Raw genomic sequence first — 53484 nt, forward strand, 5'->3', positions numbered from 1 at the left:
CAACCGTCCCCTGACGGGCCGTCCCGCTGCCACCGCCGATCTTGCACTTACGGCCCCTGGTTTGCGGCATCTGTGCGGTATGTCGGGGCCGAAACTGCAAGTCACCCGGTCTTTTCGGGACGCCTCGCAGGCGTGAAAATGGTGGACAGGTCGCCCGCCGACGCCGATCGATCTTGGTCTAGTTGAGGCCGTCTGCAAGTCTGGCGCCGGGGCCCGGACTCTTGTGGGTCACGCACTGTTGCTTCGAGCACGCCGGTCAGATTTTCGGTTCCCGACCGAGGCCCCCGGGCGACCTACCCACTGGTCGATCACGGTGAGGAGGGACGCGGGCGGATGCGCGGGTTACCCGAAGAGATCCCGGACGCTGACAGCGAGAAGGTCTGGGAGCGGGTGTGTGCGGTCGATGTGGCCAAGGAGTCGGGGATGGTGTGTACCCGGCTACCCGCCGCGGGTGGGCGGCGGGTGAGCCGGGTGTGGCAGGTGACGGCGACCACGAACGCGGTCAGTGACCTTGCCGCCGATCTGGTGGCGGCGGGGGTGGAGAGGGTCACCGTGGAAAGCACGTCGGACTACTGGCGGATCTGGTTCTACCTGTTCGAGGCAGCCGGGTTGGACGTGCAGTTGGTCAACGCCCGTGACGTCAAGAACGTGCCCGGGCGGCCGAAGACCGACAAGCTGGACGCGGTGTGGTTGGCCAAGCTCACCGAGAAGGGCCTGTTGCGGCCCTCGTTCGTGCCTGCGGCTCCGGTGCGGGTGTTGCGTGACTACACCCGGATGCGGGTGGATCTGGTCCGGGACCGGACCCGCTACTGGTCGAGGTTGGAGAAACTGCTTGAAGACGCCCTGATCAAGGTGTCGTCGGTGGCCTCCACCCTGCGGACGGTGTCGACGCGGGACATGGTTGAGGCGTTGATCGCCGGTCAACGTGATCCGGCGACCCTCGCCTCGCTGGCCCACGGAGCGCTGCGCCGCAAACGCAACGCCCTCATCGAGGCACTCACCGGCCGCTTCGACGACCATCACGGCGAGTTGGCCCGGATCCTGCTCGACCAGATCGACCGCCTCGACACCGAGATCGCGAAACTCACCACACGGATCGGGCAGATACTCGACGACATCGACCCACCGTCCCAGCCGGGCGGCGGCGACGGCGACACCCCGGCGCCAGACGCCCGGCGGCGCCTGGCCGAGATCCCGGGCATCAGCACCGAGTCCGCGCAACTGATCATCGCCGAGATCGGTCTGGACATGACACGGTTCCCCACCGCGGCGCACCTGGTGTCCTGGGCGAAGCTGTGTCCGCGCACCATCCAGTCCGGTACCAGCCTCACCGCGGGCAAGACAGGCAAAGGCAATCCGTACCTCAAAGGCGCCCTCGGTATGGCCGCAGCCACCGTCGCCCGCGGCAAGGGAACGTTCCTGTCCGAACGCTACCGGCGTCTGGTCACACGTCGAGGCAAAGGCAAGGCCAAGGTCGCCGTCGCCCGCTCCATCCTCGTGATCATCTGGCACCTGCTCAACGACCCAACCGCCCGTTACCACGATCTCGGCGCCGACTTCCACGAACGCCGTATCAACACCACCCGGAAGATCAACAGCCTGGTCCGGCAACTCGAAGCCCTCGGCCACACCGTCACCCTGCAACCGACAACCTGACCCCACACCCCCACCCCGCCCGGGCTGGCCATCAACACCGGGCCAGCCCACCGCGCCCAAAACCCGTCGTGGTACAGGTCATTTACCGGTCAGATCGCGGAGCGTCAGGTCAGCACTTGACCGCCGCGAGCAGGCCGTGGCCCAGGGGGAGCAGCGCCGGGATCCAGTGCTCGGACTCCCGGATCGCCTTGATCGCCTCCCGGACGGTCACGGTCTCCACGTCCCGGGCCGCCGGGTCGCCGATCCGACCCCCGGCGAGCGCTCCGTTGAGGGCGAGCACCCCGCCCGGGCGCAGCAGTCGCAGCGCCGCGTCCACGCAGGCGTTGAAGCCGGTCGACTCGGCGTCGACGAAGACCAGGTCGTACGCGCCGTCGGCCAGCCGGGGCAGGACGTCCAGCGCCCGGCCGGTGATGATCCTCGTACGCCCGGCGGGAAACCCGGCCTCCGTGAAGATCCGGCGGGCGATCCGCTGGTGCTCCACCTCGACGTCGATGGTGGTGAGGACGCCGTCCGGGCGCATGCCGCGCAGCAGCCAGACGCCGCTGACGCCGGTGCCGGTGCCGATCTCCACCACGGCCCGCGCGCTCCCGGCGGCGGCGAGCAGCCGCAGGGCGGCGCCCGCGCCCGGGGTCACCGCGTCGAGGCCCACCTCGCGGGCGAGGCTGCGGGCGGTCCGCAGCACGAGGTCCTCGGTGACGTACGACTCGGCGAACTGCAGCGCCTGCGTCGTCGGACTACCGGAACTGGCGGCCGTGGCGATGGGACACCTCCGTCAGGGGCGGGTTGGCGCTATGAGCCTAGAGGCGGGGCCGGACGCACGCAGCCGCGAGTCCGGTGCCCGACGATCTTCGGCGGAACGTGCCCGCCCGGGCGGTCCGCGGCCCGACGATCACGCGGACAAGCGGTGACTGCACTCGGTGCATTCGTGCAATCCTGGAGGCGGCATCCCCGTCGTCGGGACCGGCCACCCGGGCCGGGCGCGTGACGAGGGATCCGGGGACGACTGGGAGGCACCGACGTGACCGACGGCTGGGACTGGCGCCAGCCAGGGGGAAGCCCGACGCCACCGGGGTCCGGCGCGGCGCCGGCCGGACGGCCGACGGCGACGTCCCCGGGCACCCCGAGCGGATCGACCTCCCCCTGGTGGTCCGACGCGCTCGCCGATCCGTGGCGGGATCCGTACGCCCCGGCGGCGGTGGTAGTCCCGGGCCCCGTCGGCGCCGCCGAGCCCGAGCCGGTCACCGACCCGGACGCGCCGGGCCGGCCACGGCTGCGGCAGTTGCTGCTGATCCCGCTGGTCACCGCGCTGCTCGCCGGTGCGCTCGGCGGTGCCCTCGGGTACGCGTTCGCGGTGACCGGCGGCGTGGCCGGGCAGCCGCTGCTCGGCGCCGGCCAGCAGGACCCGCCCGCGCTCGCCCAGCGCAAGCCGGAGTCGCTCGCCGGGGTCGCCGAGAAGGTGCTGCCCAGCGTGGTGACGGTCCGGGTGGCGAGCCTGGGCGGAACGAGCGAGGGCTCCGGCTTCATCGTCAGCGCCGAGGGGCACGTCGTCACCAACGACCACGTCGTCGCCGGCGGCACCGGCAAGGCGACGGTGGTGTTCAACGACGGCAGCACCGCCCCGGCCAGCGTGGTGGGGCAGGATCCGGAGTCCGACATCGCGGTGATCAAGGTGGCCCGGAACGGCCTGCGGCCGGTGGAGTTCGGCGACTCCGAGGCGCTGGCGGTTGGGGACCCGGTGCTGGCCATCGGCTCGCCGCTGTCGCTGACCAACACGGTGACCGCCGGCATCGTGAGCGCCCTCGACCGGACGATGCAGGCGGGCGAGCCGGGCGGGCCCACCCGCTACTACGCCGCCATCCAGACCGACGCCGCGGTCAACCACGGCAACTCGGGCGGCCCGCTCGTCGACTCGGCCGGCCGGGTGATCGGGGTCAATTCGACGATCAAGTCGCTGGTGGCCGACGGGCAGGAGGCCGGCAACATCGGGCTCGCCTTCGCCATCCCGATCAACCAGGCCAAGCGGATCACCCAGGACATCATCGGCACGGGCAGGGCCCGCCGTACGGTGATCGGCGCGCAGGTGGGCGGCACCGGCTCGACGGCCGGCGGCGGCGTACGCCTCGCGGCGGTGGAGCCGTCGGGGCCGGCGGCCGGGGCCGGGCTGAAGGCGGGGGACGTGATCCTGCGGCTCAACGGCCGCCCGATGACCGACCCCACCGACCTGATCGCCCTGGTGCGCAAGTTCGCCCCGGGCTCGGTGGTGACCGTGGAGTATCGGCGCGGTTCCAGCCGGCTGAACGCGTCGGTGACCCTTGCCGCAGACGCCAAGTAGGGAGGCCGCCACCCTCCCCGCCCGGCTCCGACGTGCGTAGTCTTTGGCCTGACGGCGACGAGGAGGCTCAGCGGTGTTCGACAACCTGAACTGGTGGGAGATCGGCGCGCTGCTGCTCCTGGCGCTGCTGATCTTCGGCGACAAGCTGCCCAAGGTCATCGGCGACGGGCTGCGGATGGTGAGCAACCTGCGCAACATGGCCCGCAACGCCACCAGCGACCTGAGCCGCGAGCTGGGCACCGACATCCAGCTGGAGGATCTGCACCCGAAGGCGTTCATCCGCAAGCACCTGCTCAGCGAGGAGGACGAGCAGGCGATCCGGAAGCCGCTCCAGGGGGTCTACGACAACCTGAAGGCCGACGTCAGCGGCGTGCACAACGATCTGAAGGACGTGGCCCGGGCGGCGGACATCCGCAGGTCGAGCGGCGGCTCGACGACGACCTCCGGCGGCGCACCGGCGCCCGCCCCCAGGACGGCCAGCTCGCCCGCCCCCAGGACGGCCAGCTACGACGACGTCACCTGAGCCTGTCGCAGAGACGCCGACGGGGGAGTCCACTCCGGCTCCGAAGCGGACGCCCCTGTTTCGTACGCGCGGATCTGCGGTGCGGTCAGCGGCCGGCCGGCTTGAGGCCGAGCGGCTTGCCGAGCAGCGACTCGCGGCGCACCGCCAGCCGGTCGGCGACCTCGCCCAGGGCCTTCGCGGCCGGCGACTCCGGCTCGGCGAGCACGATCGGGTTGCCGGCGTCGCCGGCCTCACGGACCCGGGTGTCCAGCGGGACCTGGCCGAGCAGCGGCACCTGGGCGCCGATGGTCCGGGTCAGCGACTCGGCGACCGCCTGGCCGCCGCCGGAGCCGAAGATCTCCATCCGGGAGCCGTCGGGCAGCTCCAGCCAGGACATGTTCTCGATGACGCCGACCACCCGCTGGTGGGTCTGGAGCGCGATCGCGCCGGCCCGCTCGGCCACCTCCGCGGCGGCCGCCTGGGGCGTGGTGACCACCAGGATCTCGGAGTTCGGCAGCAGCTGGGCCAGCGAGATGGCCACGTCGCCGGTGCCCGGGGGCAGGTCGAGCAGGAGCACGTCCAGGTCGCCCCAGTAGACATCGGCGAGGAACTGCTGCAACGCCCGGTGCAGCATCGGGCCGCGCCAGACCACCGCCGCGTTGCCGGCGGTGAACATGCCGATCGAGATGACCTTCACGCCGTGCGACTGCGGCGGCATGATCATGTCCTCGACGCGGGTGGGGAGGCCGTCCGCGCCGAGCATCCGGGGCACGGAGTGGCCGTAGATGTCCGCGTCGACCACGCCGACGGAGAGCCCCCGGGCGGCCAGCGCGGCGGCCAGGTTGACCGTGACGCTGGACTTGCCGACGCCGCCCTTGCCGCTGGCCACCGCGTACACCCGGGTGCGGGAGCCGGGCTGGGCGAACGGGATGACGGGCTCCTCGGTAGCGCCGCCGCCGCGCAGCTTCGACTGGAGCGCCTGGCGCTGCTCCGGGCTCATCACCCCGAACTCGATCTCGACCCCGGTCACCCCGGGCACCGCGCCGACGGCGGCGGTGATGTCCGTACGCAGCTTCTCCTTCAGCGGGCAGCCGGCGACGGTGAGCAGCAGCTCCACCCGGACCACACCGTCGTCGCCGACCTGCGCGGAACGGACCATGCCGAGGTCGGTGATGGGCCGGCGGATCTCCGGGTCGTCGACGGTGGCCAGGGCGGCCTGGACGGCGTCCGCGACGGTGCTGACGGGTGCTGACATGCAGGCAATGCTACGTCGAAGGCGATCCGGGCCGGCCGCTGGCAGGGCCCGGTGTGAGCGAATCAATGGGGACCGGCCGGCGGCTCAGCGCTCCCGGACCGGCCCCTCCGCGCGGCCGTCGCGGGGCAGGTCGCCGTCCAGCTCGTCGCGCGGCTCGTCCAGCGGCTGCCCGCCGCGCCCCGGCGTCCGGTCGGGCTGCCGGCGCTCCAGCCGCTGCCGCCGCTGGTTCGCCTCGTCCAGCTCCTCGGCCAGCCGGGCCAGCTCAGAGCGGACGAAGTCCCGCGTGGCCACCTCGCCCATCGCGATCCGCAGCGCCGCGATCTCCCGGGCCAGGTACTCGGTGTCGGCCTTCTGCATGGTCGCCCGGCGCCGGTCCTCCTCCAGTGCCACACGGTCCCGGTCCGCCTGCCGGTTCTGCGCGAGCAGGATCAGCGGGGCCGCGTACGACGCCTGCAGCGACAGCACCAGGGTCAGGAACGTGAACGTGTACGGGTCGAACCGCCAGCTCGCCGGGGCCAGGGTGTTCCAGGCGAACCAGATCGCGATCACCAGCGTCATGTAGACGATGAACATGGCCGTGCCCATGTTCCGGGCGATCCCCTCGGACCAGCGACCGAACGCCTCCTGGTCGATCCGGGGCAGCCTCAGCCCCCGGGGCTCCCGCGGCTGGTCCAGCCGTCCGGCCCGGCGCGGCTCACTCATTCGCGCCGTCCAGCACCTCGTCGACGGCGACGGGGGCGGTCGCGGTGTCCCGCTCCCGCCAGTCCGGCGGCAGCGAGTGGTCGAGTACGTCGTCCACCGTCACCGCGCCGACCAGCCGGTTGCTCCGGTCCACCACCGGCATGGCGACCAGGTCGTACGTGGCCATCCGGCGGGTGATCTCCGGCAGCGGGGTGGTCGGGCGCAGCGGGTCGATGTCGTTGACCACCACCCCGCCGAGCAGATCCGCCGGGGGCTCGCGGAGCAGCCGCTGGAAATGCACCATGCCCAGGTACCGGCCGGTCGGGGTGGTCATCGGCGCGCGGGTCACGAAGACCTGCGCGGCCACCGCCGGGGAGAGCTGCTCCTCGCGGATCCGCGCGAGCGCCTCGGCCACCGTGGCGTCCGGGGGCAGGATCACCGGCTCGGAGGTCATCACGCTGCCGGCCGTGCCCGAGCTGTACTTCAGCAACTGCCGCACCGGGTCGGCCTCGTCCGGCTCCATCAGGTCGAGCAGCACGTCCTGCTCCGGCGGGGGCAGCTCGTTGAGCAGGTCGGCCGCGTCGTCCGGGTCCATCTCCTCCAGTACGTCGGCGGCGCGTTCCCGGTCCAGCGCGGCGAGGATCTCCACCTGGTCGTGCTCGGGCAGCTCGCTGAGCACGTCGGCCAGCCGCTCGTCGTCCAGCGCCGCCGCGACCTCGTTGCGCCGGGCGTCCGGCAGGTCCTGCAGGGCGTTCGCCAGGTCCGCCGGCCGCATGTCCTCCAGTACGGCGAGCAGGTTGGCCGTACCCCGATCCTCGCTGATGCCGCTCAGGCCGCGTGCCCGGTCCCACGCCACCTGGTGCAGGTGCCCCCGCCGGGTGAGCCGGCCGGTCTGCTCGCGGACGGCGACCCGCGTCAGCGACCACTCGCCGCCCCGGCTGCACTCCATCGCCACGTCGACCACCGTGCCCGGCTGGCCGCCCGGCTCCAGCTGCACCCGCCGGTCCAGCAGTTCCTGGAGCACCAGCACCTCGTTCGGGCGCTTCTCGAACCGCCGCAGGTTCAGCGTGCCGCTGCCGAGCACCACCGCGCCCGCGTCGATCGAGGTGATCCGGTTGATGGACAGGAAGATCCGCCGCCGCATCGGCATCTCCGCGACGAGGCCCACCACCTCCGGCGGCCCCGGGGTCGCCCGGAGCCGGGCCACCGCGTCCCGCACCCGCCCCACCTGGTCGCCGTTCGGGTCGAAGACGGCGACTCCGGCGAGTCTGGCGATGTAGACCCGGTTCGGCGTGCTCACGGCCACCAGCCTAAGCGCCTACTGTTTATCAACATGTCGACCTTGGCCTACGAGATCGTGGACGTTTTCACCGACCGCCCCTTCGCCGGCAACCCGCTGGCGGTGGTGTTCGGCGGCGATGGGCTGGCCACCGAACAGATGCAGGCGCTCGCGCTGGAGTTCAACCTGTCCGAGACGGTGTTCGTGCTGCCGCCCACGCAGGTCGGGGCCACCTACCGCGCGCGGATCTTCACCCCGGCCGAGGAGTTGCCGTTCGCCGGCCATCCCAGCGTCGGCGCGGCGGTGACCGCGTGCCGGCGCGGCATGTTCGACGTGGGACAGGTCAGCCAGGAGTGCGGTGCGGGGGTGCTGCCGATCGAGGTGACCGCCACGGGCGCCACGCTGACCGGTGGCATTCCCACCCTCGGCCCCGAGTTGGACCCGGAGCCGCTGCTGGAGATGGCCGGCCTCGCCGCCGAGGACCACGCCGGCCCGGCCCCGCGGGTGGCCGGCTGCGGCCTGGAGTTCCCGTACCTGCCGGTGCGCCCGGACGCGGTGGCCCGCGCCCGGGTGGACGCGGTGGCGGCGGAGCGGTACGGCGTCGAGCACATCAGCGTCTTCTCCTGGGACCCGGCCGCGCAAACCGCGCACGCCCGGGTGTTCGTGCCCGGCCTCGGCGTGCCGGAGGACCCGGCCACCGGGTCGGCCGCCCTCGGGCTCGGCGTGTGGCTGGTCGCCAGCGGCCTGCTCCCCGGCGCCGGCCGCGCCGACTACACCGTGCGGCAGGGCCTCGAAATCGGCCGTCCCTCCTTCCTGGCCTGCACCGTCACCGCCGCCGAGGGGGCCGCCGTCGGGGCCACGGTCAGCGGCGGCGTCATGCCGGTGGCCCGCGGCGAGATCGCCGTGCCGCCGTTCGTCGGCTGACGGACGGCAGGAGGCGCCCCTGTTGACGCGCTCGCCGGGGAGCGCCGTGGCGGCGGCCCGGTCGCGGGGGCCGGTCCGGATGCGAGATGATGCCGAGGTGACTGACGAGGTGCAGGAGCCGGTCACCACGCCCCTGGTCGACGAGGCCGTGAAGAAGGCCGCCGTCGCCTGGGTGGGCGTCGCCGGCGAGCCGGCGCGGGCGCTGTGGTGCGTACCGGCGGAGGGGTCGCTCCTGGTGGTCAGCGGCCCCGGCGAACAGGCCGCGCCCGGCCTGGCCGAGGCCACCGCGGCGGAGGTCACGCTGCGCGGCGACCACGCCGGCCGGATCGTCACCTGGCCGGCCCGGGTGACCCGGATCCAGCCGGGCACCGAGGAGTGGACGACGCTGGCCCCGGCGGTGGCCGTCAAGCGGCTGAACGCCCCCGGCGCCATCGCCGACCTGGTCGACCGCTGGGCCGCGAGCGGCTGCGCGCTCACCCGGCTGACCCCGGCCGGCGAGCCGGCGGCGGGCGACCGGCTGCCCGACGGCTCGCTCGCCGAGCCACCCCGGGACGCCCCGGTCGTCCGGGCCACCCGCAAGCCGTTCCGGCTGCACCGCGTCCGACCGCGCTGACGACGCCACCCGGAGCGGCAGCCACCGCCTGACGGATGCCGGCCGCGGTCGGCCCGCCGGCGCCGGCGCCCGGTCAGGGGCAGCCGGCGGGCACGGTGTCGTGGCCCACCACGTCGAGGACCTCGTCCAGCGAGTGCAGCACCGGCCCGTCCCAGGCCGGCTCGGCGTCGAAGACCATGTGCTCGGCGAGGTCCGGGGCGGCCAGCCGCACCGCGGTCATGCCGGCCCGCTCGGCGCCGGTCAGCTCCCGGCTGCCGCCGTCGCCGACGTACAGGCAGTCGGCCGGTGCCAGGCCGAGCCGCCCGCACGCCGCCAGGTAGAGCGCCGGGTCGGGCTTGCAGCGCCCGACCCGCACCGAGAAGACCCGGACGTCGAGCAGCGGGGCCACGGCCAGCTCCGGCAGGAACGCCGGCAACTCGTGGGTGCAGTCGCTGATCAGCCCCGTGCGTACGCCGCGGCGGCGCAGCCCCGCCAGGACAGGCACCGCCTCGTCGCGTAGCCGGGTGTCGGCCCGCACCGCCCGGTACCGGGAGGCCACCGCCGCGCGCAGCGTGCTCTCCGGCGGGTGTACGCCGGCCTGCTCGCACACCCATCGCATGGTCGCCTCGGCCGTGCCGAACCGCCCGCTGGCCCGCTCGTAGTAGCTGCGGTCCAGCACGGCGGCGAGCGCCTCGACGGGGCAGCCGAGCAGCTCGGCGGTGAGCCGGTGCGCGGTGCCGCGCTGCACGGGACGGGTGAGCGTGCCGAAGAAGTCGAACAGCACCGCGTGGAAGACGGGCATGCGGGAGCGCCTCCGGACGGGAGAGGGGGTCGCCGGGGAACGCCCATGATCGTAACGGAGTGCTGACGGTGTGTGCTGACCCGGTCGTGCCAGGATTCCGTCCCGTGGCCGTACCCGCACCCCACCGTTCATCCGACCCGCTGACCGTCGGCATCGTGGCCCTGGCCGTCGCCGCGGTCTCCTCGTCGGCGCCGCTGGTCGCCTTCGCCGCCGCGCCGGCCCTGGCGATCGCGTTCTGGCGGAACCTGCTCTCGGCCGCCGCGCTCGGCCCGTTCTCGCTGGCCCGGCGGCGGGCCGAGTTCCGGGCGCTGACTGTGGGCGCGGGCCGGCGCGAGGGCTGGTTGTGCGTGCTGTCCGGGGTGGCGCTGGCCGCCCACTTCGCCACCTGGATGCCGAGCACGAAGCTGACCTCGGTGGCCGCCTCGACCGCGCTGGTGGCCACCCAGCCGGTCTGGCAGGGGCTCATCGCCCGGGTGCAGGGGCGGCGGCTGCCGGCGGCGGTGTGGGCCGGCATCGGGGTGGCGGTCGGCGGGGCGGTGCTCGCCTCGGGGGCCGACTTCGCCGTCTCCGGACGGGCGTTCGCCGGCGACCTGCTCGCGGTGGCCGGTGGCGCCTTCGCCGCGGTCTACACCGCCCTCGGCGAGCGCGCCCGGACGACCGTCAGCACCACCACGTACACCACCGTCTGTTACGGGGTCTGCGCACTGGTCCTGCTGGTCGTCTGCCTGGCCGGCGGGGTGCCGCTGGCCGGGTACGACGCCGCCACCTGGCTGGCGATCCTGGGCCTGGTCGGCGGCGCCCAACTGCTCGGCCACTCGATGTTCAACCACCTGCTGCGGCGGATCCCCGCGACCACGGTCAGCGTGCTGGCCCTGCTGGAGGCACCCGGGGCGGCCCTGCTCGCCTGGGCGTGGCTCGGCCAGCTACCCCCGGCCGCCGCGCTGCCCGGGCTGGCGCTGCTCCTGGTCGGGGTCGCCGTCGTCGTGCTCGGCGCGGCCCGGGCCGCCCGGCTGCCCGCCCCCACCCCGCTGCCCGCCGACGCCGCTCCGCTGGACGATCGCCGGCCGAGCTGAGCCGGGGCGTGCACGTCCGGCGGCGGTGACCGGCGCGCACTTTCCGGCAAGAGTCGGCATTCCGCCGCCGGAGCGGGCGCTTTCGGTGAGAGTGCGAGGGGAGAGGGGTGGTGGTGACGGGTGGGCGAGAGGCGCGGCGAGGGGACCGTCGTCACGCCCTCCGCGGAGTTCCCGCCGCTGGGCGCGGAGGAACTCGACGCGCTGCGGCGCATCGGGGACCAGTGGCGGACGGCACCGGGGCGTCCGGGGCGCTCCCGCGAGCTGCCGGTCGACCCGACGCTCGGCCGGTACCGGCATCCGCCCACGCCCACCCGCTTCGGCCGGCTGGCGTCGATCGAGCTGTTCCGGGTGAGCGAGCCGGGGGAGGAACAGCCCGAGGGGAACGAGCCGGAGGAGCTGGTGGCCACCGAGCCGGCCAACCTGCCCGGGTCCCGCCTCGGCCGCGGCCTGGCCCGGGTCCGGCGGGTCGTGCTCGGCCCGCCGCTGCGCAGCTCCGCCGTGCTGTACGAGCGCATGCGGAAGCTGGTGGCCCTCCCGGTCCTCTCCTCCGACCTGCTCAGCTCGGTGGCGTACGGGCCGGAGGCGATGCTGACCGTGCTGGTGCTGGCCGGCAGTTCCGCGCTGGGCCTGTCGCTGCCGCTGGCGGCCCTGCTGGTGCTGCTCATGGTCGCGGTCGGCATCTCGTACCGGCAGACCATCCCGGCGTACCCGCACGGCGCCGGCTCGTACATCGTGGCCAGCGACAACCTGGGCTCCGTGGCGGGCCTGTCCGCCGCGGCCGGCCTGATGATGGACTACGTGCTGACCGTGGCGGTGTCGATCGCCGCGGGCGTCAACGCCGTCACCTCGGCGCTGCCGGGGCTCACCCGGTTCACCGTTCCGCTCGGCATCCTGGTCATCGCGGTGCTGCTCGCCGGCAACCTACGCGGCGTACGCACCGCCGGCAACATCTTCGCCTTCCCCACGTACGCCTTCATTGTCGCGCTGGTGGCGGTGCTCGGCGCCGGCTTCGCCCACGCGGCCGGGCGCGGGTTCGCGCCGCTGCCGCCGCCGCACGTGCCGGCCGCCGAGGGACTGGGCCTGCTGCTGGTGCTGCGGGCATTCTCCTCCGGGGCGGTGTCGATGACCGGCATCGAGGCGGTGTCCAACGCGGTGCCGGCGTTCCGGCCGACGGAGTGGCGCAACGCCCGCACCACGCTCAGCTTCATGGTCGGCATGCTGGTGTTCCTCTTCGCCGGCATCGTCGTCCTGATCCACCTGGAGGGCGTGGTGCCGGTGCCGGGGCAGACGGTGCTCTCCCAACTGGCCCGGCGCAGCCTCCCGACCGGGCCCTGGTACGCGCTGGTGCAGGCGGCCACCGCGCTGATCCTGCTGCTGGCGGCGAACACCGCGTACAACGACTTCCCACGCCTGCTGTTCTTCATGGCCCGGGCCGGGCACGCGCCCCGCCGGTTCCTACACCTGGGCGACCGGCTGGCGTTCAGCAACGGCCTGGTCGTGCTGTCGGTGACGGCGGCGGTCGTGTTCGTCGCCTTCGGCGGGCACACCGAGTCACTGATCCCGCTGTACGCGGTCGGGGTGTTCCTCGCCTTCACGCTGTCGCAGGCGGGGATGGTGGTGCACTGGCGCCGGCACCGGGGGGCGGGCTGGCGACGCCGGTTGACCAGCAACGCGCTCGGCGCGGCGCTGTCCGGGCTGGTGCTGCTGACCGCGGCGTTCGCCAAGTTCGCCGCGGGTGCCTGGGTGGTCGTCCTCGCCGTTCCGCTGCTGGTCCTGCTGTTCCACCGGGTGCGGGTGCACTACCGGAGGCTGAACCGGGCGCTCGCGCTGCGGCCGCCGGAAGGGACCGCCCCGCCGGCTATGGGCACTGCCGCCCCGGGTGACCGGGGGCCGGCCCCCCGGAGGGGGAGGAGGAGCCGCAACAGGTGCGGCACCTGGTGGTCGTGCCGATGGCCCGGCTGAACCGGGCCTCGCTGCGCGCCCTGGCGTACGCGGCGTCGCTCGGGCAGCCGACCCTGGCGGTGCACCTCGCCCCCGAGGAGCGGGAGGCGGACCGGTTCCGCGAGCAGTGGGAGGCGTGGGGGGACCACGTGCGGCTGGAGACGGTCGTCTCCCCGTACCGGGCGGTGATCGGGCCGCTGGCCCACTACCTGGAGGCGCTGCACGCGTGCCGGGCCGACCTCGTGCTCACCGTGATCGTGCCGGAGGTGGTGTTGCGCCACCGTTGGTACCGGCCGCTGCACAGCCAGGTCGAGCAGCGGTTGCGCCGGGCGCTGCGCCGCCTGCCGGGGGTGGTGGTGACCAGCGTCCCGGTGCACCTGCCCGAGTGAACACGGGACACCGCATCAGGTGTGCGGCCACCGCACGGCGGCGTCCCCGGCCGGGTCGGCCTCGCGTTCCTCGCCTACGCGGCCGTACGCCCCGACGTGACCGCCCAACTGCGCGGGGACACCGCGCGCCTCGTCCGGTACGTCGCGGACCTCGTCCGGGCCGGCCAGGGGGCGGCAACCGGCCGGTCCCGGGTGGACCCCGAGGCTGCCGCGGCCGGGCTGCTCGCCACGATGGAGGGGCTCGGCATCTACCTGCTCAACGGCCATCTCACGCCGGAGCAGGCGCTGGCCGCGCTCGACGCGCAGCTCTCCCTGATCTTCGAGCGGCACCCGTAGCCCGACCGTACCGTCTGAGCCGCCCGACGGTCCGAGCGGCCCGCACGCCGGTGCGGGCCGCTCACGGTGTGGTGCGCTCTGCCGGTCAGCCCGAGCCCTGGCGGTGGATGCGCCCCTCGTGCGCGAGCTTGGACCGGCCGTGGTCGCGCTCGCTGCCGGAGGTGCCCGTCGCCGCCCGCTCGTGGCGGCGCTTCGGGGAGTGCTCGATCTCCGAACCCTGTCGGCCCCGCGCGCCGCTGCCCGGATGCCGCCCGGCCCGTGCCGACTCGCCGCCGCTGTCGTGTTTGTTGTGTTTCTGGCTACCCATGGCGCACGCGTACCCGGTGAGCCGGCGGCTACGCGCCGTCCTCGCCGACGCCGACCGCCTTCGCGCTGGCCGCCCAGAGGCGGGCGGCGAGCCGGGGGTCGGTCGCCTTGCGCAGCGGCCGCCGGGGTCGGCGGTCGAAGTAGTAGCCGCCGTCCACCAGCCGCGCCGGGTCCTGGTTGGCCAGCCAGACCAGGGTCTCCGCGCCCCTCTCCGGGCTGCGGAACGGCAGCACCCGCATGCCGAGGGCCACCAGCCGACTGTCCGCGCCGAACCGGGTCCGCACCACGCCGGGGTGGAACGAGTACGCGGGGACCTCCGGCCAGCGCCGGGCCGCCTCGGCGGTGAACAGGATGTTCGCCTGCTTGCTGGTGCCGTACGCGCGCATCGGCCGGTACCCGCGCAGGCTCGCGTTCAGGTCGTCCGGGTCCAGCGCCCCGCTGCGGTGCGCCCCCGAGGCGGTGACCACCATCCGGCCCACCCGGTCCCGCAGCAGGTTGCTGAGCAGGAACGGGGCCAGGTGGTTGGCCTGCATGGACAGCTCGAAGCCATCCACCGTGGTGACCGGCCGCAGCACGATCGCCCCGGCGTTGTTGACCAGTACGTCGATCCGGTCGTACGCCGCCCGCAGCCGCTCCGCCAGCCCGCGTACGTCGTCGAGGACCGCGAAGTCGGCGCGGAACAGCTCGGGACGCTCGCCGGACGCCTCGCGTACCCGGTCGCCCGCCGACTGGAGGCGGGCCGGATCCCGGCCGACCAGTACCACCCGGTCACCGCGCCGCGCCAGGTCGACGGCGGCGGCCAGCCCGATGCCCGAGCTGGCGCCCGTCACCACCACGGTCCGGCGCCCAGTGAGATCTTCCACAGGTCCATTCACCCCGGTCATGGCGCGAGGTTACCGTGGCGTCACAAACACCTTTGGGATCGTTAAGCCCGCCCGCGCGGCGGCACCCGTCTGCCCGTCGGCCCGCCCGCCGACGCGGGAAGGAGCGCACTCGATGGCCGCTGTCGGTCGCCCCCGCCGGTCCTGCCTCGCCGTGCCGGGTTCCAGCGTGAAGATGCTCGGCAAGGCCCAGGGCCTCCCCGCCGACCAGGTGTTCCTCGACCTGGAGGACGCGGTCGCCCCGCTCGCCAAGCCGGACGCCCGCAAGAACATCGTGGCCGCCCTCAACGAGGGCGACTGGGCCGGCAAGACCCGGGTGGTCCGGGTCAACGACCTCACCACCCCCTGGACGTACCGGGACGTGATCGAGGTCGTCGAGGGCGCCGGGGCCAACCTGGACTGCGTCATGCTGCCCAAGGTGCAGAACGCCGCCCAGGTGCAGTGGCTGGACCTGACGCTCACCCAACTGGAGAAGACCCTCGGCCTGGAGGTCGGCCGGATCGGCATCGAGGCGCAGATCGAGAACGCGGCCGGACTGGTCAACGTGGACTCCATCGCCGCCGCCTCGCCCCGGGTGGAAACCATCATCTTCGGCCCGGCCGACTTCATGGCCTCGATCAACATGAGGTCCCTGGCGGTCGGCGCGCTGATCCCGGACTACCCCGGCGACCCGTACCACTACATCCTGATGCGCATCCTGATGGCCGCCCGGATGCACGACAAGCAGGCGATCGACGGCCCGTTCCTGCAGATCCGCGACGTGGCCGCGTTCCGCGAGGTGGCCAGGCGCTCCGCGGCGCTGGGCTTCGACGGCAAGTGGGTGCTGCACCCGGGCCAGATCGACGCGGCGAACGAGGTCTACTCCCCGAGCCAGGCCGACTACGACCACGCCGAGCTGATCCTCGAAGCGTACGAGCACTACACCTCGGAGGCGGGCGGCAGGCTCGGCGCGGTGATGCTCGGCGACGAGATGATCGACGAGGCGTCCCGCAAGATGGCGCTGGTGATCGCGGCCAAGGGCCGCGCGGCCGGGATGACCCGTACGTCGAACTTCACCCCGCCGGCCGGCTGATCCCTGGCCGCCGGGCGAGCCGTCGTCGCCGGTGCCGCCCCGGGTCCCAGGGCGGCACCGCGCGTCAGAAGGTGGGCGTGCTGCCGCCGGTGTCGGCGGTGGCGACCGCCAGGACGATGATCACGACGTAGAAGATGATCAGCAGCACGAACAGGCCGGTGAGGATCCAGCCGACGATGATGGCCGCCTTGGCCATCCCCTCGCCGCCCTCGCCGCTCTCCCGGATCTGCTTGCGGGCCACGTGCCCGAGGATCGCGCCGATCGGCGCGGTGATGCAGGACGCGATGCCGACCAGGGAGAGCACCAGGGCGGCGATGGCCATCCCGTTGGTCTTCTGGGCGGCCGGGTAGCCGTAACCGGGGTAACCGGGCGGGGCGTAACCGGGCGGGGCGTAGCCCGGCGCGGCGTACGGGTCGCCGCCCGCCGCCGGGGCCTGGTCCGACTTCGCCCCCGTGTACGGGTCGAACGGGGCGTACGGGTCGGGGCCGGCCGGCTGGGTGGGGATGGGCTGCCCCATCGCCAGCGTCGGGTCGGCCGGCGGGGCCGAGGGCTGCGACCAGGGGTCGTTCGGGCCGCCGGACGGCGGAGGATAGGTCATCGGAGGTCTCCGTCTGTCGAGGGTGCGCGCCGTCAGGGTAGCCAGGCCGGGGAAACCGGGTGCGCCCGTCAGGGTAGCCAGGTCGAGGCGAAACCGATGGGCGCGTCTCCGGGTGCCGCATTGCCCGGCGCGGCGGAAGCGGGCAGGATCGCGGCATGGCAATCGACGTGCGGACCGGGCAGGACGCGCCGGCGTCGCTGGCCGAGCCGGTCACCATGCGGCTCGACGGCAGGGTCGCCCTGGTCACCGGGGCGGGCAGCCAGGACGGCATCGGGTACGCCACCGCGCGCCGGCTGGCCGACCTCGGTGCCCGGGTGGCGATCGTCTCCACCACCCGTCGCATCCACGAGCGCGCGGGGGAACTGGGCGTGACCGGCTTCGTCGCCGATCTGACCGACGAGTCGGAGGTCGGCGCGCTGGCCGACGCGGTCAGCGAGCAGCTCGGCGACGTCGAGGTCCTGGTCAACAACGCGGGCCTGGCCAGCCGGGCCAGCCCCGAGGTGCTGCGCCCGGTGGCCCAGTTGAGCTACGACGAGTGGCGGGGCGAGATCGACCGGAACCTCACCACGGCGTTCCTGTGCAGCCGCGTGTTCATCGGCGGGATGGCCGAGCGGGGCTGGGGGCGGATCGTCAACCTGGCCGCCACCGCGGGTCCGGTCAACGCGCTGCCCACCGAGGCCGCGTACGCCGCCGCCAAGGCGGGCGTGGTGGGGCTGACCCGGGCGCTGGCGATGGAGATGATCGCCGACGGCGTCACGGTCAACTCGGTGGCCCCCGGCATCATCCACACCGCCGCGTCCACCGTGACGGAGTTGCGGCAGGGCCTCGGCACGCCGGCGGGCCGCCCCGGCACCCCCGACGAGGTGGCCGCGGCCATCGCCTTCCTCTGCTCGCCGGCGGCGTCCTACATCACCGGTCAGATGCTGGTGGTGGACGGCGGCAACAGCGTCCGGGAGGCGCAGTTCCGCTGAGCGGGCGCGGCCCGGCCCGCCCGGCGGCGGGCCGCTCAGCGGTACGTGCCGCCGTCGGAGCCAGCCCAGATGGCGAACGCGATCCAGCCGCAGCAGGCGAGCACGCCCAGCACGGTGAAGACGTAGCTGAGGATCAGCCCCCAGGTGGCGAGCTGGTCGCCCTCCTCACCTGTTCGCTGGATCTGCCGCTTGGCCACGTGCCCGAGCACGATCCCGGCCGGGGCGAAGACGAACGCGAACACCAGGGACAGCACGGCGAGGACGTTCGTCCCGCGGCCCGGTCCCGGCGGCGGGTACGGGCCGGGCTGGCCGTACCCCGTCGGTGGCTCGTACCCGATCGGCGGCCCGGGTGGGCCGTGCCAGCCCGCGCCCGGCCCGCCCCCGCCCGGCGGCTCGTACGGGGACGGCGGTTGGTCCGGCTCCTGCGCTGGGTGACTCACTCGCCACCTCCCGTCGCACCGTCGTGACCTGGCCTGTATTGCGGACGCTACCCGCAGCGGTGAACCTTTTCACAGAGGTTGTGTGGACTGGTCACCTTGGCCTCGTCGGCCAGGCGGGCTGATACTGACCGCGCGTTCAGTTACCTATGAGTAATGCGTCGATCCCCGGAGGCTGAGATGGCCCGACTCGCCCAGACGCCCGGCCTGACCGATGTGCAGCGGTCGATCCTGGAGACTGTTCGGGAGTTCGCCGACAAGGAGATCATCCCGCACGCCCAGCGGCTGGAGCACGCCGACGAGTACCCCACCGACATCCTCGACGGGATGCGCGAGATGGGGCTGTTCGGCCTCACCATCGCCGAGGAGTACGGCGGCCTCGGCGAGTCCCTGCTGACGTACGCGCTCGTGGTCGAGGAGCTGTCCCGGGGCTGGATGTCCATCTCCGGCATCGTCAACACGCACTTCATCGTGGCGTACCTGATCTCCCAGCACGGCTCGGCCGAGCAGAAGGCCCGGCTGCTGCCGAGGATGGCCACCGGCGAGGTGCGCGGCGCGTTCTCCATGTCCGAGCCGGAGTGCGGCTCCGATGTCTCGGCCATCAAGTCCAGGGCCGTCCGCGACGGCGACCGGTACGTCCTCAACGGGCAGAAGATGTGGCTGACCAACGGGGCGTACTCCTCGGTGGTCGCCACCCTGGTGAAGACCGACACCGGCGCCGACTCGGTGTACGGCAACATGAGCACCTTCCTGCTCGAGAAGGAGCCCGGCTTCGGCGAGACCGCGCCCGGCCTCACCATCCCCGGCAGGATCGAGAAGATGGGCTACAAGGGCGTCGAGACCACCGAGATGGTGCTCGACGGCGTCACCGTTCCCGAGACCGCCATCCTCGGCGGCCCGGAGCGGCTCGGCCGTGGCTTCTACCAGATGATGGACGGCATCGAGGTCGGCCGGGTCAACGTCGCCGCCCGCGCCTGCGGCATCTCCATCCGGGCCTTCGAGTTGGCCGTCGCGTACGCCCAGCAGCGCAGGACGTTCGGCCAGCCGCTGGCGAAGCACCAGGCGGTCGCGTTCAAGCTCGCCGAGATGGGCACCAAGATCGAGGCGGCGCACGCGCTCATGGTCAACGCGGCCCGCCTCAAGGACGCCGGCCAGCGCAACGACGTCGAGGCCGGCATGGCCAAGCTGCTCGCCTCCGAGTACTGCGCCGAGGTCGTCCAGGAGGCGTTCCGCATCCACGGCGGCTACGGCTACTCCAAGGAGTACGAGATCGAGCGGCTGATGCGGGAGGCGCCGTTCCTGCTCATCGGCGAGGGCACCTCGGAGATCCAGAAGACCATCATCTCCCGCGGCCTGCTCAAGGAGTACAAACTCTGACGGCCGTTCCAGGACGCCATGACGGCGACATGGGGGTATCCGACCCACTCGGGCACCCCCATATCGGCGGCATCGGTGCGGGTCAGCCCAGCCGGGTGAGGCCAGCGGCGGCGCGCTCGATGATGAGGCAGGCGTCCTCGACGTAGTCGATGCCGCCCTCCTCGGCGATCCGTCGCGCCTCGGGCGAGACGATGCCGAGCTGCAACCACACCGCGGGCGCGCCGATCTCCACCGCCTCGCGGACCACCTCGACCGCGTCGGCCGGTCGGCGGAACACGTCGACCAGGTCGACCGGGTGCGGGATGGCGGCCAGCGACGGGTACACCCGCTCGCCGAACAGCTCGCCGTCCAGCGTCGGGTTGACCGGGATGATCCGCCAGCCGTACCGCTGCATCTGCGCCGGCACGGTGTGCGCCGGCTTGCGGGGGTCGCGGGACGCGCCCACGACGGCGATGACGGCGGCGTCGGCGAGGATCTGCTGAGCGGTACGCACCCCGCGACTCTAATCGACAGGCGACCTCACAGCAGCGTGAGCTGCTCGGCCGGCGGTGCCTTCGGCGGCGGCGGCTCCGGCAGCCGGCGGTTGTCGCTCACCTCCGCGCGGTGCAGGCCGTGCCGGCGCGCCGCCATCCGCACCCGGGCGGTCAGCTCCCGCTGGTACGCCTGCGGCGCGTACGCCCCGGCCCGGTACAGCTCCCGATAGCGCGGGACCAGCCGGGGGTGCTCCCGGCCGAGCCAGCCCGCGTACCACTCGCGGGCGCCGGGGCGCAGGTGCAGTGCCAGCGGCGTCACGCTGGCGGCTCCGGCGGCGGCGACGGCCGCCACGGTGGCGTCGATCGACTCGTCGGTGTCGCTGAGCCCCGGCAGGATCGGTGCCATCAGCACCCCGACGGCGAAGCCCGCGTCGGCGAGCGCCCGGACGGCGTCCAGCCGGCGGCGCGGGCTCGGCGTGCCCGGCTCGACCGAGCGCCACAGCGCCTCGTCCACGAACCCGACGGAGAACGACACGCCCACCTGGGTCACCTCGGCGGCCTGGCGCAGCAGCGGCAGATCCCGCAGGATCAGCGTGCCCTTGGTGAGGATCGAGAACGGGTTGGCGAAGTCGCGCAGCGCCTCGATGATCCGCGGCATGAGGTGGTAGCGCCCCTCGGCGCGCTGGTAGCAGTCCACGTTGGTGCCCATCGCGACGTGCGCGCCGCGCCAGCGGGGCGCGGCCAGCTCCCGCCGGACCAACTCGCCCGCGTTGACCTTGACGATCACCTTCCGGTCGAAGTCCGCCCCGGCGTCGAGGTCGAGGTAGGTGTGAGTGTTTCTCGCATAGCAATAGACACATGCATGGCTGCATCCGCGGTACGGGTTGATCGTCCACTCGAACGGGACGCGCGACGCGCCGGGGACCCGGTTGATGATCGACTTCGCCCGCACCTCGTAGAAGGTCATCCCGGCGAAGCCGGGGGTGTCGAAGGTGCGGACGGTCGCGCCGGGCAGCGCCAGCGGCAGGGGTGGCGTCGCCGGCGCTGCCCGCTCGGGAGTCGCCTCGTCCGGGGGAGCGGAGAGGCTGTCCCAGCGCATGGCCATTATTCGAACATGCGTACGAGGGAAGCGCAAGTGACCTGCCGGACACCGGCACCCGGCGCGTCGCCGGCCGGAGGAGGATGGGAGGCATGAAGACGTCGACCTTCGTCTACGACGGCGACTGCGCGTTCTGCACTCGCTGCGCCGGGTTCGTCGAGCGCCGCATCCCCACCGGCGCGCGCGTGGTGCCCTGGCAGTTCGCCGACCTCGACGCGCTGGGTCTCACCCCCGCCGAGTGCGAGGAGGCCGTGCAGTGGGTCGGCGCGGACGGTTCCCGCGCCGCCGGGCCGGACGCGATCGCGAAGCTGCTGGGCGACAGCGGCCCGCTCTGGCGGGTCGCCGGGGCCGGGCTGCGCCTCGCGCCGGCGCGGGCGCTGGCCTGGCCGGCGTACCGCTGGGTGGCCCGCAACCGGCATCGGCTCCCCGGGGGCACCGCCGCCTGCTCGCTGCCCCAGGAGGCGCGGGAGCGCCTCTACGGCCCGGCCGGGCGGCCCAGCGCCGGCGCCTGACCGGCTGCGGGCACGGGGTCGGCGGGCTCGTCGCTGGGCGCCCCGGCGCCCGACGGGTCCGGCCCGCGCCGGCCGGTGAGCCGGCGTGCCCAGCGCAGCGGGCGCACCCGCTCCAGCGGCAGAAAGCTGGTCATCGCCACCAGGTGTGGCGCGAACGAGATGGTGATCGCCGCGAACGTGACCAGGTGGAACGAGTAGAAGAAGCCGACTGTGGCCAGCCGCCAGCGTTCCGGCAGCAGGAAGACCGCGGGGCTGAGCAGCTCGAACGCGAGGAGGCCGAACTGCGCCACCAGCAGCAGGTGGGGGACCCCGGCGATCAGGTCGGCCAGGTCCGTGCCGCGCCGGATGATCGCCTTGGCGAGCACCGACCCGGTGGCCCAGTCGAGGCCGCCGAACCGGAACTTGGCGAAGGCGGCCAGGAAGTACGTGCAGACCACCGCGATCTGCGTCACCCGTAGGGCCCAGCCGCCGGCCTCGGTGCGGGTGGGATCGCCGTGCCGGGCGGCCCCGGCGGTGGGGAGCACGGCGAGCGCGACGAGCAGGCCGAACCGGTCGTGGTCGACCTTGCCGTAGCTCATCGCGATGATCATCCACTCCAGGTAGAGCGCGAAGACCGACCAGCCGAGCAGCCGATGGGCGCGGCCGGTGGCGGCGAGCAGGGCGAGGAGCAGCAGGGCCCAGAAGATCGCGCCGACCAGCGCGGAGGTGGGGGTGGGCAGCGGCAGCACCCGCCCGAGGAACAGCGGCTGGTACAGCTCGCCGGGGACGTCGACCCGGGTGCGTACCCAGGGTGTGAAGAACACGAGGTCCGCGGCGGCGAAGAGGTAGACCAGGGTGCGGAAGGCGGCGACCCGGCCGCGCGGCACCGCCTCGGTGAGCCAGCGGGTCACCGGTCCGCCCGCCAGCTGACCACCGTCTCGTCCCGCCATCGGCCGGTGGGGCGGCTGTCCTCGATGCCGTACCAGCGGATCACGATGCGCACCTCGACCAGCTCGGCGGCGTCGGGGTGGCGCTCGGCGTACGCGTCGGCGACCTGGCGCAACCGGGCCGGGTCGGCGACGTACCGGCTCTGCTGGCCCTCGATCTCGGCCCGGCGGATCCCGGTGGCGTCCTGGCCGAGGTCGACCACTGCCCCGGTGCGGTCGACGCCCTCCACCCGGGTGTCGGGGGCGGCGGCGTCCGGTGGATCCGACGTGGAGTACATCCGGAACGGCCCGAACGGGAAGTGGTCGTCCGTGCCCCAGACGGTGCCGGCGAGCAGCAGGCCGAGGCCGAGCGCGGTGGCGCCCAGCCGGGCTGCCCGGCCACGGCGGGTCAGTGTCTCCATCGGGTCAGGACGATACGGGATGGATGGTCCGTGGCGGGTCCGTCCGACGGCCAGCACCGGCGTCCGTACCGCCCGCGTGCGGGGCGGGGCAGGGCGACGGCCGGGCCCCGCCCGGGCCCGGCCGTGAGAAACGCTGGGGCTCAGTGCCCGTGCTCGGCCAGCTTCTTGCGGACGTCGTCCATGTCGAGGGCCTCGACCTGCTGGATCAGGTTCTCCAGGGCGGACTCGGGCAGGGCGCCCGGCTGCGCGAACACGATCACGCCGTCCCGCACGGCCATGATCGTCGGGATGGACCGGATGTCGAACTGCGCGGCCAGCGCCTGCTGCGCCTCGGTGTCGACCTTCCCGAAGACGATGCCCGGGTGCTTCTCGGAGGAGCGCTCGTAGACCGGGGCGAACCGCTTGCACGGGCCGCACCACTCGGCCCAGAAGTCGACGAGGACGATGCCGTCGCTGCCGGTCACCTCGTCGAAGTTCGCCGTGGTCAGCTCAACGGTTGCCATTGCAGTCTCCGATCACCGCGGAATCACCTACGCCCCCCTGTAACCAGGACAGGTCCCGTCGAATTCCCGGGTGACCGACACCGAAACCCGGGGAGGGTGCCGGGCGGGGCGCGCCAGGACATCGAGCATCATATGTTGGCCGAATGTTGCGGAGCGCACATGCAGCAAGCACTTGCGTGACAAGGGGTGATGGGAGCGCTTCCAGTCAGGTCGCGCCCCCAACCGTTCCGGGGGCTCGATTTGACACTTGGCAGGCATCGATCCGGCCTGTGGAGATCGCTTCACCGATCGTGTCCGATCACCCCAAGTATTGTTACGAAAAGGTAAATGTGACGCCCGTCTCTATGCGTCCGCTCCGACCTGCGGCAGAATCTTCCGCATCAGAGCGTGGGCGGCGGGTGCCGGGGAGGGCCCCGCCGCTCATTGCGTCTCCCCCCGGGTGTGGCCGATGTGACATTTCCTCGGCGGTTCCGCCCCGGCCGTCGCCTTAACATCCGGTAAGGCATCCTGAGTCGAACTCCGTCGCCGCCCTGAAGGGGACACCGATGCAGTTCGGCCGCTACTACGAGGAGTTCGAGGTCGGCGCGGTCTACCGGCACTGGCCGGGCAAGACCGTCACCGAGTACGACGACCATCTCTTCTGCCTGCTCACCATGAACCACCACCCCCTGCACATGGACGCGCACTACGCCGAGTCCGCGAGCCAGTTCGGGCGCAACGTGGTGGTGGGCAACTACATCTACTCCCTCCTGCTCGGCATGTCCGTGCCGGACGTCAGCGGCAAGGCCATCGCCAACCTGGAGGTGGAGTCGCTGCGGCACGTCGCCCCCACCTTCCACGGCGACACCATCTACGGCGAGACCACGGTGCTGGACAAGCGCGAGTCGGAGTCGAAGCCGGACCGGGGCGTCGTGTCGGTCGAGACCCGCGGCTACAAGCAGGACGGCACGATGGTCTGCGTCTTCCGCCGCCGGGTGATGGTGCCCAAGCGGGAGTACGCCGCGGCGACCGTCGCCGAGGGCGTCGACCCCGAGCGGCCCAGCTTCCCCGAGCCGCGCTGACCCCGCGCCGTCCGTACGTCTCCGGACCCCGCCCGCCGGGTTCTCCGCGGGCGGGGCCCGGCGCCCTGTCCGGGGCATATGCTGGCGCCGGAGGTTCCCATGAGCCACTCCGTCGCCGGAGAGCCGCCCGCCGCCGGCCGCCGCGCCGCACCGCTGACCACCGCCGTCTACTCCGCCGCCGAGTGGGAGCTGCTGACCAATCTCCCCGGGCGCGTACTCGTCGCCGCCGCCGTCCCCGCGCCCGGACGCCCGCCGCGCGGCGTGGCCGCCGGGCTCGCCGGCCTCGACGCGGTGGCCGCCGGCCGGGTCTTCGACAGTGACCTGGTGCGCGCCGTGGTGGCCGCCATCTACGCCCGGCACGACAGCTCGACGTCTCCGGCCGACCGGCTCACCGACCTGGTCGACCTGTTGGCCTCCTGCCGGGCCGCCGTCCGGGTGCTGCGCCGCCGCGCCGACCCCGCCGACTCGGCCGCCTACCGGCAGTGGGTGCTGTCGGTGGCGGCCCGGGTCTGCCGCGCCGTCCCCGTCGGCGGGGCGGCCGACGTACCCACCGCGCCGGTCGACCGGCGCTTCCTGGAGCGGCTCGGCGGGGCGCTCGACCTGCGCTGACCCGGTCACCCGCGCGCCCGCGGCGGCCGGCTTGGCCGTACCCTCTGCAGACCGTGACCGGTGACCAGTTCGACGTCGGCGTGGGGCCGTGGCCCGGCGACCTCCCGGACGACCCCCGGTACGACCCGGAGCTGCTCGCCTCCGGCGACCGGCGCAACGTGGTGGACCGGTACCGGTACTGGCGGCGTGAGGCCGTGGTCGCGGACCTGGACCGGCGCCGGCACGACTTCCACGTGGCGATCGAGAACTGGCAGCACGACCTCAACATCGGCACGGTGGTCCGCAACGCCAACGCGTTCCTGGCCGCGGAGGTGCACGTCGTCGGGCGGCGGCGGTGGAACCGGCGGGGCGCGATGGTGACCGACCGCTACCAGCACGTGCGGCACCACCCGACGATCGAGGAGTTCGTCGCCTGGGCGGCGGACCGCGAACTGCCCGTGGTCGGCATCGACAACCTGCCCGGCTCCCGGCCACTGGAGACGACGACGCTGCCGCGCCGCTGCGTGCTGCTGTTCGGCCAGGAGGGGCCGGGCCTGTCCGACGCGGCCCGGGCGGCCTGCGCGCAGCTGTTCTCCATCGCCCAGTACGGCTCCACCCGGTCGATCAACGCCGGGGTGGCCAGCGGCATCGCGATGCACGCCTGGATCCGCGCGCACGCCGGCCCGCCGCCGGTGGACTGACCGCCCCGCCCGCGTCCGGACGTCCCGCCGTGCGGCACGGCGGCCGGGGAAAACCGCGTCTCAACTTGACGGGCGCCCTCGGCAGGGTGACGGTGGGAACGTGAGTGTCGCGGTGAGTTGCCCCAGGTGCGGCGGGTCTGTCCGGGAGCCGGACCTGATGCACAGCGAGTGGCGGTGCCCGCGCTGCGGTCCGGTGCCGCCGTTGCACGTTCCCGAGCACATCGGCGCGCAGATCGTGGCGAGCGTGGTGGACCGGGTCGCCGCCGCCGCGCCACCGGGCGGCCCGGCCACGCCGGTCTGGTGCCCCTGGCCGTTGCCGCCCGGCTGGACCCTCACCGGCGTCGCGTACGCGGGGGACGAGCGGGGTGGGGTGCGCGCCACCGCGGTCGCCTGCGCGGGGCCGGAGCCGCTCGGTGGCGGCCCCGCGGACCTGCTCTTCGTGGCCGAGGAGCCGGGCGTCGGACTGGGCACCCGGCTCGCCGGGATGCCCGGCCCCGACCCCGGCCCGCAACTCGCCGAGGCGCTGACCGACCCCGGGCCCGGGCATCCCGAGCATGTCGGGCAGGCCAGGATCCGGGTGGGCGGTCATCCCACTCCACTGTGGCTCGTGAATTCGCCCACGGATCGAAGCGCGTACGCGGGCGAGGCTCGGGGATTGTGGCTTCATGCGATAGCCTGGCCGGCGAGCGCGGGGCATCTGCTCGCCGAGGACGTGGAACTGCGCGACCTCACGGAGTGGACGCCCGCCGAGCTCGTGTACGGCGCACCGTCTCCGTACCTGCACGGGGGGGCTTGACAACCGTCCTGTTCAGTCGGAGAACGGACGCAGAGATTCACTTTACGACACCTTACTGATACTCTGGGTGCCGCTGCGGTAAGTGGACCCGGCGCCGCGCGAGAGGATGGCCCGCCATGGTCAAGAAGGTCCTCACCTGGGCCGGTATCGCATTCTTGATCTTCTTTGTCGCATACCGGCCGAACTCCGCCGCAGACGTCTTCAAGTCCATCGGCGGCGGCATCATGGACATCGCGCAGGGCTTCGGCGACTTCTTCACCAGCCTGGTCGCCTAGCCGCCCATGGGAAGCCCTTCCGGTCCGCCCTACGACCCCGACGACCCCGACCGGGAGCGCCGCGAGCGAGACACGGAGCCGATTCCCCGAATCGGCCCCGAGGACGGGCCCGGCCCGGGCCGCGACCGCCCCGACGACCCCTTCTTCTCGGACGACGTCGGCTACGGCGACGGCCCGTACGGCGAGGGCCGGTCCGGGCGGTCGTGGGTCCGCGATCCCGAGTCCGGGTACGAGCCGCCCCCGCAGATCACCGAGGACGAGCTCGCCGGCCTGCGGGTCGACGCGTCCGGCCTGGCGTCCGGCTCCCGGCGGGTCCTGCCGCTGGAGGACGAGCCCAGCTCGCTGACGGCGCGCTATCTCTTCCCCACCGAACGGTTCCGGGGCGAGTGGAAGCGGCACTGGATCCATCTCGCCACCCCGATCGCGGTGGGGATCGCGGCGACGTTCGTGCTCGGCTACCTCTCCGGCTTCCTCGCCGGGCAGGACGTGGGCGCGCTGACCACCGTCGCGGTGCTGCTCTGGTTCGCGGTGATGGGCTGGGTCGCGTGGCGGGTCGCCGACTGGTGGTACGACCGGTTCATCCTGACCAACAAGCGGGTGATGGTCGTCAACGGCATCGTCACCCGCAAGGTGGCGATGATGCCGCTGGCCCGGGTCACCGACATGAAGTACGAGCAGAGCCCGGCCGGTCGGGCGTTCAACTACGGCACGTTCGTGCTGGAGTCCGCCGGCCAGGACCAGGCGCTCCGCGAGATCAAGAACCTGCCCAACCCGAACGAGCTCTACCTGCGCGTGGTCGAGGAGATGTACGAGCCGGCGGCGGTCGAGGCGCGCCTGACCAAGCAGGCCGAGGAGGCCAAGGCCGACGACGGGGCGTGAAACTTTTCGTCCGAACATCGGAGGAAGGGCGCACCATCTGCCGTCGCCCCGGCCTCGTCCGGCATGGCAGCCTGCCAGCAGGCACGGGGGCGGGAGGTGAGCGGTGGCCGGCAGGGACCCGCTGGAAGAGGAGTTCCGCGAGTTCGTCGCGGCCCGCTCCGGTGCCCTGCTGCGCACCGCGTACCTGCTCGCCGGTGACTGGGCCACCGCCGAGGACCTGCTCCAGACGGCACTGACCAAGACGTACCTGGCGTGGAAGCGGCTCGGCGGGATCGAGGCGATCGAGCCGTACGCCCGACGGGTCATGGTCAACACCTCGACGAGTTGGTGGCGCCGGCGCTGGCACGGCGAGCGGCCGACCGAGGTGCTGCCCGAGCGGGCCGGGGCCGACGAGATCGAGCGGCAGCTCGACCGGGACGTGCTGTGGCGGCACCTCAGGGCGCTGCCCAGCCGCCAGCGGGCCGTGCTGGTGCTGCGGTACTACGAGGACATGTCGGAGGCGCAGACGGCCGCCCTGCTCGAGATCTCGCCCGGCACCGTGAAGAGCCAGACCTCCCGGGCGCTGGCCACCCTGCGGCGCCGGCTCGGCGAGCAGGCCGCGCTGGAGCTGTCCGGGGCCGCCACGGAGGCGAGGGGCGCCGGCCCGGCGGCGGCCTCCGGCGCCGGCGGCCGTACCGTTGGCGGCCCGCGACCCGCGGCCGCCCGGACGACCCCGCGCCGGACCGTGCCGGCCCCCGCCACGCCCCCCGATGTTCCCGCCCCGCCCGCGGTCCGGCCCGCCACGCCGCCCACGGAGGCCGACGCCCGACCGGTCGACGCGCTGCCGCTGCCCGTCGAGGTGGCCGACGTGGTCGGCGCGGAGAGCAGGTGAGCCGCGTGCCGACCCCCGCTGACAACCGGACGGCCGGCCCCGGGCGTCCACTCGACGTGACACGGGACGAGCTGGAGCGAGCCGTACGGGAGACCTTCTCCCGGCAGGTTGCCGTGCCTCGACCGCTCGCCGCCGATCCGGCCGGCCTGGCCATCCGCCGGGCCACCCGGATCCGCCGCCGCCGCGCACTGACCGGCACCGCCCTGGCCGGCGTGGCCACCGTGCTGATCAGCGCCGGCATGGTGAACATCAGCGGGCCGGCCGGCCGGCCGACCACCCAGCCGGTGGTGCTCGGCGACCCGGGCGGCTCCGCCGGCGCGATCGCCCCGGACCCGGTGCCGGCACCGTCGGCCGGGCCCTCGCGGCCGGTGGTCCAGTCGGCCGTCGACCTGGTCGTCGGCGACGTTCTCACCACGACCCGCAACCAGCAGATCGCCCTGACCGGGATCAGCCCCGTCGACCGGGCGCAGCGCGTCCGCGAGGAGGGGGGCTGGCTGGTCGTGGGCTCGCCGGGCGCCGCCGGCCGAACCCTGGTGTCCGTGGGGCCCGACGGCACCACCCAGCGGCTGCTCGCGGGGGCGCAGGCGGTCGCCCTCGCCGCCGACGGACGGCAGGTCGCCTGGCGCGACGGCGACCAACTCTTCGTCGCCGGGGTAACCGGTGGCAAGTTGATCGCGGTCACCGGTACGCCGGCTCCCGGCGCGGCCGTGCCGGCCGGCTTCGTCGGCGACGCCGTCCTGGTCCGACTCGACCCGGCCGGGCCCGGGTACGCGCTCTGGCGCCCCTACACCGGCCGGGTGACCACCGGGGGCGGGCGGGACGTCCTCGCGGTCCACGGAACGCTGCCGGACGGCCGGGCGGTCGGGTTGGTCTCGGCCGGTACGCCGCGCCGACCCTGCCTCGCGCTGCTCGATCCGCGCGACCTCGCCGCCACCCGCACCGCCTGCGGCCCGGCGCTCGACGCCGACGGGCCCGGCGCGGTCTCCGCCGACGGTCGCTGGCTGCTGGCCAACGGCCGGGCCGGCTCGTCGGCGACCGCGCTGCTGGTCGACCTGTCCACGCTCGGCCGGACGCCGGTGGCCCGGCCCGCCGGTCCGCCGCTGACCGGCGCGGTTGCCTGGACGCCCGCCCAGACCGCCTGGTACGCCGACCGGCACGGCGGGCTGGTGCTGGTGCGCCCCGACCGGGTCGCGGCGGGCGAGGCGGCGCGGCCGACGCCGGTGACCGGCGTCGCGCCGGGCACGCCGATCGTGGCCGTCACCGCCGCGATCGCTGGGGGCGGCGGGTAGCGTCGGGCCGATGAGCGCGTACCCGGCGCCGGCCACCGCCCGGATCGACCTGCACACCCACTCGACGGCCAGCGACGGCACCCTCACCCCGGCTCAACTGGTCCGGGCGGCGGTCGACGCGGGCCTGGACGTGCTCGCGATCACCGACCACGACACCACCGCCGGCTGGGAGCCGGCGGTGCGGGCGCTGCCCCCGGGGCTCACCCTGGTCCGCGGCGCGGAGCTGTCCTGTCGCTGGTACGGCGTCGAGCCGTCCGTGCCGCTGCACCTGCTCGCGTATCTGTTCGACCCCGCCGAGCCGGAACTGGCCGCGGAGCTGACCCGGGTGCGGGCAGCCCGCGAGATCCGCGGGGAGCGCACCGTCGAACTGCTGCGCGCCGACGGCGTCGACGTCAGCTGGCCCGAGATCCTCGCCGGGGCGGCCGGCGGGACGGTGGGCCGACCGCACATCGCCCAGGCGCTGATCCGGGCGGGGCTCGTCGCCACCACCACCGAGGCGTTCGGCCCGGCGTGGCTGGGGGAGCGGTACCGGCTGCCCAAGGAGGACATCGACGTGTTCCGGGCCGTACGGCTGGTCCGGGCGGCCGGCGGGGTGCCCGTCTTCGCCCACCCGAGGGCCAGCCGGCGGGGCCGCATCGTGCCCGACCGGCTGATCGTCGAGCTGGCCGACGCGGGGCTGGCCGGGCTGGAGGCCGACCACGAGGACCACTCCGCGGCCGAGCGGGAGCACGTCCGGGCGCTCGCCGCCGAGCTGGGCCTGCTCGTCACCGGCTCGTCCGACTTCCACGGCACGCACAAGACCGTCCGGCTCGGCGCGTTCACCACCGGGGCCGAGGCGTACGGGCGGATCGTGGCCGCGGCCACCGGGGTGACCCCCGTCGCCTCGAGCTGAGCGTTCCGCGTCCCGCCGCTACCGTGGCGGAGTGGATCTCAAGCTGTTCGGCGAGGTCTTCGTGACCCTCCTGGTGATCGTCGACCCGCCCGGCATGATGCCCATCTTCGTCGCGCTGACCGGGCCGCTGTCCGCCCGCGACCGGAACCGGGCCGCCTGGCAGGCCGTCGCGCTGGCGCTCGGCGTGATCGTCGTCTTCGCCGTGGCCGGGCAGACCCTGCTCGCGTACCTGCACGTGGACCTGCCGGCGTTGCAGGCCGCCGGCGGCCTGCTGCTGGTGCTGGTCGCCCTGGAGCTGCTCACCGGCAAGGCCGACGATCCCGCCCAGCAGGCGACCTCCAACATCGCGCTGGTGCCGCTCGGCACCCCGCTGCTCGCCGGTCCCGGTGCCATCGTGGCGACCATGCTCTTCGTCCAGCAGGCCTACTCGCCCGCCGACTACACCGCGATCGCGGCGGCGATCGTCGCGGTGATGCTCGCCGTCTGGATCGTGCTGCGCTTCTCGGGCGTGATCGTCAAGATCCTCCGTCCCGGCGGGATCGAGGTGCTCACCCGGATCGCCGGGCTGCTGCTGGCCGCCATCGCGGTGCAGCTCATCGCCGACGCCATCGCCAGCTTCGTCACCCAGTACGCGAACATGGTCTGAGCATCCGGCGTGGTCGTCCCCGGCGCGCGGCGGACGCCTGGGCCGGGATGTCGTACGGGCGTGGCAGGATCGCGGGGTGCGTCCCCCCTCCCCAGCCGGCCGATCCGGCCGACCCGCCGCCGGGCCGGGCCGGGCCCCCGGCCCCGCGCCGCCCAGCCCGAGCAGCTCGGCTTCGAGGGCATGCCGGAGCGGCTCTTCGTCTGCACCCCCAGCAAGCTCGGCGCGTACGCGGACTGCCCGCGCCGCTACCGCTACTCGTACGTGGACCGGCCCGCGCCGCCGAAGGGCCCGCCGTGGGCGCACAACTCACTCGGCGCCAGCGTGCACAACGCCCTGAAGAACTGGTACGCCCTGCCCGCCGACCGGCGCCGCCCGGAGGCGCTGCCGACGCTGCTCAAGGGCACGTGGGTCCGGGAGGGCTACCGCGACGACGAGCAGGAGCGCGACGCGTACCGGCGGGCGCTGGCCTGGCTGGAGTCCTACGTCGACACCCTGGAGCCGGGCGCCGACCCGGTCGGCGTCGAGCGGGTGGTGGCGGTGAAGACGGCGGTGCTGGCGTTCAACGGCCGCGCCGACCGGATCGACGCCCGGCCCGGCCCGGCCGGCCCTGAGCTGGTCATCGTCGACTACAAGACGGGCCGCGCCGGGCTGGACGCGGACGACGCCCGGGGCTCGCAGGCGCTGGCCCTCTACGCGTACGCCGCCGAGCGGGTGTTCCGCCGGCCGTGCCGCCGGGTCGAGCTGCACCACCTGCCCACCGGCACCGTCGCGGCGCACGAGCACACCCCCGAGTCGCTGGCCCGCCAGGTCGCCCGCGCCGAGGACACCGCGCGGGACATCATGGCCGCCGAACGGGCCGTCGCCGACGGCGCCGACGCCGACGAGGCGTTCCCCACCACCCCGGGGCCGCGCTGCGGCTGGTGCGACTACCGCCGCACCTGCCCCGCCGGCGCCGAGGCGCCGGGTAAGGAGCCCTGGGCGGCGCTGGAGCGCCCCACCGGGCCCGCACCCGACGCCGGCTGACGCGGCTCAGTCGACCAGCCCCGCCGTGGCCAGCCGCGCCCGTTCCTTCGCCGCCTGTTGCAGGGGCCCCTCCCGCCAGCGACGGGGCAGGGCGGCCAGGGTGAGCCGCAGGGCGCGCACGGTGAGGTCCGCCGACAGTTCGGTGGTCGGCAGGCCCAGTCCGCCGTACCGGCGCCGGGCCCACGGCGGCAGCAGCGCGAACGCGGTGCCGGCGATGCCCAGGTACGCCCACCGGGGCGGCCCGAGGTTCAGCCCCAGCCGGGCCGGCAGGCTGAGTTTCCACGGCAGCGGCGGCGCGGTCAGGAACAGGGCCGTCTCCGCCGCCTCCCGGGTGAGCCGCAGCTCGGGCCGGACCCGGCGGTAGTACTCCGCCACCTCCGCCACGCTGCCCGGCACGTCGGCCGGGTCCAGCCCCACCAGCGCCGCGGCCCGGCGCTGCTCGGCGTGGTAGCCGTCCGCCTCGGCGTCGGTCAGCGGCAGCCCCGCCCGGCGGGCGGTGCTGAGGAACGACTCGACCTCGGTGACGTGCACCCAGCGCAGCAGCTCAGGGTCGTCGATCCGGAACGGCTCCCCGGTGACCGGGTCGGTGGCCTGCAGCCGGGCGTGCAACCGGCGCAGCCGGGCACCCGCCGCCTCGGCCTCTGCGGTCGTGCCGTAGACGGTGGTCGCCACGTACGCGGCCGTGCGCACCAGCCGGCCCCACGCGTCGGTCCGGTAGTCGCTGTTCTGGGCCACGCCGGCCATCGCCCGGGGATGCAACGCCTGGAGGTAGAGCGCGCGCAGGCCGGCGACGATCAGGATCGGTTCCCCGTGCACCTTCCAGGTGACCGATCCCGGACCGAACAGACCGAGGTCATCGGATTCCACCGCCCCAGCGTGCCACGCGGACCAGGTCAGACGTCGGCCGAGCGGCGGGCCTGACAGGCCGGGCAGAGGCCCCAGAAGGTCACCTCCGCCTCGTCCACCTCGTATCCGTGCGAGGTGATCGGGTCGAGGCAGGGCGTCTCGCCGACCGCGCAGTCGATGTCGGCGATCTCGCCGCAACCGCGGCAGACCACGTGGTGGTGGTTGTCGCCGGCCCGGGCCTCGTACCGGGCGGGACTGCCGGCCGGCTCGATCCGGCGGGACAGCCCGGCTCGGGAGAGCGCGCCGAGGACGTCGTACACCGCCTGGGTGGAGACGGAGTCGAGGCGTTCCCGGACCCGCCGGGTGATCTCGTCGACCTCCAGGTGGCCACCGGCGGCCAGGACCTCCAGCACGGCGAGGCGCGGCCGGGTGACCCGCAGGCCCCTCGACCGGAGCAGTTCCTCGCCACTGGTCATGACTCAATGACAGCACGGGCCCCAGCAGGCGACAAGCGAGCATCTGGGCAGGTGGCCCGCACCACACGCGCCGCCGGTGGGCGGCGGGCGACGCCGCGCCGGCCGGCCCTACGGGACGCGGCTCTGAACCGGTCAACCGACCTGTGCGTGTGCCAGGTCGTCAGTACTGCCGCACCGGGCGTTGTCGTACGCTTACTGCCCGGGGTACCGCGTCCACTGCCGGAGGTGTCGGTGTTCAGGGAGATCAACGGACTGCCGGGGCACGCCCTGATCGTCCACGCAGCCGTGGTGTTCGTTCCGCTGCTGGCGCTGCTCGCCTCCGCGTACGGACTGGTGCCCCGGTGGCGTCCCAAGCTCGGCTGGGCGGTGGCGATCCTGGCCGTGCTGAGCCCGGTCGTCGCCTGGGTGGCGACGGAGTCGGGCGAGGAACTGGAGCACGCGCTGGAGGAGAAGGGCTACCCGCCGCAGATCCTCGACAAGGTGCGCGAGCACGCCGAGTACGGCGACACGTTGCTCTGGTTCACCGTGGGTCTGGCCGTGGCGGCCATCCTCCTGCTGCTGGTGACCCGCAACGACGACCGGGTGTCCCGGCTGCCGTCCTGGGTGGCCCTGCTGCTCACCGTCGTGGTGGTCGTGCTGGCCGCCGCCGCCCTGGTCTACGTCGTGTTGACCGGTGACACCGGCGCCCAGGCCGTCTGGGGCGGCACCCTCTGATCCCGCCGGGCCGCTCAGAACAGCGCCCGCGAGCAGAGCAGACAGACGAGGAGCGCCAGCACCACCGCCGCGACCCCGCCGACGCCCCAGGTGATCCGCTGGGCGCGCTGCTCGGCGACGTCCAGTTCGACCATGTCCTGCGGCGGCAGCCGCCGCGGCAGCGCCGCCTGCAGGTGGACCGGGGGTCGCCAGCCGGGCGGCGGGGGCGTGGTCGGCGGTGGCCCGGCGTACCCACCCGCCGCCGGCGGAACCGCCGCGGCCGGGCGGCCGAGGCCGCCGGGATCACGCTGCGCGGCGCCGGGTGCCTCGCCGCCGGGGGTGTCCGACGGACGCCGCCAGAAGTCGTCCTCGGGGCGCTCACCGCTGGGCGTCGTCATGCCGTCCGACGCTACCAATTCCCGGGGCCGCGGCCGGTCGGAGGCGGGTCCGACTCCGGGTATTCTTGCCCTTCGTGAGCATCGACCCGGGGACGCAGGCACGCGGCGACGACGACCGCGCCGTCGACCTGAGCGAGGACTTCGTGGTGCTGCCCGAGCAGACGTCCGACGACACGGACCGCGGCTGGGGCGAGCTGTCCGGCCGCAACGACGACTGGCTGCTCGCCGAGCGCCCCCCGCACTGGGACTGAGCCGACCCCGGGCGCGGGCAGCCGCGCGGACCCGCCGAGGCGCGTCGACGCGCTCGCACCCGTCAGCCGCGGACCACGATCGCGAAGCGGCTGCCCTCCGGCAGGCCCACCGCGCGGTGCGCCTGCTCGGGGCTGAGCGCCAGGTAGAGCGCGGAGGAGCCGTCCACGGCGCCGGCCCCGACCACGTCGAGCACCAGGGCGCGGGGGGCCAGCAGGTCGGCCTCGGCGGCCGGCCCGCCGGCCGGTACGGCGAGCAGGTCGACCCGGGATCCGGGGCGTACCACCGCCAGCGCGGCCGGCTCGGCCAACCTGATCGGCACCCCGACCGCCCCGTCGGGCAGCGGCAGGGTCGCGGCCGCCGGCGGGGCGCTCGGCCCCGTGCCGCCGTCGCGGTCGGCGTCGCCGTCCGGCCCGCTGCCCGGGGACGCGACGGAGCCCGGGGATGCCGACGCGTCGGGGGCCGGTGGACAGCCGGAGGGCGTCTGCAGCACCGCTGCGGCGAGGCCGATCAGGGCGGCGACCAGGGCGGCCCGGAGCAGCGTCGACCGGCGGGGCCGGTGGGGCCAGCGCACCGGTCGCAGTGATCCGGACCCCGCCGTCCCGTTGACCGCCATTCCGTCCTCCCGACTCGGCACGGCGCCGGAGCTGGCGCCGGGAGCAGGCTAGGCGGCGGACGGCCGGCCGCGCCCGGCTCGGGGCGCGGCCTGTGGACGACGGGGGCGCCTGTGGACAACCGCCACGCGGCGCGCGGATCTGCTAAGGGGCGGGTCAGGAGGCGCTGGCCGCCGGGGCCTTCGCCGCACCGCCCGAGGAGGAGCCGGAGGACGCCGCGGAGGAACCGGACGCCCCGGACGAGCCGTTCGACGCACCGGCGGAGCCGCCGGAGGTGCTGGCCGAACCGGAGTCGCCGCCGGAGGACGACTCGGACTTGGCCGGCTTGCCGGAGCCGTTCTTGGCGGTGTCGGAGCCGGAACGGGAGTCGGTGCGGTAGAAGCCCGAGCCCTTGAAGACGATGCCGACGGAGTTGAAGACCTTGCGCAGCCGCCCCTCGCACGTGGGGCACTCGGTCAGCGGCTCGTCAGAGAAGGACTGCACCGCCTCGAGCTGGTGGCCGCACGCGGTGCAGGCGTACTGGTACGTGGGCACGTTCTCCTCCGGATCTGGCACGGCCTGTTTGGCACTCGACTCATTCGAGTGCCAATGGTGCGTCATCCGACCCGGGTTCGTCCAGCGGAAGTGCCGGGGCAGACACCGGACCGGCCGCCAGCGGGCGCAGCCCCACGGCGGGGGTGACCACGGCGCGCACCGGCCGGTCGTGCGGCTCGGCGGGGAGGCGTTCCAGCAGCTCACCGTCGTGCAGGAGGGCCACCGTCAGCGCGTCCCCGCCGACCCGGGCCAGCGCCCGGTCGTACGAGCCGCCACCGCGCCCGAGCCGCCGGCCGTGCAGGTCGACCGCCAGGGCGGGCACCACCACCAGCCCCGCGTCGGCGACCGCCGAGCGGCCCAGCCGGGGGCCGGCCGGCTCGCGTAGGCCGCGCCCGGCCGCCACCAGACACCCCGGGCCCGGGTACGCCGCCCAGTCCAGGTCCAGGTCGTCGCGCAGCACGGGCAGCAGCAGCTCGGCGCCGGGCGGCAGCGCGGCGCGCAGCGCCTCCGGCAGCTCCGGCCCGCCGGGCTCCGAGCCGACGGGGACGTACGCGGTCATCCTGGCCGGCCGCAGCCGGCGTACCAGATCGACGAGCGCGGCTCGGACGGACGCCGCCGCCGCCGCCCGGCGCGCGGCCGGCAGCGCGCGGCGGCGGGCGAGCAGCTCCACCCGGACGCGGCGCTTCGCCTCGTGCGTCGCTTCCGCCCCATCAGAAAAATCCGGCACGCAACACTCCTGACGCAACGTTTACCCCACCATCGCACTGTGTCAGCATCGCTAGCATCGGGCGCGGAACTTCCGGGGGGAAGCGTTGACGCTACGCGGGCGGTTGACGGCGGCCTTCCTCGTGGTGGTCCTCGGGCCGGTCCTGCTCGGGGCGTTCTTCGTCGGCACCACCATGGCGGCCGTCGACCGCGGCCGGTCGACGGAACGGCTCGGTCTGGCCGCCGCGACGGTCCGCACCTCGGTCGACGCCCTCTGCCAGCAGCTGCGCGCCGCGGCCGACGCGGTCGCCCTCGCCGCCGACCCCGCCGGGCGGGCGGTCGCGGCCCGGCAGGTGGTCAGCCGCGGCCTGGCCGCCGGGGTGGTGCTCGCCGACGTGACCGGGCAGGTCCGGTACGCCACCCCGGGCGCCCCCGTCCAGCCCTGGCTGGACTGCTCCGCGGCCGGGCCCGCCCCCGGGCCGGTACGGGCGCTGGGCGCGCGCGTGGGGCTGCGCGACCGGGCCGGCGCCGACCTCGGCACCGTCGCCGCGGCGCAACCCGTCGACCCCGCGTTCGTGGCCCGGCTGGCGGCGGTCACGGGCGTCGCGGTCACCCTGTTCGACGACCCCACCGGCGCGGACCGGGTGGCGCACACCACCGAGGCCGCGGGGGTACGCGACGCGGTGCTGGCCGCCGCCGGGACGGTCGTGGGCGACCGGGTCACCGAGACCGCCGACGGCCGGTACGTCCGCCGGGTCGGTCCCGCCCCCGGGCAGCCCCTGCCGCTGGTGCTCTCCGTCCCGAGCGAGCAGCCCCCCGGCCTGTACGCGGCGCTGGTCGGCGCGGTCCTGCTCGCCGCGCTGTTGGCGGTGCTCGCCGCCTGGCGGCTGGCCCGGGTCACCACCCGGCCCCTGGTGGAGTTGGCCGGCGCGGTGGACCGGGTGGCCCACGGGGACCTGGACACCCGGGTGCCGGTGCGCAGCCGCGACGAGATCGGCCGGCTGGCCAGCGCGTTCAACCGGATGACCCGGGAGACCGACTCGTACGTGCAGGCGCTGACCAGCAGCCGGGACCAGCTGCGCGGGCACCTGGCGGTGCTCGGCGACACCCTGGCCAGCACCCACGACCTGCAGCGCATCCTGCGGCTCATCCTGCACAGCGCGATCGCGGCAACCGGGGCCCGGGCCGGGGCGGTGCTGCTGGTCGACGGCGGCGGCGTGCTGGTGGGGCAGTGCGCAGAGGGCCTCGACGGGCGCTGGCCCGGCCCGGAGCCCGACCCACCCGACGCGTCGGCGCTGCGGGTGCCGGTGGGCAGCGGCGTCGTCGGCGCGGTGGCGGCGACCGGGGAGGCGCGCCGGGGAAGGGCGGAGGCGTCCGCGCCCCCGACGGGGGAGCCGCGCTGCGAGACGTACGTGGCGGTGCCCTTCGCGGCCCCCGGCGGCCCGGGCGGGACGGCCCGGCCCGGCGCGGACCCGGCCGGGGCGGAGCCCGCCCTCCCGGCGGCGACCCTGGGCGTGCTGGCCCTCTACGACCGGCTCGGCGCGGACGAGTTCGACGACGACGACCTGGTCACCCTGCGCACCTTCGCCGGGCACGCGGCGGTGGCCGTGGACAACGTGCGGGTGCACGAGGAGGCCCAGCGGCTGTCGCTGACCGACCCGCTGACCGGGCTGTGGAACTACCGCTACCTGCGTGAGTCGATCCGCCGGGAGGTCGAGCGGGCCAGCCGGTTCGGTCGGATGCTCAGCGTCCTCGCGCTGGACCTGGACCGGTTCAAGGCAATCAACGACACCTGGGGGCATGCCGCCGGGGACGCGGTGCTCGCCGAGTTCGCCCGGCGCGTCCGGGGCGAGATCCGCGAGGTGGACCTGGCGTTCCGGCAGGGCGGGGAGGAGTTCGTGGTGCTGCTGCCGGAGACGGACGCCCGGGGCGCGACCATCGTGGCCGAGCGCCTCGGCGCGGCCGTTCGCGACGCCCCGGTGACCCTGGACAACCCGGACGGGGTGGCGATCACCGTCACCGTCTCCGTGGGCATCGCCGTGTACCCGGACCACGCCACCACCGGCCAGCGGGTCCTCGACGCCGCCGACGAGGCCCTGTACGCGGCGAAGGCGGCCGGCCGGGACACCTGGCGGCTGGCGGAGCCGCGCCCCTGGCCGTCGGCCCGGGAGATCCCCGTCCTGGCCGCATCGGTCACCCCGGCGGACGGCCTGCCGCGGGCGGGCGCGCCGGTCGCCCCGGCCGAGGGCGACCCCGCCCGGTCCGATCCGCGAGTGGCGCGGGCCGCACCGGGCGGCGCGTCTTCCGGTCCTCACCCGCCGCGGCAGAGCCGTGGCCGATAGTCTCGCGACATGTCGGAGCACTCAGCGAACTCCTCAGCGGCCGCCGCGACCGGCCGCGCCCGCGCGGTCAAGGCCGTCATCCCGGCCGCCGGCCTGGCCACCCGGTTCCTGCCGGCCACCAAGGCGGTGCCCAAGGAGCTGCTGCCGGTGGTCGACCGACCGGTCCTGCAGTACATCGTCGAGGAGGCGACCCAGGCCGGCATCGGCGACGTGCTGCTGATCACCGGCCGGGGCAAGACATCCATGGTGGACCACTTCGACCGCCGCCCCGACCTGGAGGCCCGGTTGGCGGAGAAGGGCGACACCGCCACACTGGCGGCGGTGCGCCGCCCCAGCGAGCTGGCCGAGATCTACACCTGCCGCCAACCGGAGCAGCTCGGCCTCGGCCACGCCGTCGGGTACGCCGAGTCGCACGTCGGCGACCAGCCCTTCGCGGTGCTGCTCGGCGACGAGTTCGTCAACCTCTCCGAGCCGCTGCTGCCGGCGATGCTGGAGCTGCAGGCCCGCACCGGCGGCGTGGTGCTGGCCTTCTTCGAGGTCGACCCGGCCGAGACCAAGCGGTACGGCATCGCCTCCGTGGAGCCGGCCGAGGCGGAGCTGACCGACATCGGCGAGGTCGTCCGGGTTACCGGCATGGTGGAGAAGCCGACGCCGGAGGAGGCGCCGAGCAACCTCGCCGTCCTGGGCCGGTACGTGCTGCCCGGCACGATCTTCGACGCGATCCGCCGCACGAAGCCGGGCAGCGGTGGTGAGATCCAGCTGACCGACGCGATGGAGCTGCTGCGCAGCGAGGGCACGCCGGTACACGCCATCGTCTACCGCGGCATCCGTTACGACACGGGGATGCCGCTCGGCTACCTCCAGACGGTGGTGCAGATCGCCTGCGAGCGCGAGGACCTGGGCGCCGAGTTCCGCGCGTGGCTCGCCGAGTTCGTCAACGCCGGCGACGAGACGGTCACCTCGGCGATCCTGAACGGGGTGCGCGGCGCGTCGGGCGGTCCTAGTACATGACCGCGACGGCCGACGCCGAGGCGGCCGCGAACGAGTTGACGCCGCTCGCCGACTACCTGGGCAGCGTGCTGCGCAGGTTACGCGCGCTGCCTCCGCTCGACCTCGACCTCACCCAGGCGTACGGCAACGTCCTCGCCGAGGACGTCGTCGCGCCGCACTCCTTTCCGGCCTTCGACCAGGCGGCCGTGGACGGGTACGCGGCGCGCTGGGAGGACCTCTCCGGCGCGGGCCGGGTCGCGGGATACCGGGGCTCCGGCCCCGCGGGTCGCACCGTACGGCTCAACGTGGTCGGCGACCTCGGCGCGGCGAGCTGGCGGCCGGTCCGGCTCACCCCCGGCTCCTGCTTCTCGGTGGCCGCCGGGGCGCCGCTGCCGATCGCGGCGGACGTCGTGGTGCCCGTGGAGTGGACCGACCAGGGCATGGCCGCGGTGGAGATCTTCCGCACCCCCAAGCGTGGGTACGGGGTGCGCCGCGCCGGCGAGGAACTGCCGGCCGGCACCGTGCTCGCCCGCGCCGGCACGTACGTCACCCCGGCGCTCGTCGCGGTGTTCGCCGCCACCGGCATCGGCCACGTGGTGGTCAGGCCCAGCCCCCGGGTGGTCGTCGTGGCCACCGGCGACGAACTGGTCGATGTCGGCCGGGGCAGCCAGCCCGGCCAGGTGGTGGACGCCAACTCGCACGCGCTGACCGCCGCGGCGGCCGAGGTCGGCGCGCTGGCGTACCGGGTGGGCATCTGCGACGACGACCCGGAGGGGCTGCGCGGCCTGCTGGAGGACCAGACCCTGCGCGCCGACCTGATCATCACCACCGGCGGCACCGGGACCGGGCCGGGCGACATGGTCCGCCGCATCCTGTCCCGCCGCGAGGGCGGCCGGGCGGGGCCCGTCGCCTTCACGGAGGTCGCCCTGTACCCCGGAACCGCCCTCGGATTCGGTACGGTCGGCGCCGAGGAGGTACCGGTGGTCTGTCTTCCCGGTGAGCCCGGCGCGGCGTTGATCGGCTTCGAGGTGCTGGCCCGCCCGGCCATCAACCTGCTGGCCGGCGCCGAGCCCGTGTTCCGGCCGAGCGTCCGCGCCCACCTGCTGGAGACCATCACCTCGCCGGGCGGGCTGCGCGAGTTCCGCCCCGCGCACGTCGCCGAGCGGCGCGGCGGCGGTTACACGGTCCAGCCGCTGCCCGGCGGGCCGTTCACCCTCTCCGGGCTGGCCGAGGCGAACGGGCTGATGGTGCTCGGCGAGCGGGTCACCACGGCCGCCGCCGGCTCGACGGTGGACGTGCTCCTGCTGGACCGGCGTAGGTGAGCGCGAGGAGCGAGCGTTCCTGGGCGGCTCGCGTGGGACGCGGTCGCGTAGGAATGCGAGGAGAGCTTGCGAGCCCCGCAGTCGCGAACGGAAGGCTAGCCCGGTGAGTTTTGGGCGGTTCGGGCGGTCACCGGGCTGGCCGGCGGTGCTCGCGGACGGGCCGGTGCTGCTGCGCCCGTACCGGCGTTCGGACGCGGCGGCCTGGTCGGAGGTGCGCCGCGCCAACCGGGCCTGGCTGGCCCCGTGGGAGTCGGCCCTGCCGGGCAACTGGGACGAGTTGAACTCGCCCGCCGCCTTCCGGTGGGTGTACCGGGACCTGCGCCGCTCGGCCCGTACCGGCGAGGGAATGCCGTTCGCGGTGTGCCTGCGCGAGCGCGGGCGGGAGCGGCTGGTCGGCCACCTCAACATCGGCAGCATCGTCCGGCGCGCGTTCTGCTCCGCGTACGCCGGTTACTGGGTCGACTCGCGGGTCGCCGGTCAGGGTGTCATCCCCACGGCGCTGGCGCTCGCCGTCGACCACGCCTTCGGCCCCGGCGGGCTACACCGGATCGAGGTGAACATCCGGCCCGAGAACGCGCCGTCCCGTCGTGTGGTGGAGAAGCTGGGCTTCCGCGAGGAGGCGTACCACGTGCGTTACATGCACATCGACGGCGCCTGGCGCGACCACATCGGATACGCCATGACCAGCGACGAAGTGCTCGCCGACGGCGGCCTGCTGGCCCGTTGGCACCGGATGCGCGCGACCACCGGGTGAACCGTCCCACCCCCGTCGGCTCGGCGCGGCGCGCAATCATCGTGGTCGGCGGCCCGTAACCTCAAGTAACTGTAAGCTGCGGCAACCGCTGCCCGCCCGCACGATCGACCGCCCGCGCCGGGCACCGTCGAAGATCCTGCGGTCGTACGGTGGCTGCCCGAACTCGGTGACGGGAGGGGTGAGGGTGCCGACCTCGGTGCTCCTCGCCGTCCTCGCCGCCGCCGGTCTGCTCGCCCTCGCCCCGGCGCTGGTTCGCCGGTACGACGCCACCGAGCGGCTGGTGGCGGAGCGGGCGCAGTCGACGGCGCGGGTGCTCCAGCGCCGCCGGCGACGCCGTACTGTCCCGGGTCGGCGCCCCGTCAACGCCCCCCGCTCACTCGTCATCACCCTGAGCGAGAATCCGGCAACGGGGAATCTCTCTCCGCCGGTCTCCGCCTCGTCGGCCGCTGCCTCGTCGGCCGCTGCCCCGTCGGCCGCTGCCTCGTCGCGGCGCAGGCGGGGCCGGCTGCGGGCGGTGCCGCCGCCCGAGAAGTCCCGCCGACGGACCCCGCCCCGGCGCCGGCCGCACACCCCTGCGGTCTACCGCCGCCGCCGGGTGCTGGCCGCCCTGCTCTTGCTCAACGTCGTCGAGTTGATCGGCGTGCTGCTGGTCAGCCCCGGGTTCTGGATCAGCTTCTCCGTCACCGCCACCCTGCTCGTGGCGTACGTCGGGCACCTGCGCCGGAGGGTGCTCGCCGAGCGCCGCCGACGCCGGGCGAGGGCCCGCGAGGCGGCCTGGCTCGCGGCCCGGCAGGCCGAGGTGCGCCGGGAACAGGCTCGCCGCCAGGCGGCCCGCCGGGAGGCGCAGCGCCGCCTGGCGGCCCAGCGCGAGGCGGTACGCCGTGCGGCGATGGGACTGGACCGTCCCGCGGACCTGCCGGCGGCGGCCAGCGGCGGCTCGGTCTCGTACCGCCGCGCGGGCGGCCTCCGGGGTCGCCCGTACCAGTCGGGCCGCACCTCCCACACGGCTTGATCCCTCGTGGGGCTTGTCCCACGCCATATCGGCGACATGGGCCCATCCGCGCGGCGCGGACCCCGCCACATCGCCGACATGGCGGGGCCGCCCCGAGGCGGAGGGGTGATTCGCGTGGAGGGCGGGTGGGCTGTTAGTGTTGTCGCCGGCCCGCCCGGTGAAAGCCGGGTGGGACCGACGCCGGTTCGCCGGCGGAGGGGCTGTGGCGCAGACCGGTAGCGCACCTCGTTCGCATCGAGGGGGTCAGGGGTTCAAATCCCCTCAGCTCCACCAGTAACACCGTTGAGCAGCGGAAACGCTCCAGCAAGATCCACGGGCACAGTTCCGGCACAGATCACACCTGATCTTGGCCTCTCGGTCCGGCACGACCTCGACCAGTGACAGCACGTCATCCGTTGTCGGCACCCACTTGGGAGCACGGGAGAAGCCCCGCAGGATGGCCGAGAGGCGGACAGCCTTGCACGGGTTGTCAGTTACCACCTTGTCCACCATCGCGGCGTTCATGATGGCGTTGAGCAGGTCGAAGTAGGTTTTCACCGACGACTGTGCGACGCCGCCCTGGAGCAGCTTGGCTACCCATTCCAGAACGTCCGTCAGGGTGACGGCCTGGATCTGCCGATCACCGAAGTGCGGGTAGAGGTGGTGCCGGAGACGCGATTCGATGTGCCGCTGATACTCCAGCGCTTGACCGATCTGGCGTGAAAGCCGCCACCGCTCGGCGTACTCCCGGAACGTGGTTCGCCGCTCGCCCTGATCTACCTTGACTTCCTGAACGGCGCCAGCACGGGCCTTGACTTCCCACGCCTCAGCATCAGCCTTGCGCTCGAACAGCCGTTCCCGGGGCTGACCGTTGGCGTCCTCGTAGCGGCACCGCCACCGCTTACCACGGCCGTGCCGCTTCGAGGGAAGGCGCTTGCCGTCTGGGCCGCGCTTGTTGAGGTACCACAGGGACCAAGGCGCAGTTGGCGGCTGGAATCGCCGATGTTCTAGCCCGTACTCCGGGAGCCCGGCAGACCGGACCTAACACTGTTGAAGTGGCACCCGGGCTAATTATGAATCTGCCCCCCGCGACGAGCAGCGATCCGGTCTCGCCCACCGCGCCGGACGCCGCCCCGGAGACCAACCCGAGCGGCAGCATCACCGTGCAGCTCTGGTTAACCCGGGACGGGAAGCTCGCGCCGACCCGGCGTACGCTGCCGGCCACCCTCGCCACATCCCGGCTGGCCCTCACCGAACTGGCCGACGGGCCCACCCGCGCCGAGGCGGCGGCGGGCCTGGACACCCTCGTCCCGACCGGCGGCCAGGTCGTCCACATCGTCGGCGGGGTGGCGACCCTGGCCCCGCCGGCCGGGTTCGACGCCGGCGACGCGGCGCGGAACCGACTCCGCCGGGCCCAGGTGGTCTGGACGCTGACCCAGTTCCCCACCGTGCGCCGGGTGGCCTTCGGCCCGGCCGTCGCCGCACCCGCCGGGCGCGGCGACTACACCGACCTCCTGCCGGCGATCGTGGTGACCGCCCCGTCGGTCGGCGACAGGATCACCAGCCTGGTGACGGTCACCGGGACCGCCGACGTCTTCGAGGCGACGGTGAGCGTCCGGATCCTGGACCCCGCCGGCCGGGAGATCGGCACCGCGTTCACCACCGCCGCGTGCGGCTCCGGCTACCGCGGCGACTACCGGGCGCGGGTCGACTACCGGCTGGACCGCACCGGACCGGGCACCATCGAGGTGTACGAGGTGTCGGCCCGGGACGGCACCCGCGTCAACGTGGTGGCGGTGCCCGTCGTCCTGACCGCCGCAGGATAGGGATGGTCGGCTACGCCGAATCCACCCGATCGGGCAGGATGTTGTACCGGTCGAGCGTCGCCTTGGACGTCGAGGCGTCCTGAAAGACCAGGTCCCACGGGCCGGTGTTGACGTCCATGTCCTTGCCGAACCCCACCCACTTGCCCGCCATCCGCCGGCCCGTCGGCTCCGCCAGCAACTGGATCGCGCCGTGATAGCGGGCGCCCCGGTAGTAGCCGCCCGGGTCTGTCTGCTCCACCCAGGTGCCGGTGACGACACTGCCGTCAACCGTGAGGTCCAGCGACAGCGACGACGCGGCCGAGCCCGGGAGGCTGCGCGCGGTCAGGCGATCGCCGTGCTGGAGCACGACCACGAAGTGCTGCCCGGCGAATGATTCCCCTCGGCCGCTGGAGTAGTACTGGTACCGGCTGAGCCACACCCCGGCATAGGACCCGCGCACGGCGGCCGGGCGGTGCGTGGGCACGGGTGTGGCCAGGTCTGACATCGGCGACGTCAGGTCGTGGCCGCCCTGGTTGTCGTCGGCGACCTGGCCGCCGGGCACGGACGTGAACCCGAGCAGATCGATGGGCAGGCCGGTGACCACCTCCAGGGCGCGGACGTAGACGGGGCGAGGCGCGGCGATCGCCCCCGATTCCCACCGCTGGACGAGCCGCTTGTTGGCGTCGTTGGGCTCGCCGACACGGTGGCCTGCGGCTTGGAGGGCGCGGGCGAAGTCGTCCTGGCTCATGCGCATTCCGGTGCGGACGGCCCGGAGGGCGACGTTGGGGGCGTTCATGCGCCTCACATTAGCCATGTGTCGCCAAAATGTCGCCGCATATGTGGCCGTTTTGCCGCGTGCTGTGTCGTCGCGTCCGGCGATATATAGGCGTCATGGTGGGCAGGTGCGGACGGCGGTACGCAATCGCCGTCGGTCCAGAGGGAGGCAACCGTGCTGCTGTCCATCCGAGCATTCATCCGGCGACTCATCGGCCGGCCCGACCCGGTCTCGCCCGGCACCGGCCAGCGCCACCAGGCCGCCGAGCAGGCGGCCGCGCGGCAACGCCTACTTGACCAGGCTCAACGGCTGCGGGACAGCCACTGGCACTGCGAGCCGACGCAGATGATGCCGACCGTGCGGATGACCCTGGGCCAGCTCACCTGCTATGGGACGAGGACCGAGTGGTGAGCGGAGTCGAGGCCGGCTGTCATGGCACGTCGAACCCGGGCAGGCGGCGCGTCCCCTACGACGCGTACGTCCTCGCGGTCGCCCTGACCCTCGCCCGCCGGCACCGCCCGGCGTGGTCGTGGCGGAGGTGGGAGTGGATCTGCCGTTGCGGCACCGATCTGCCCTGTCGTGCCCGCCATCGGATTCCGATGAACCGGGGTCACTGGCCGGACGGGGAGGCCGGGTGAACGACGACCAGGAGCGGACGATCCTCGCCGTGCACATCCGAGGACTCGACGGGATGTGCACGGGCTGCCGGGCGTGGTGGGGACGCCTCAACCCGTACCCCTGCTGGCAGGTGGACTGGGCGACCAGCCGGCGCGCGCGGACGATCATGGCGCGCTACCTGGGGCTTCAGGCGTGACCACCCACGGCCCGGTGCTGCCGATCTGGAGCTGTGGCGGCTGCGGCCTGCCCTGGCCGTGCCGGACCCGCCGCCGAGAGTTGCGAGCGGAGTTCGCGGACGCGCCGATGTCGCTGGCGCTCTACATGGGAGCGCAGTTCGTCCGTGCCGCCGAGGATCTGACCTGGGCACCCGCCGGCAGCCTGCACCGCCGCTTCCTGGGCTGGCTGCGGTGAGGCGCCTGACGCCGGCAATTGACCTCGGACGGCGCCCGGCCAGACAAGCAGCTCGCCGGAACGGGAGGACGGCCGGCAGCCGGGGAAGGCCCGGGCCCGAACGGACCCCGGCCTTCCCCGCATGGCGTCAGGACTGCGGCAGGATGCCGACGTCCACCTGGATCTCGGCGCCGTCGTGTACCTCGACCAGGGCGCTGAGCCCGTACGGGTAGTAGCCGCCGACGTAGCTGACGATGTCCGAGTCGCTGGCGTCGTCGCCCAGGTCGGACGTGGTGAACTGGGTGGTGCTGCCGTACGGCAGGAGGACCTTGACCGTGTACCGGCCCGGCTTCAGCCGCCCGCCCCAGTACGTCCCGCGGACCGTGTTGGTGTTGATGCCCGGCCAGTCCCACGGCAGCGAGCCCGTCTCCGGCACGACGGTCAGTCCAATCGTCTTGTCGAGGGCCATCGGCTCTCCGGCGTCGCGCTGGCCGTCCCGGTCGAGGTCGAGCCAGACGTGCCCGGCGACAGCGCCCTCGGCGACGTAGGTGACGGTGTCCGGGGCGGTGTTGTTCTCCGTCGACGACTCCGGGGTACCGGCGGACGCGGTCGCGGTGAAGGTCAGCGGGCCGGCCGGGGTGCCGGGCTGCGCCCGCAGCTGCACCCGCACGTTGAGCCCCGGGGTGCCGATGTCCCAGTAGTCACGGGTGCGCTCGACGAACCGGTCGGTCGTCTCCTCCAGCCGGCAGGCCCAGGCGGGGTCGCCGGCGTCGACGGAGAGGAAGTCGACGGTCGGCGGGAGCGGGAGCCGAACCACGACGTCCTCCGCCGGGCTGCCACCCTCGGTCCACACGTACGCCGACACCTCGGACTCCTGGTTCGCCCGCAGCTCGTCGGTGGCGACCACGTCGAGCCCGGAGACGTTCAGGTCGCCCGGGGGCGGCACGGCGTACGTGAACGTGGTCATGCCGCTGTTGTTGGCCAGCGACCCTTCGGTCGCCGGGGTCGACACCGAGCCGGTCACCGTCCGGGTGTCGCCCGCCGTGCCGGCCGGCACGGCCGCCTACGGGCCGGTGCCGCCGGTCGGGAGCGACACGAAGGTGACTGCGGGTCACGGCTGCTGTGAGCTGCGGCACCTCTTCGCCGGCCGGGAATCAGCGCGCCTGATCGGGATTTGAAGCAAGGTGTGACTGCTGAACAGCTCCCCGCCCGGCTCCACCACGACCGGACGGAGACGTCCCGATGACCGTCACCCAGGATCTCGAAACGCCCGCCGCCCCGCCGACGCCGGGCGACCTGATGAGCCGCCGGCAGCGCCTGCGGCTCGTCCTCGTACTCGGCTCGCTGATCGCGGTGGGCCCGCTGACCATCGACATGTACCTGCCCGCGCTTCCCGCGATCGTCGCCGACTTCTCCACCACGTCGGCGGCGGTCCAACTGACCCTCACCGGCACGCTGGCGGGGCTCGCCATCGGCCAGTTGCTGATCGGCCCGCTCTCCGACGCCGTCGGGCGGCGGGTGCCGCTGATCGCCGGCATCGCGCTGCACGTCGTGGCGTCGCTGCTCTGCGTCGCCGCGCCGAACATCGCGGTCCTCGGCGCGCTGCGGGTGGTGCAGGGGCTCGGCGTGGCCGCCGCCTCGGTGGTCGCGATGGCCGTCGTACGCGACCTGTTCAGTGGCGCGGCCTTCGCCAAGCTGCTCTCCCGGCTGCTGCTGGTCATGGGCGCGGCGCCGATCCTCGCTCCGACCCTCGGCGGCGGGCTGCTGCACTGGACGGACTGGCGCGGGGTGTTCGTCGCCCTGGCCGCGTTCGGCGTGCTGCTCGTCGTGGTCGCCGCGCTCGGCCTCCCCGAGACGCTGCCGCCGGACCGGCGTCGGCGCGGCGGCGTGGTCGCCACGGCCGCGCTGTACGGCTCGCTGCTGCGCGACCGGACGTTCGTGGGCCTGGTCCTGGTCGCCGGGCTGGCGATGGCGGCGTTGTTCGCGTATGTGTCGGGGTCGTCGTTCGTCCTGCAGGAGCAGTACGGGCTGGACGAGCAGCAGTTCGGGTTCGCCTTCGGCGCGGGCGCCGTCGGGCTGATCACCGCGACCCAGTTCAACGTACGGCTGCTGCGCCGCCACTCGCCGCAGCGCATCCTCGTCGTCGCCCTTGCCGTGGGGACCGCGGCCGGGTTGGTGCTGCTCACCGTCGCCGCGACCGGGCTCGGCGGGCTGCCGAGCCTGCTGGTGTCGCTGTGGGTGGTGCTCGCGGCGGCCGGCCTGGCCATGCCGAACGCGCCGGCCCTGGCGCTGTCCCGGCACGGCGAGGCGGCCGGCACGGCCTCCGCCCTGCTCGGCGCGGTGCAGTTCGGCGTCGGCGCGCTGGCCGCCCCGCTGGTGGGCGTGCTCGGCACCGGCGCGGTGGCGATGTCGCTGGTGGTCGCCGGTGGGATGGTGGCCTCGACCGTGGTCCTGCTCGTCGTCGTGCGGCCGGCCCGGCTCGCGGCGCTGGAGGCGGAACCGGTGGCCGTGGCGGCGCACTGACCAGCCGGTGAGACGACGCGGGGCCGACCGGTGTGCCCGGTCGGCCCCGCGTGTGTGTTCCGCGCCGGTTACGGCTTCCAGGAACCGGCGGTCTCCAGCTTGTGCCGGTACTCCAGCACGCCGTTCTTGTCGGCCACGTCGAAGGTCACCACGCCGGTGCGCTTGCTGCCCTCCCGCAGGCTCACGCCGGAGTCGAGCAGGTCGCCGCAGCCGGCGAGCGCGCCCGCGATCCCGTTCGCGGTGGTGCCGTCGGCGGCCACCCACTGGAAGTAGAACGGGTTGATCGACATGTTGCCCTTCGTCACCGTCGCGGTGACCTCGGCCGTGAGGTAGAGCCCCTTGTCGGGCTCCGGCGAGTACGACTTGCAGCCCTTGGTCGTGGTGCGGAACCGCAGCACCGTGATCTCCAGGGTGCCGTCGTCGTCGGTGATGACGAGCGTGTCGCCCGCCGCCATGTTGAACGTCTCGCCGCTGGCCGGAGAGGACGACGAGGACTTCGGGGTGGGCCGGTCGCTGGGCGCGGTGGTCACCGTGGGCAGGGTGATGTCCCGCTTGGCCTCCTCCGCCGCGTCGCTGGCCCCCTTGACCAGCGCCACGACGCCGCCGATGCAGCAGAGCAGCGCGAGCACGGCCGCGACGACGGCGATGATGATGATGGGCTTCTTGTTGCTCTTCGGCGGCTGCGCCGGCCCAGGCGGGAAGCCGGGCGCCCCCGCCGGGTACGGGGCCCCGGAGGTGGGCGGGTACGGCGACCCGGACACCGGAGGTTGGTACGGCGACCCGGACACGGGCGGCTGCTGCGGGTACGGCGGCCCGGGGGCCGGCGGCGGGTAGGGGGATCCGGAGACGGGCGGCTGCGGCACGGCCGGCGGCGGGTAGCCGCCCTGCTCGGCCGGGTACTGCGGCATCGGTGCCGTTGGCGGCTCCTGGTTCGGCTGGTAGGGATCCTGCGGCCCGTATGGGGGCTGGGGGTGGCTCACCGTACTCCTCGGCACCTCATGGCGATCTGAAACGCTGACGTTAGCGGCCCCCGCCGACTCGCGCGGCACCGCACCGTCTCAGCGCGGTAACAGGACAGCGGCCGTGCGGACCAGGTCGGCGTCCACCGCGAAGCGGCCGGTGACCGTCGCGGGCGGGTCCGGCACCGGGGCGGCGTCCAGCCGGGCGGGGGTGATCCGCGCGGTGAACAGGCCGGAGTCGGGGTCGAGGGTGACCCGGGCGTCGTGGAAGTCCAGCCAGGTGCGGACGACCGGGTGCCAGACCTTGTAGACGGTCTCCTTCGCGCTGAACAGCACCACCGGCCACGGGACGCCGCCCGGCAGGCGCGCGACGTCGTCCCACTCCTCGGGCAGGCCGATCAGCCGGCGTACCCCGGCGTTGAGGTCCCTGTGCCGCTCGGCGTCCATGCCGACCGAGCGGACCTCGCCGGCGCGGGCGACCGCCGCGGCGCAGTAGCCGCGGGTGTGGGTGATGGTGCCGACCAGCCCGGCCGGCCAGACCGGGGAGCGGTCGGGCGCCGAGGGCACCGCGGCCTCTGGGACGCCGAGCCGGGCGAGCGCCCGCCGGGCGCAGACCCGGCCGGCGGTGAAGTCCCGGCGGCGGCTCTCCACGGCCCGCTCGCCGAGGCAGGCCCGCTCGGCGGGCAGCAGCTCGCCGGACCAGTCGGTTGCGTCGGCCACGGCCACGGCTACCTCGGGCGGCAGCAGGTCACGCACGGCCGCCCCCGGCGAGCAGCGAGCACACCCCGTCGCGTGCGGCGGGGAGTCGGCCGGTCGGCGTGGGCGGCACCTCCGGCCGGAGCCGGACGCCCGGCCGGCGCAGCGGGTGGTGGCCGACACGCCAGGCCGGCACCCGCGCGATCGTCAGCTCCGGGACGTTCATCCGTGCGAACGTACCCCATGCGGGTGACGCCGCAGGGCCGCCGACGCCGTACCCGGTACCCGGCGCGCGACCGGACGACCATCGCCCGCGGCCCCGTCCGGGCCCCGGCGGCCGCCCCGTGAGCCCCGGGGGGCGGCCACCCGGCGCCCTCGCGGACGACGGCGCCGGGCATCGGACGACGGCGCGGGCGTCGGGCGGCGGCCGCCCCCGCTCAGCGGCGGCGCGGGCGGCGGGCGGCGGCCGCCCCGCTCAGCGGCGGCGCGGGCGGCGGGTGAGGGCGAAACCGACCACGCCGGCCACCGCGGCGAGCACGCCGCCGGCCGTGGTCCAGACCCAGCGCGAGGACGGTTCGGGCAGCCAGCCGGTGAGGCCGTCGCCCTCGTCCTCGTCGGCCGGTGCCGCCGCCGGCTCCCCGGTCAGGACCGTGCCGGCCTTCGTGTTCGGCACCAGCGGCGCCTTCAGCTCGCCGTCGTCGGGGGCGTCGCCGTCGCCGACGGTGGAGACCAGCAGGTCCACGTCGATCGGCAGGCCGAGGTCCGGCTCCGGCAGGTCGACCACGGAGAGCCGGAGGTAGTACGTGCCGGGCAGCGGGTCGCCCGACCAGGGCTCCGCCCACGAGCGCACCTGGCGCAGCGTGCAGCCGAGCGCCACGCCGGCGGCCGACCCCGCCGCCGTCGGGGTCTGCGCCCCGGCCGTGCAGGCCTGCCGGCGGCGCAGGCCGTCGAAGACGTCGATCGTCCAGGTCGAGGCGCCGCTGCGGCTCTTGGGGAAGCCGACGGTGGCGGTGATCTCGTGGATCTGACCGGCCGTCGCCGGGAACGACCAGTAGAGGTGGTCGCCGGTCGAGGCCCCGACCCGGACCGGCTGGCCGGCGGTGATCGGCGTGGCGGTCAGGAACGAGGTGCCCGCCTTGGTCACCGTGGCGGCGCCGGGGGAGGGGGTGGGCCCCGCGGTCGCGGCGAGGGCGGGGGCCGCCGGCAGCGTCAGGGCGGCGGCGGCCAGCGCCGCTCCGGCCCGGAACATGCGGGTACGCATCCTCAGTTCTCCCTCCAGGTGGCGACCCACCAGCGGGTGAGCAGGCCGGCAAGAAGCCCGGTGACCAGGCCGGCCAGGGTCAGCAGGAGCAGCAGGATCCAGCCCCGGCCGAGGTCCGGCCCGGCGGGGGGCGGCGACGAGGCGACCACGTCGACGGTCAGCTCGACGGGCATGCCGGGGGTGGCCCGGGTGCCGGGGCGGGGCGCGAACGCGTTGCTGACCACCAGGCAGACCATGGTCGGCGTGGCGTCGGCGGTGCTGGGCGCCGGGCTCGGGGTCTCGCCGTCGTCGGTGTCCTCGTCGTCCCGGTCGGCGGCGGCGGACCAGCGCAGGCCGGCCGAGACGACGTCGGTCCGGCCGCTGCCGGCGTCCACGCCCCGGACCAGCTCCCGGCCGTCCGGCGCGGTGGCCCGCAGCAGCACCCCGTAGTCGGGGTTGACCGGGCGGTCCAGCGCGATGCTCACCGAGGCGCGCAGCTCCTCGCCGGGGCGTACGGGGACCCGGTACCAGCGGTGCTCGGAGAACTGCTCCCGGTCGGTGTAGACGCCGGGGGCGAGCAGCGGCGCGTCGGGGCAGCGGGGAGTGCCGCCCACCACGGTCGGGGCGGCGGTGTAGGTGTCCCGGGCGCGGTCCACCAGCTGCTTGATCCGGTCGGTCAGCTCGTCCGCGCTCTGCGCGGCCGTGTACGTGCCGCCCGTCGCGTTGGCGATGCAGACCAGCTGCCGGCGTACCTTCTCGTCCGGGGCGAGGCCGAGGGTGTCCACCACCAGCTTGGTGCCCTGCGCGGCCAGCTCCCGGGCCACCTCGCACGGGTCCGGCGGGGCGCAGGTGTCCTCCCCGTCGGTGATCAGCACGATCCGGCGCGCGGTGGCGCCCGTGCCCAGGTCCTGAGCGGCCGAGCGGAGCGCCAACCCGACGGGCGTGAAGCCGGTGGGCCGCAGCGTCGCCACGGCCGCCTTCGCCTGGGTGCGGTCGACCCGGCCGACCGGCACGATCTGCTGGGTGTCCTGGCAGCCGACCGTCTTGTCCTTGCCGCGGTAGGTGGCGCCGAGCACCCGGATGCCGAGCTGCGTCTCGTCGGGCAGGGCGTCCACGACCTCGTTGAAGGCCTGCTGGGCCACCGAGATCCGGCTGCGCCCGTCGATGTCCCGGGCCCGCATCGAGCCGCTGACGTCCAGCACCAGCTCGACGCGGGGCGGCTCCG

Annotated in this window: 66 protein-coding genes and 1 tRNA gene (2 of these 67 cut by a window edge); 39 read left to right on the plus strand and 28 right to left on the minus strand. The window is 74.3% G+C overall.

The window, feature by feature from the left end:
- A protein-coding gene (locus JD77_RS15655) for a leucyl aminopeptidase family protein (RefSeq protein ID WP_484213897.1) crosses the window boundary here: on the plus strand, positions 1 to 14 show its 3' end. Its footprint begins 1360 nt before the window's first position; the window shows 14 of its 1374 coding nt (coding positions 1361-1374); the start codon falls outside the window, past its left edge; it ends in the stop codon at positions 12 to 14.
- Positions 15 to 333: 319 nt separating this feature from the next.
- A complete protein-coding gene (locus JD77_RS15660; protein ID WP_145773135.1) occupies positions 334 to 1656 on the plus strand; it encodes an IS110 family RNA-guided transposase in 1323 nt (440 codons plus the stop codon).
- 109 nt (positions 1657 to 1765) lie between these two features.
- Here JD77_RS15660 and JD77_RS15665 read toward each other — a convergent pair whose 3' ends face one another.
- Complete coding sequence (locus JD77_RS15665; protein ID WP_211372812.1) at positions 1766 to 2374, minus strand: O-methyltransferase; 609 nt, start codon at positions 2372 to 2374, stop codon at positions 1766 to 1768.
- Positions 2375 to 2659: 285 nt separating this feature from the next.
- Between JD77_RS15665 and JD77_RS15670 the strand changes: the two genes are divergently transcribed.
- Positions 2660 to 3988 (plus strand): S1C family serine protease, encoded by a 1329-nt coding sequence (locus JD77_RS15670; RefSeq protein WP_211372813.1) that lies wholly within the window; start codon positions 2660 to 2662, stop codon positions 3986 to 3988.
- A 73-nt stretch (positions 3989 to 4061) separates the two neighbouring features.
- A complete protein-coding gene (locus JD77_RS15675; protein WP_145775061.1) occupies positions 4062 to 4511 on the plus strand; it encodes a twin-arginine translocase TatA/TatE family subunit in 450 nt (149 codons plus the stop codon).
- A gap of 85 nt (positions 4512 to 4596) precedes the next feature.
- Here the strand turns inward: JD77_RS15675 and JD77_RS15680 are convergent, their stop codons facing one another.
- The 3 genes from JD77_RS15680 to JD77_RS15690 form a co-directional block, all read right to left on the minus strand.
- Complete coding sequence (locus JD77_RS15680) at positions 4597 to 5745, minus strand: Mrp/NBP35 family ATP-binding protein (RefSeq protein ID WP_145775062.1); 1149 nt, start codon at positions 5743 to 5745, stop codon at positions 4597 to 4599.
- A gap of 84 nt (positions 5746 to 5829) precedes the next feature.
- Positions 5830 to 6447, minus strand: a complete 618-nt coding sequence (locus JD77_RS15685) for a DUF1003 domain-containing protein (RefSeq protein ID WP_145775063.1) — start codon at positions 6445 to 6447, stop codon at positions 5830 to 5832.
- Complete coding sequence (locus JD77_RS15690) at positions 6440 to 7726, minus strand: magnesium transporter MgtE N-terminal domain-containing protein (protein ID WP_145775064.1); 1287 nt, start codon at positions 7724 to 7726, stop codon at positions 6440 to 6442. The genes JD77_RS15685 and JD77_RS15690 overlap by 8 nt, the downstream gene beginning before the upstream one ends.
- Before the next feature lie 33 nt (positions 7727 to 7759).
- Here JD77_RS15690 and JD77_RS15695 point away from each other — a divergent pair, with 33 nt between their 5' ends.
- Positions 7760 to 8629 (plus strand): PhzF family phenazine biosynthesis protein, encoded by an 870-nt coding sequence (locus JD77_RS15695; RefSeq protein WP_145775065.1) that lies wholly within the window; start codon positions 7760 to 7762, stop codon positions 8627 to 8629.
- Positions 8630 to 8708: 79 nt separating this feature from the next.
- A complete protein-coding gene (locus tag JD77_RS15700; RefSeq protein WP_145777605.1) occupies positions 8709 to 9242 on the plus strand; it encodes a hypothetical protein in 534 nt (177 codons plus the stop codon).
- 73 nt (positions 9243 to 9315) lie between these two features.
- On the opposite strand, the gene JD77_RS15705 is transcribed toward JD77_RS15700, so the two are convergent.
- Positions 9316 to 10023, minus strand: a complete 708-nt coding sequence (locus JD77_RS15705; protein WP_145775066.1) for an HAD family hydrolase — start codon at positions 10021 to 10023, stop codon at positions 9316 to 9318.
- Positions 10024 to 10127: 104 nt separating this feature from the next.
- Between JD77_RS15705 and JD77_RS15710 the strand changes: the two genes are divergently transcribed.
- The 4 genes from JD77_RS15710 to JD77_RS15720 all read left to right on the plus strand — a co-directional run bounded on the left by JD77_RS15710 (position 10128) and on the right by JD77_RS15720 (position 13762).
- On the plus strand, positions 10128 to 11096 hold the full coding sequence (locus JD77_RS15710; RefSeq protein WP_145775067.1) for a DMT family transporter: 969 nt from the start codon (positions 10128 to 10130) through the stop codon (positions 11094 to 11096).
- 120 nt (positions 11097 to 11216) lie between these two features.
- Positions 11217 to 13058 (plus strand): APC family permease, encoded by a 1842-nt coding sequence (locus JD77_RS15715; RefSeq protein ID WP_246140687.1) that lies wholly within the window; start codon positions 11217 to 11219, stop codon positions 13056 to 13058.
- Entirely contained in the window at positions 13022 to 13426 is a 405-nt protein-coding gene (locus JD77_RS33640; protein ID WP_246140688.1) for a hypothetical protein, read from the plus strand. Before JD77_RS15715 ends, JD77_RS33640 begins: the two co-directional genes overlap by 37 nt.
- A gap of 21 nt (positions 13427 to 13447) precedes the next feature.
- Complete coding sequence (locus JD77_RS15720) at positions 13448 to 13762, plus strand: TetR family transcriptional regulator C-terminal domain-containing protein (protein WP_145775068.1); 315 nt, start codon at positions 13448 to 13450, stop codon at positions 13760 to 13762.
- Between the two features lie 85 nt (positions 13763 to 13847).
- Here JD77_RS15720 and JD77_RS15725 read toward each other — a convergent pair whose 3' ends face one another.
- Both JD77_RS15725 and JD77_RS15730 read right to left on the minus strand, forming a co-directional pair.
- Positions 13848 to 14069, minus strand: coding sequence for a hypothetical protein (locus JD77_RS15725; protein ID WP_145775069.1), 222 nt, complete (start codon positions 14067 to 14069; stop codon positions 13848 to 13850).
- Positions 14070 to 14097: 28 nt separating this feature from the next.
- Complete coding sequence (locus JD77_RS15730) at positions 14098 to 14931, minus strand: SDR family NAD(P)-dependent oxidoreductase (RefSeq protein WP_145777606.1); 834 nt, start codon at positions 14929 to 14931, stop codon at positions 14098 to 14100.
- A gap of 133 nt (positions 14932 to 15064) precedes the next feature.
- On the opposite strand from JD77_RS15730, the gene JD77_RS15735 reads away from it, so the two are divergent.
- The gene (locus JD77_RS15735; RefSeq protein ID WP_145775070.1) at positions 15065 to 16021 is read left to right on the plus strand and encodes an HpcH/HpaI aldolase/citrate lyase family protein; all 957 of its coding nucleotides are present in this window, start codon (positions 15065 to 15067) and stop codon (positions 16019 to 16021) included.
- Positions 16022 to 16085: 64 nt separating this feature from the next.
- On the opposite strand, the gene JD77_RS15740 is transcribed toward JD77_RS15735, so the two are convergent.
- Entirely contained in the window at positions 16086 to 16619 is a 534-nt protein-coding gene (locus JD77_RS15740; protein ID WP_145775071.1) for a DUF4190 domain-containing protein, read from the minus strand.
- Between the two features lie 155 nt (positions 16620 to 16774).
- Here JD77_RS15740 and JD77_RS15745 point away from each other — a divergent pair, with 155 nt between their 5' ends.
- Entirely contained in the window at positions 16775 to 17590 is an 816-nt protein-coding gene (locus JD77_RS15745; RefSeq protein ID WP_145775072.1) for an SDR family NAD(P)-dependent oxidoreductase, read from the plus strand.
- A gap of 35 nt (positions 17591 to 17625) precedes the next feature.
- On the opposite strand, the gene JD77_RS15750 is transcribed toward JD77_RS15745, so the two are convergent.
- Positions 17626 to 18030 (minus strand): DUF4190 domain-containing protein, encoded by a 405-nt coding sequence (locus tag JD77_RS15750; protein WP_145775073.1) that lies wholly within the window; start codon positions 18028 to 18030, stop codon positions 17626 to 17628.
- 177 nt (positions 18031 to 18207) lie between these two features.
- Here JD77_RS15750 and JD77_RS15755 point away from each other — a divergent pair, with 177 nt between their 5' ends.
- A complete protein-coding gene (locus JD77_RS15755; RefSeq protein WP_145775074.1) occupies positions 18208 to 19404 on the plus strand; it encodes an acyl-CoA dehydrogenase family protein in 1197 nt (398 codons plus the stop codon).
- 82 nt (positions 19405 to 19486) lie between these two features.
- On the opposite strand, the gene JD77_RS15760 is transcribed toward JD77_RS15755, so the two are convergent.
- Together JD77_RS15760 and JD77_RS15765 are read right to left on the minus strand one after the other, a co-directional pair.
- Entirely contained in the window at positions 19487 to 19897 is a 411-nt protein-coding gene (locus JD77_RS15760; protein WP_145775075.1) for a CoA-binding protein, read from the minus strand.
- Positions 19898 to 19923: 26 nt separating this feature from the next.
- The gene (locus JD77_RS15765; RefSeq protein ID WP_145777607.1) at positions 19924 to 20976 is read right to left on the minus strand and encodes an Rv2578c family radical SAM protein; all 1053 of its coding nucleotides are present in this window, start codon (positions 20974 to 20976) and stop codon (positions 19924 to 19926) included.
- 92 nt (positions 20977 to 21068) lie between these two features.
- On the opposite strand from JD77_RS15765, the gene JD77_RS15770 reads away from it, so the two are divergent.
- Positions 21069 to 21488 (plus strand): thiol-disulfide oxidoreductase DCC family protein, encoded by a 420-nt coding sequence (locus JD77_RS15770; RefSeq protein ID WP_145775076.1) that lies wholly within the window; start codon positions 21069 to 21071, stop codon positions 21486 to 21488.
- Here the strand turns inward: JD77_RS15770 and JD77_RS15775 are convergent.
- From JD77_RS15775 to trxA, 3 genes are all read right to left on the minus strand, one after another.
- Complete coding sequence (locus JD77_RS15775) at positions 21452 to 22417, minus strand: HTTM domain-containing protein (protein ID WP_170286460.1); 966 nt, start codon at positions 22415 to 22417, stop codon at positions 21452 to 21454. The genes JD77_RS15770 and JD77_RS15775 overlap by 37 nt on opposite strands.
- Positions 22375 to 22815, minus strand: coding sequence for a hypothetical protein (locus JD77_RS15780; RefSeq protein WP_145775078.1), 441 nt, complete (start codon positions 22813 to 22815; stop codon positions 22375 to 22377). The genes JD77_RS15775 and JD77_RS15780 overlap by 43 nt, the downstream gene beginning before the upstream one ends.
- Before the next feature lie 140 nt (positions 22816 to 22955).
- Positions 22956 to 23318: a thioredoxin gene (trxA, locus tag JD77_RS15785; RefSeq protein WP_145775079.1), complete on the minus strand. Its 363-nt coding sequence runs from the start codon at positions 23316 to 23318 to the stop codon at positions 22956 to 22958.
- 545 nt (positions 23319 to 23863) lie between these two features.
- Here trxA and JD77_RS15790 point away from each other — a divergent pair.
- The 11 genes from JD77_RS15790 to JD77_RS15835 all read left to right on the plus strand — a co-directional run bounded on the left by JD77_RS15790 (position 23864) and on the right by JD77_RS15835 (position 32339).
- Positions 23864 to 24379, plus strand: a complete 516-nt coding sequence (locus JD77_RS15790; RefSeq protein ID WP_145775080.1) for a MaoC family dehydratase — start codon at positions 23864 to 23866, stop codon at positions 24377 to 24379.
- Between the two features lie 99 nt (positions 24380 to 24478).
- Positions 24479 to 24988: a hypothetical protein gene (locus JD77_RS15795; RefSeq protein WP_145775081.1), complete on the plus strand. Its 510-nt coding sequence runs from the start codon at positions 24479 to 24481 to the stop codon at positions 24986 to 24988.
- A gap of 53 nt (positions 24989 to 25041) precedes the next feature.
- Positions 25042 to 25668 carry a TrmH family RNA methyltransferase gene (locus JD77_RS15800; protein ID WP_145775082.1) on the plus strand — a complete coding sequence of 209 codons (627 nt, stop codon included), beginning with the start codon at positions 25042 to 25044 and terminating at the stop codon, positions 25666 to 25668.
- 112 nt (positions 25669 to 25780) lie between these two features.
- Positions 25781 to 26464 (plus strand): DUF6758 family protein, encoded by a 684-nt coding sequence (locus JD77_RS15805; RefSeq protein ID WP_342799686.1) that lies wholly within the window; start codon positions 25781 to 25783, stop codon positions 26462 to 26464.
- Positions 26465 to 26580: 116 nt separating this feature from the next.
- The gene (locus tag JD77_RS32110; protein ID WP_170286461.1) at positions 26581 to 26739 is read left to right on the plus strand and encodes a hypothetical protein; all 159 of its coding nucleotides are present in this window, start codon (positions 26581 to 26583) and stop codon (positions 26737 to 26739) included.
- Between the two features lie 6 nt (positions 26740 to 26745).
- Positions 26746 to 27618: a PH domain-containing protein gene (locus JD77_RS15810; protein WP_145775084.1), complete on the plus strand. Its 873-nt coding sequence runs from the start codon at positions 26746 to 26748 to the stop codon at positions 27616 to 27618.
- Between the two features lie 103 nt (positions 27619 to 27721).
- Complete coding sequence (locus tag JD77_RS15815) at positions 27722 to 28489, plus strand: SigE family RNA polymerase sigma factor (protein ID WP_145775085.1); 768 nt, start codon at positions 27722 to 27724, stop codon at positions 28487 to 28489.
- A 5-nt stretch (positions 28490 to 28494) separates the two neighbouring features.
- On the plus strand, positions 28495 to 29778 hold the full coding sequence (locus JD77_RS15820; RefSeq protein ID WP_246140689.1) for a hypothetical protein: 1284 nt from the start codon (positions 28495 to 28497) through the stop codon (positions 29776 to 29778).
- A 10-nt stretch (positions 29779 to 29788) separates the two neighbouring features.
- Positions 29789 to 30670: a PHP domain-containing protein gene (locus JD77_RS15825; RefSeq protein ID WP_145775087.1), complete on the plus strand. Its 882-nt coding sequence runs from the start codon at positions 29789 to 29791 to the stop codon at positions 30668 to 30670.
- A gap of 31 nt (positions 30671 to 30701) precedes the next feature.
- Positions 30702 to 31316, plus strand: coding sequence for a MarC family protein (locus tag JD77_RS15830; RefSeq protein WP_145775088.1), 615 nt, complete (start codon positions 30702 to 30704; stop codon positions 31314 to 31316).
- 180 nt (positions 31317 to 31496) lie between these two features.
- Complete coding sequence (locus JD77_RS15835; RefSeq protein ID WP_246141294.1) at positions 31497 to 32339, plus strand: RecB family exonuclease; 843 nt, start codon at positions 31497 to 31499, stop codon at positions 32337 to 32339.
- Positions 32340 to 32345: 6 nt separating this feature from the next.
- Here JD77_RS15835 and JD77_RS15840 read toward each other — a convergent pair whose 3' ends face one another.
- Positions 32346 to 33206, minus strand: a complete 861-nt coding sequence (locus JD77_RS15840) for an oxygenase MpaB family protein (protein ID WP_145775089.1) — start codon at positions 33204 to 33206, stop codon at positions 32346 to 32348.
- A gap of 26 nt (positions 33207 to 33232) precedes the next feature.
- Positions 33233 to 33661, minus strand: a complete 429-nt coding sequence (locus JD77_RS15845) for a Fur family transcriptional regulator (RefSeq protein ID WP_145775090.1) — start codon at positions 33659 to 33661, stop codon at positions 33233 to 33235.
- Positions 33662 to 33892: 231 nt separating this feature from the next.
- On the opposite strand from JD77_RS15845, the gene JD77_RS15850 reads away from it, so the two are divergent.
- The gene (locus tag JD77_RS15850) at positions 33893 to 34375 is read left to right on the plus strand and encodes a DUF2231 domain-containing protein (RefSeq protein ID WP_145777609.1); all 483 of its coding nucleotides are present in this window, start codon (positions 33893 to 33895) and stop codon (positions 34373 to 34375) included.
- A gap of 14 nt (positions 34376 to 34389) precedes the next feature.
- On the opposite strand, the gene JD77_RS15855 is transcribed toward JD77_RS15850, so the two are convergent.
- Positions 34390 to 34752 (minus strand): hypothetical protein, encoded by a 363-nt coding sequence (locus tag JD77_RS15855; RefSeq protein WP_145775091.1) that lies wholly within the window; start codon positions 34750 to 34752, stop codon positions 34390 to 34392.
- Between the two features lie 65 nt (positions 34753 to 34817).
- Here JD77_RS15855 and JD77_RS15860 point away from each other — a divergent pair, with 65 nt between their 5' ends.
- Positions 34818 to 35003, plus strand: a complete 186-nt coding sequence (locus JD77_RS15860) for a hypothetical protein (RefSeq protein WP_145775092.1) — start codon at positions 34818 to 34820, stop codon at positions 35001 to 35003.
- 62 nt (positions 35004 to 35065) lie between these two features.
- On the opposite strand, the gene JD77_RS15865 is transcribed toward JD77_RS15860, so the two are convergent.
- The 3 genes from JD77_RS15865 to JD77_RS15875 form a co-directional block, all read right to left on the minus strand.
- Complete coding sequence (locus JD77_RS15865; protein WP_246140690.1) at positions 35066 to 35575, minus strand: flagellar biosynthesis protein FlgA; 510 nt, start codon at positions 35573 to 35575, stop codon at positions 35066 to 35068.
- A gap of 196 nt (positions 35576 to 35771) precedes the next feature.
- Positions 35772 to 36170, minus strand: a complete 399-nt coding sequence (locus JD77_RS15870; protein ID WP_246140691.1) for an FmdB family zinc ribbon protein — start codon at positions 36168 to 36170, stop codon at positions 35772 to 35774.
- A gap of 19 nt (positions 36171 to 36189) precedes the next feature.
- Positions 36190 to 36876 (minus strand): 5-formyltetrahydrofolate cyclo-ligase, encoded by a 687-nt coding sequence (locus JD77_RS15875; RefSeq protein WP_145775094.1) that lies wholly within the window; start codon positions 36874 to 36876, stop codon positions 36190 to 36192.
- 85 nt (positions 36877 to 36961) lie between these two features.
- On the opposite strand from JD77_RS15875, the gene JD77_RS15880 reads away from it, so the two are divergent.
- The 6 genes from JD77_RS15880 to JD77_RS15905 all read left to right on the plus strand — a co-directional run bounded on the left by JD77_RS15880 (position 36962) and on the right by JD77_RS15905 (position 43547).
- The gene (locus JD77_RS15880; RefSeq protein ID WP_211372579.1) at positions 36962 to 39196 is read left to right on the plus strand and encodes a diguanylate cyclase; all 2235 of its coding nucleotides are present in this window, start codon (positions 36962 to 36964) and stop codon (positions 39194 to 39196) included.
- A gap of 9 nt (positions 39197 to 39205) precedes the next feature.
- Positions 39206 to 40207, plus strand: coding sequence for a UTP--glucose-1-phosphate uridylyltransferase (locus JD77_RS15885; protein ID WP_145775095.1), 1002 nt, complete (start codon positions 39206 to 39208; stop codon positions 40205 to 40207).
- A complete protein-coding gene (locus tag JD77_RS15890; RefSeq protein ID WP_145775096.1) occupies positions 40204 to 41508 on the plus strand; it encodes a molybdopterin molybdotransferase MoeA in 1305 nt (434 codons plus the stop codon). Before JD77_RS15885 ends, JD77_RS15890 begins: the two co-directional genes overlap by 4 nt.
- A gap of 145 nt (positions 41509 to 41653) precedes the next feature.
- Positions 41654 to 42262 (plus strand): GNAT family N-acetyltransferase, encoded by a 609-nt coding sequence (locus tag JD77_RS15895; RefSeq protein WP_211372814.1) that lies wholly within the window; start codon positions 41654 to 41656, stop codon positions 42260 to 42262.
- Between the two features lie 178 nt (positions 42263 to 42440).
- Positions 42441 to 43274 (plus strand): divisome protein SepX/GlpR, encoded by an 834-nt coding sequence (sepX, locus tag JD77_RS15900; protein WP_211372580.1) that lies wholly within the window; start codon positions 42441 to 42443, stop codon positions 43272 to 43274.
- 196 nt (positions 43275 to 43470) lie between these two features.
- Positions 43471 to 43547, plus strand: a tRNA-Ala gene (locus tag JD77_RS15905).
- Here JD77_RS15905 and JD77_RS35505 read toward each other — a convergent pair.
- Positions 43536 to 44222 (minus strand): phage integrase central domain-containing protein, encoded by a 687-nt coding sequence (locus JD77_RS35505; RefSeq protein ID WP_387226067.1) that lies wholly within the window; start codon positions 44220 to 44222, stop codon positions 43536 to 43538. The genes JD77_RS15905 and JD77_RS35505 overlap by 12 nt on opposite strands.
- Before the next feature lie 104 nt (positions 44223 to 44326).
- On the opposite strand from JD77_RS35505, the gene JD77_RS15915 reads away from it, so the two are divergent.
- On the plus strand, positions 44327 to 45079 hold the full coding sequence (locus JD77_RS15915; RefSeq protein ID WP_145775098.1) for a Gmad2 immunoglobulin-like domain-containing protein: 753 nt from the start codon (positions 44327 to 44329) through the stop codon (positions 45077 to 45079).
- A 10-nt stretch (positions 45080 to 45089) separates the two neighbouring features.
- On the opposite strand, the gene JD77_RS15920 is transcribed toward JD77_RS15915, so the two are convergent.
- Positions 45090 to 45854 carry a helix-turn-helix domain-containing protein gene (locus tag JD77_RS15920; RefSeq protein ID WP_145775099.1) on the minus strand — a complete coding sequence of 255 codons (765 nt, stop codon included), beginning with the start codon at positions 45852 to 45854 and terminating at the stop codon, positions 45090 to 45092.
- Between the two features lie 153 nt (positions 45855 to 46007).
- On the opposite strand from JD77_RS15920, the gene JD77_RS15925 reads away from it, so the two are divergent.
- Genes JD77_RS15925 through JD77_RS15935 form a run of 3 tightly spaced genes read left to right on the plus strand, consistent with a single transcriptional unit; the run spans position 46008 to position 46862 of the window.
- Positions 46008 to 46244 carry a hypothetical protein gene (locus tag JD77_RS15925; protein WP_145775100.1) on the plus strand — a complete coding sequence of 79 codons (237 nt, stop codon included), beginning with the start codon at positions 46008 to 46010 and terminating at the stop codon, positions 46242 to 46244.
- Positions 46222 to 46647, plus strand: a complete 426-nt coding sequence (locus tag JD77_RS35165) for a hypothetical protein (RefSeq protein ID WP_170286462.1) — start codon at positions 46222 to 46224, stop codon at positions 46645 to 46647. Before JD77_RS15925 ends, JD77_RS35165 begins: the two co-directional genes overlap by 23 nt.
- Complete coding sequence (locus JD77_RS15935) at positions 46644 to 46862, plus strand: hypothetical protein (protein WP_145775101.1); 219 nt, start codon at positions 46644 to 46646, stop codon at positions 46860 to 46862. Before JD77_RS35165 ends, JD77_RS15935 begins: the two co-directional genes overlap by 4 nt.
- A gap of 127 nt (positions 46863 to 46989) precedes the next feature.
- Here the strand turns inward: JD77_RS15935 and JD77_RS15940 are convergent, their stop codons facing one another.
- Positions 46990 to 47808 (minus strand): SdrD B-like domain-containing protein, encoded by an 819-nt coding sequence (locus JD77_RS15940; RefSeq protein ID WP_145775102.1) that lies wholly within the window; start codon positions 47806 to 47808, stop codon positions 46990 to 46992.
- Between JD77_RS15940 and JD77_RS15945 the strand changes: the two genes are divergently transcribed.
- Positions 47807 to 48019, plus strand: a complete 213-nt coding sequence (locus JD77_RS15945) for a hypothetical protein (protein ID WP_145775103.1) — start codon at positions 47807 to 47809, stop codon at positions 48017 to 48019. The two genes, JD77_RS15940 and JD77_RS15945, sit on opposite strands and share 2 nt — an antisense overlap.
- 121 nt (positions 48020 to 48140) lie before the next feature.
- On the plus strand, positions 48141 to 49364 hold the full coding sequence (locus JD77_RS15950; RefSeq protein WP_145777614.1) for a multidrug effflux MFS transporter: 1224 nt from the start codon (positions 48141 to 48143) through the stop codon (positions 49362 to 49364).
- A gap of 68 nt (positions 49365 to 49432) precedes the next feature.
- Here the strand turns inward: JD77_RS15950 and JD77_RS15955 are convergent, their stop codons facing one another.
- From JD77_RS15955 to JD77_RS15970, 5 genes are all read right to left on the minus strand, one after another.
- Entirely contained in the window at positions 49433 to 50344 is a 912-nt protein-coding gene (locus JD77_RS15955; RefSeq protein WP_145775104.1) for a DUF4352 domain-containing protein, read from the minus strand.
- 78 nt (positions 50345 to 50422) lie between these two features.
- Positions 50423 to 51079, minus strand: a complete 657-nt coding sequence (locus JD77_RS15960; protein WP_145775105.1) for a 4'-phosphopantetheinyl transferase family protein — start codon at positions 51077 to 51079, stop codon at positions 50423 to 50425.
- Positions 51072 to 51245: a hypothetical protein gene (locus JD77_RS32115; protein ID WP_170286463.1), complete on the minus strand. Its 174-nt coding sequence runs from the start codon at positions 51243 to 51245 to the stop codon at positions 51072 to 51074. The genes JD77_RS15960 and JD77_RS32115 overlap by 8 nt, the downstream gene beginning before the upstream one ends.
- Before the next feature lie 249 nt (positions 51246 to 51494).
- Positions 51495 to 52280 (minus strand): peptidase, encoded by a 786-nt coding sequence (locus tag JD77_RS15965; protein WP_145775106.1) that lies wholly within the window; start codon positions 52278 to 52280, stop codon positions 51495 to 51497.
- Positions 52281 to 52282: 2 nt separating this feature from the next.
- On the minus strand, positions 52283 to 53484 hold the 3' portion of the coding sequence (locus tag JD77_RS15970) for a VWA domain-containing protein (protein WP_145775107.1). 118 nt of this gene lie beyond the right edge of the window; the window shows 1202 of its 1320 coding nt (coding positions 119-1320); the start codon falls outside the window, past its right edge; the stop codon is at positions 52283 to 52285.

It is taken from the genome of Micromonospora olivasterospora, assembly GCF_007830265.1.
GTDB classification, from domain to species: Bacteria; Actinomycetota; Actinomycetes; order Mycobacteriales; family Micromonosporaceae; genus Micromonospora; species Micromonospora olivasterospora.

Coding starts and splice junctions, on each gene's coding strand:
- JD77_RS15660 (WP_145773135.1), top strand. CDS start 334: ATGCGCGGGTTACCCGAAGAGATCCCGGACGCTGACAGCGAGAAGGTC.
- JD77_RS15680 (WP_145775062.1), bottom strand. CDS start 5,745: ATGTCAGCACCCGTCAGCACCGTCGCGGACGCCGTCCAGGCCGCCCTG.
- JD77_RS15685 (WP_145775063.1), bottom strand. CDS start 6,447: ATGAGTGAGCCGCGCCGGGCCGGACGGCTGGACCAGCCGCGGGAGCCC.
- JD77_RS15695 (WP_145775065.1), top strand. CDS start 7,760: ATGTCGACCTTGGCCTACGAGATCGTGGACGTTTTCACCGACCGCCCC.
- JD77_RS15700 (WP_145777605.1), top strand. CDS start 8,709: ATGCGAGATGATGCCGAGGTGACTGACGAGGTGCAGGAGCCGGTCACC.
- JD77_RS15705 (WP_145775066.1), bottom strand. CDS start 10,023: ATGCCCGTCTTCCACGCGGTGCTGTTCGACTTCTTCGGCACGCTCACC.
- JD77_RS15725 (WP_145775069.1), bottom strand. CDS start 14,069: ATGGGTAGCCAGAAACACAACAAACACGACAGCGGCGGCGAGTCGGCA.
- JD77_RS15735 (WP_145775070.1), top strand. CDS start 15,065: ATGGCCGCTGTCGGTCGCCCCCGCCGGTCCTGCCTCGCCGTGCCGGGT.
- JD77_RS15740 (WP_145775071.1), bottom strand. CDS start 16,619: ATGACCTATCCTCCGCCGTCCGGCGGCCCGAACGACCCCTGGTCGCAG.
- JD77_RS15745 (WP_145775072.1), top strand. CDS start 16,775: ATGGCAATCGACGTGCGGACCGGGCAGGACGCGCCGGCGTCGCTGGCC.
- JD77_RS15755 (WP_145775074.1), top strand. CDS start 18,208: ATGGCCCGACTCGCCCAGACGCCCGGCCTGACCGATGTGCAGCGGTCG.
- JD77_RS15765 (WP_145777607.1), bottom strand. CDS start 20,976: ATGCGCTGGGACAGCCTCTCCGCTCCCCCGGACGAGGCGACTCCCGAG.
- JD77_RS15770 (WP_145775076.1), top strand. CDS start 21,069: ATGAAGACGTCGACCTTCGTCTACGACGGCGACTGCGCGTTCTGCACT.
- JD77_RS15775 (WP_170286460.1), bottom strand. CDS start 22,417: ATGGCGGGACGAGACGGTGGTCAGCTGGCGGGCGGACCGGTGACCCGC.
- JD77_RS15780 (WP_145775078.1), bottom strand. CDS start 22,815: ATGGAGACACTGACCCGCCGTGGCCGGGCAGCCCGGCTGGGCGCCACC.
- trxA (WP_145775079.1), bottom strand. CDS start 23,318: ATGGCAACCGTTGAGCTGACCACGGCGAACTTCGACGAGGTGACCGGC.
- JD77_RS15790 (WP_145775080.1), top strand. CDS start 23,864: ATGCAGTTCGGCCGCTACTACGAGGAGTTCGAGGTCGGCGCGGTCTAC.
- JD77_RS15795 (WP_145775081.1), top strand. CDS start 24,479: ATGAGCCACTCCGTCGCCGGAGAGCCGCCCGCCGCCGGCCGCCGCGCC.
- JD77_RS32110 (WP_170286461.1), top strand. CDS start 26,581: ATGGTCAAGAAGGTCCTCACCTGGGCCGGTATCGCATTCTTGATCTTC.
- JD77_RS15810 (WP_145775084.1), top strand. CDS start 26,746: ATGGGAAGCCCTTCCGGTCCGCCCTACGACCCCGACGACCCCGACCGG.
- JD77_RS15825 (WP_145775087.1), top strand. CDS start 29,789: ATGAGCGCGTACCCGGCGCCGGCCACCGCCCGGATCGACCTGCACACC.
- JD77_RS15835 (WP_246141294.1), top strand. CDS start 31,497: ATGCCGGAGCGGCTCTTCGTCTGCACCCCCAGCAAGCTCGGCGCGTAC.
- JD77_RS15845 (WP_145775090.1), bottom strand. CDS start 33,661: ATGACCAGTGGCGAGGAACTGCTCCGGTCGAGGGGCCTGCGGGTCACC.
- JD77_RS15855 (WP_145775091.1), bottom strand. CDS start 34,752: ATGACGACGCCCAGCGGTGAGCGCCCCGAGGACGACTTCTGGCGGCGT.
- JD77_RS15885 (WP_145775095.1), top strand. CDS start 39,206: ATGTCGGAGCACTCAGCGAACTCCTCAGCGGCCGCCGCGACCGGCCGC.
- JD77_RS15890 (WP_145775096.1), top strand. CDS start 40,204: ATGACCGCGACGGCCGACGCCGAGGCGGCCGCGAACGAGTTGACGCCG.
- JD77_RS15915 (WP_145775098.1), top strand. CDS start 44,327: ATGAATCTGCCCCCCGCGACGAGCAGCGATCCGGTCTCGCCCACCGCG.
- JD77_RS15920 (WP_145775099.1), bottom strand. CDS start 45,854: ATGAACGCCCCCAACGTCGCCCTCCGGGCCGTCCGCACCGGAATGCGC.
- JD77_RS35165 (WP_170286462.1), top strand. CDS start 46,222: ATGGGACGAGGACCGAGTGGTGAGCGGAGTCGAGGCCGGCTGTCATGG.
- JD77_RS15945 (WP_145775103.1), top strand. CDS start 47,807: ATGCCGCTGTTGTTGGCCAGCGACCCTTCGGTCGCCGGGGTCGACACC.
- JD77_RS15940 (WP_145775102.1), bottom strand. CDS start 47,808: ATGACCACGTTCACGTACGCCGTGCCGCCCCCGGGCGACCTGAACGTC.
- JD77_RS15950 (WP_145777614.1), top strand. CDS start 48,141: ATGAGCCGCCGGCAGCGCCTGCGGCTCGTCCTCGTACTCGGCTCGCTG.
- JD77_RS32115 (WP_170286463.1), bottom strand. CDS start 51,245: ATGAACGTCCCGGAGCTGACGATCGCGCGGGTGCCGGCCTGGCGTGTC.
- JD77_RS15965 (WP_145775106.1), bottom strand. CDS start 52,280: ATGCGTACCCGCATGTTCCGGGCCGGAGCGGCGCTGGCCGCCGCCGCC.